53 protein-coding genes (1 of these 53 running past the window's edge) are annotated in these 57,671 nt (G+C 53.6%); 27 read left to right on the top strand and 26 right to left on the bottom strand.

All coding sequences use genetic code 11. The features are described from left to right. The 4 genes in view from OXI60_00710 to argC are tightly spaced (at most 4 nt apart) and all read left to right on the top strand, a layout consistent with a single transcriptional unit that may run on beyond the window. A protein-coding gene (locus OXI60_00710; protein MDE0308341.1) for an ABC transporter permease crosses the window boundary here: on the top strand, positions 1-664 show its 3' portion. Its footprint begins 239 nt before the window's first position; 664 of the gene's 903 nt are visible here — the last part of the coding sequence; the start codon falls outside the window, past its left edge; the stop codon is at positions 662-664. Positions 665-667: 3 nt separating this feature from the next. After that, entirely contained in the window at positions 668-1,471 is an 804-nt protein-coding gene (locus tag OXI60_00705) for an ABC transporter permease (GenBank protein ID MDE0308340.1), read from the top strand. 4 nt (positions 1,472-1,475) lie between these two features. Further along, positions 1,476-2,576, top strand: coding sequence for an ABC transporter ATP-binding protein (locus OXI60_00700; GenBank protein ID MDE0308339.1), 1,101 nt, complete (start codon positions 1,476-1,478; stop codon positions 2,574-2,576). Beyond that, positions 2,573-3,541, top strand: coding sequence for an N-acetyl-gamma-glutamyl-phosphate reductase (argC, locus tag OXI60_00695; protein MDE0308338.1), 969 nt, complete (start codon positions 2,573-2,575; stop codon positions 3,539-3,541). The genes OXI60_00700 and argC overlap by 4 nt, the downstream gene beginning before the upstream one ends. A gap of 6 nt (positions 3,542-3,547) precedes the next feature. Here argC and OXI60_00690 read toward each other — a convergent pair whose 3' ends face one another. Continuing rightward, positions 3,548-4,663, bottom strand: a complete 1,116-nt coding sequence (locus tag OXI60_00690) for a quinone-dependent dihydroorotate dehydrogenase (protein ID MDE0308337.1) — start codon at positions 4,661-4,663, stop codon at positions 3,548-3,550. After that, complete coding sequence (locus OXI60_00685) at positions 4,664-5,389, bottom strand: pseudouridine synthase (GenBank protein MDE0308336.1); 726 nt, start codon at positions 5,387-5,389, stop codon at positions 4,664-4,666. It lies immediately after the preceding gene. A gap of 269 nt (positions 5,390-5,658) precedes the next feature. Between OXI60_00685 and OXI60_00680 the strand changes: the two genes are divergently transcribed. Together OXI60_00680 and OXI60_00675 are read left to right on the top strand one after the other, a co-directional pair. After that, positions 5,659-6,177 carry a hypothetical protein gene (locus OXI60_00680; GenBank protein MDE0308335.1) on the top strand — a complete coding sequence of 173 codons (519 nt, stop codon included), beginning with the start codon at positions 5,659-5,661 and terminating at the stop codon, positions 6,175-6,177. A 16-nt stretch (positions 6,178-6,193) separates the two neighbouring features. Beyond that, entirely contained in the window at positions 6,194-6,727 is a 534-nt protein-coding gene (locus OXI60_00675; protein ID MDE0308334.1) for a hypothetical protein, read from the top strand. Positions 6,728-6,744: 17 nt separating this feature from the next. Here OXI60_00675 and purB read toward each other — a convergent pair whose 3' ends face one another. The 3 genes from purB to OXI60_00660 form a co-directional block, all read right to left on the bottom strand. Beyond that, on the bottom strand, positions 6,745-8,133 hold the full coding sequence (purB, locus tag OXI60_00670) for an adenylosuccinate lyase (GenBank protein ID MDE0308333.1): 1,389 nt from the start codon (positions 8,131-8,133) through the stop codon (positions 6,745-6,747). A gap of 31 nt (positions 8,134-8,164) precedes the next feature. After that, complete coding sequence (gene cyoE, locus OXI60_00665; GenBank protein ID MDE0308332.1) at positions 8,165-9,079, bottom strand: heme o synthase; 915 nt, start codon at positions 9,077-9,079, stop codon at positions 8,165-8,167. 127 nt (positions 9,080-9,206) lie between these two features. Further along, complete coding sequence (locus OXI60_00660; protein MDE0308331.1) at positions 9,207-9,929, bottom strand: SURF1 family protein; 723 nt, start codon at positions 9,927-9,929, stop codon at positions 9,207-9,209. Between the two features lie 73 nt (positions 9,930-10,002). Between OXI60_00660 and OXI60_00655 the strand changes: the two genes are divergently transcribed. After that, positions 10,003-10,224, top strand: a complete 222-nt coding sequence (locus OXI60_00655) for a DUF2909 domain-containing protein (GenBank protein MDE0308330.1) — start codon at positions 10,003-10,005, stop codon at positions 10,222-10,224. 36 nt (positions 10,225-10,260) lie between these two features. Here OXI60_00655 and OXI60_00650 read toward each other — a convergent pair whose 3' ends face one another. From OXI60_00650 to OXI60_00630, 5 genes are all read right to left on the bottom strand, one after another. Next, entirely contained in the window at positions 10,261-11,133 is an 873-nt protein-coding gene (locus OXI60_00650; protein ID MDE0308329.1) for a cytochrome c oxidase subunit 3, read from the bottom strand. 49 nt (positions 11,134-11,182) lie between these two features. After that, positions 11,183-11,734, bottom strand: a complete 552-nt coding sequence (locus tag OXI60_00645; GenBank protein MDE0308328.1) for a cytochrome c oxidase assembly protein — start codon at positions 11,732-11,734, stop codon at positions 11,183-11,185. A 125-nt stretch (positions 11,735-11,859) separates the two neighbouring features. Further along, positions 11,860-13,443, bottom strand: a complete 1,584-nt coding sequence (gene ctaD / locus OXI60_00640) for a cytochrome c oxidase subunit I (GenBank protein MDE0308327.1) — start codon at positions 13,441-13,443, stop codon at positions 11,860-11,862. Positions 13,444-13,498: 55 nt separating this feature from the next. Next, on the bottom strand, positions 13,499-14,626 hold the full coding sequence (coxB, locus tag OXI60_00635) for a cytochrome c oxidase subunit II (GenBank protein MDE0308326.1): 1,128 nt from the start codon (positions 14,624-14,626) through the stop codon (positions 13,499-13,501). A 406-nt stretch (positions 14,627-15,032) separates the two neighbouring features. After that, complete coding sequence (locus OXI60_00630; GenBank protein ID MDE0308325.1) at positions 15,033-16,148, bottom strand: Ldh family oxidoreductase; 1,116 nt, start codon at positions 16,146-16,148, stop codon at positions 15,033-15,035. A 481-nt stretch (positions 16,149-16,629) separates the two neighbouring features. Here OXI60_00630 and OXI60_00625 point away from each other — a divergent pair, with 481 nt between their 5' ends. The 7 genes from OXI60_00625 to OXI60_00595 all read left to right on the top strand — a co-directional run bounded on the left by OXI60_00625 (position 16,630) and on the right by OXI60_00595 (position 24,375). Continuing rightward, a complete protein-coding gene (locus OXI60_00625) occupies positions 16,630-16,824 on the top strand; it encodes a hypothetical protein (protein MDE0308324.1) in 195 nt (64 codons plus the stop codon). A gap of 59 nt (positions 16,825-16,883) precedes the next feature. Beyond that, positions 16,884-17,522, top strand: a complete 639-nt coding sequence (locus OXI60_00620) for a glutathione S-transferase family protein (protein MDE0308323.1) — start codon at positions 16,884-16,886, stop codon at positions 17,520-17,522. A 163-nt stretch (positions 17,523-17,685) separates the two neighbouring features. Continuing rightward, positions 17,686-19,332 carry a choline dehydrogenase gene (locus tag OXI60_00615; GenBank protein MDE0308322.1) on the top strand — a complete coding sequence of 549 codons (1,647 nt, stop codon included), beginning with the start codon at positions 17,686-17,688 and terminating at the stop codon, positions 19,330-19,332. A 277-nt stretch (positions 19,333-19,609) separates the two neighbouring features. Next, complete coding sequence (locus tag OXI60_00610; protein ID MDE0308321.1) at positions 19,610-20,410, top strand: hypothetical protein; 801 nt, start codon at positions 19,610-19,612, stop codon at positions 20,408-20,410. A 294-nt stretch (positions 20,411-20,704) separates the two neighbouring features. Further along, positions 20,705-21,670, top strand: a complete 966-nt coding sequence (locus OXI60_00605) for a hypothetical protein (protein ID MDE0308320.1) — start codon at positions 20,705-20,707, stop codon at positions 21,668-21,670. 90 nt (positions 21,671-21,760) lie between these two features. Further along, a complete protein-coding gene (locus tag OXI60_00600) occupies positions 21,761-22,837 on the top strand; it encodes a betaine/proline/choline family ABC transporter ATP-binding protein (protein MDE0308319.1) in 1,077 nt (358 codons plus the stop codon). Then, on the top strand, positions 22,834-24,375 hold the full coding sequence (locus OXI60_00595) for an ABC transporter permease subunit (GenBank protein MDE0308318.1): 1,542 nt from the start codon (positions 22,834-22,836) through the stop codon (positions 24,373-24,375). Before OXI60_00600 ends, OXI60_00595 begins: the two co-directional genes overlap by 4 nt. Positions 24,376-24,424: 49 nt before the next feature. On the opposite strand, the gene OXI60_00590 is transcribed toward OXI60_00595, so the two are convergent. After that, positions 24,425-26,473, bottom strand: coding sequence for a S9 family peptidase (locus tag OXI60_00590; GenBank protein ID MDE0308317.1), 2,049 nt, complete (start codon positions 26,471-26,473; stop codon positions 24,425-24,427). Further along, positions 26,470-27,531 carry an AI-2E family transporter gene (locus OXI60_00585; GenBank protein ID MDE0308316.1) on the bottom strand — a complete coding sequence of 354 codons (1,062 nt, stop codon included), beginning with the start codon at positions 27,529-27,531 and terminating at the stop codon, positions 26,470-26,472. Before OXI60_00585 ends, OXI60_00590 begins: the two co-directional genes overlap by 4 nt. 500 nt (positions 27,532-28,031) lie before the next feature. On the opposite strand from OXI60_00585, the gene argE reads away from it, so the two are divergent. Then, positions 28,032-29,186, top strand: a complete 1,155-nt coding sequence (gene argE / locus OXI60_00580) for an acetylornithine deacetylase (protein ID MDE0308315.1) — start codon at positions 28,032-28,034, stop codon at positions 29,184-29,186. 409 nt (positions 29,187-29,595) lie between these two features. Beyond that, the gene (locus OXI60_00575; GenBank protein ID MDE0308314.1) at positions 29,596-30,816 is read left to right on the top strand and encodes an ABC transporter substrate-binding protein; all 1,221 of its coding nucleotides are present in this window, start codon (positions 29,596-29,598) and stop codon (positions 30,814-30,816) included. A 71-nt stretch (positions 30,817-30,887) separates the two neighbouring features. On the opposite strand, the gene OXI60_00570 is transcribed toward OXI60_00575, so the two are convergent. Genes OXI60_00570 through OXI60_00555 form a run of 4 tightly spaced genes read right to left on the bottom strand, consistent with a single transcriptional unit; the run spans position 30,888 to position 34,674 of the window. Beyond that, positions 30,888-32,153 (bottom strand): branched-chain amino acid ABC transporter permease, encoded by a 1,266-nt coding sequence (locus OXI60_00570; protein MDE0308313.1) that lies wholly within the window; start codon positions 32,151-32,153, stop codon positions 30,888-30,890. A gap of 14 nt (positions 32,154-32,167) precedes the next feature. Next, positions 32,168-33,172, bottom strand: a complete 1,005-nt coding sequence (locus tag OXI60_00565) for a branched-chain amino acid ABC transporter permease (GenBank protein ID MDE0308312.1) — start codon at positions 33,170-33,172, stop codon at positions 32,168-32,170. A gap of 6 nt (positions 33,173-33,178) precedes the next feature. Next, positions 33,179-33,880 carry an ABC transporter ATP-binding protein gene (locus OXI60_00560; protein ID MDE0308311.1) on the bottom strand — a complete coding sequence of 234 codons (702 nt, stop codon included), beginning with the start codon at positions 33,878-33,880 and terminating at the stop codon, positions 33,179-33,181. Positions 33,881-33,888: 8 nt separating this feature from the next. Next, positions 33,889-34,674, bottom strand: a complete 786-nt coding sequence (locus OXI60_00555; protein MDE0308310.1) for an ABC transporter ATP-binding protein — start codon at positions 34,672-34,674, stop codon at positions 33,889-33,891. Between the two features lie 182 nt (positions 34,675-34,856). Between OXI60_00555 and OXI60_00550 the strand changes: the two genes are divergently transcribed. Then, on the top strand, positions 34,857-35,471 hold the full coding sequence (locus OXI60_00550; GenBank protein ID MDE0308309.1) for a metallophosphoesterase family protein: 615 nt from the start codon (positions 34,857-34,859) through the stop codon (positions 35,469-35,471). A 19-nt stretch (positions 35,472-35,490) separates the two neighbouring features. Here OXI60_00550 and OXI60_00545 read toward each other — a convergent pair whose 3' ends face one another. From OXI60_00545 to OXI60_00535, 3 genes are all read right to left on the bottom strand, one after another. Next, complete coding sequence (locus tag OXI60_00545) at positions 35,491-36,594, bottom strand: M48 family metalloprotease (GenBank protein ID MDE0308308.1); 1,104 nt, start codon at positions 36,592-36,594, stop codon at positions 35,491-35,493. A 121-nt stretch (positions 36,595-36,715) separates the two neighbouring features. Beyond that, on the bottom strand, positions 36,716-37,963 hold the full coding sequence (locus OXI60_00540; protein ID MDE0308307.1) for an FAD-dependent oxidoreductase: 1,248 nt from the start codon (positions 37,961-37,963) through the stop codon (positions 36,716-36,718). Positions 37,964-38,002: 39 nt separating this feature from the next. Next, entirely contained in the window at positions 38,003-38,464 is a 462-nt protein-coding gene (locus OXI60_00535; GenBank protein ID MDE0308306.1) for a 4Fe-4S dicluster domain-containing protein, read from the bottom strand. Positions 38,465-38,954: 490 nt separating this feature from the next. Here OXI60_00535 and OXI60_00530 point away from each other — a divergent pair, with 490 nt between their 5' ends. From OXI60_00530 to OXI60_00505, 6 genes are all read left to right on the top strand, one after another. Then, complete coding sequence (locus OXI60_00530) at positions 38,955-39,758, top strand: class II aldolase/adducin family protein (GenBank protein ID MDE0308305.1); 804 nt, start codon at positions 38,955-38,957, stop codon at positions 39,756-39,758. Positions 39,759-39,787: 29 nt separating this feature from the next. Next, on the top strand, positions 39,788-40,666 hold the full coding sequence (locus tag OXI60_00525) for a phytanoyl-CoA dioxygenase family protein (GenBank protein ID MDE0308304.1): 879 nt from the start codon (positions 39,788-39,790) through the stop codon (positions 40,664-40,666). A gap of 7 nt (positions 40,667-40,673) precedes the next feature. Next, the gene (locus OXI60_00520) at positions 40,674-43,094 is read left to right on the top strand and encodes an FAD-dependent oxidoreductase (protein ID MDE0308303.1); all 2,421 of its coding nucleotides are present in this window, start codon (positions 40,674-40,676) and stop codon (positions 43,092-43,094) included. Between the two features lie 121 nt (positions 43,095-43,215). Continuing rightward, the gene (locus OXI60_00515) at positions 43,216-44,112 is read left to right on the top strand and encodes a dihydrodipicolinate synthase family protein (protein ID MDE0308302.1); all 897 of its coding nucleotides are present in this window, start codon (positions 43,216-43,218) and stop codon (positions 44,110-44,112) included. A gap of 131 nt (positions 44,113-44,243) precedes the next feature. Next, positions 44,244-45,578, top strand: a complete 1,335-nt coding sequence (locus OXI60_00510; protein MDE0308301.1) for an FAD-binding oxidoreductase — start codon at positions 44,244-44,246, stop codon at positions 45,576-45,578. Positions 45,579-45,741: 163 nt separating this feature from the next. Next, positions 45,742-46,542, top strand: coding sequence for a phosphonoacetaldehyde hydrolase (locus tag OXI60_00505; protein MDE0308300.1), 801 nt, complete (start codon positions 45,742-45,744; stop codon positions 46,540-46,542). A gap of 21 nt (positions 46,543-46,563) precedes the next feature. Here OXI60_00505 and OXI60_00500 read toward each other — a convergent pair whose 3' ends face one another. The 6 genes from OXI60_00500 to OXI60_00475 form a co-directional block, all read right to left on the bottom strand. Further along, positions 46,564-47,238: a fumarate hydratase C-terminal domain-containing protein gene (locus OXI60_00500; protein MDE0308299.1), complete on the bottom strand. Its 675-nt coding sequence runs from the start codon at positions 47,236-47,238 to the stop codon at positions 46,564-46,566. Next, a complete protein-coding gene (locus tag OXI60_00495) occupies positions 47,235-48,164 on the bottom strand; it encodes a fumarate hydratase (protein ID MDE0308298.1) in 930 nt (309 codons plus the stop codon). The genes OXI60_00500 and OXI60_00495 overlap by 4 nt, the downstream gene beginning before the upstream one ends. 13 nt (positions 48,165-48,177) lie before the next feature. Continuing rightward, entirely contained in the window at positions 48,178-49,884 is a 1,707-nt protein-coding gene (locus tag OXI60_00490) for an FAD-binding protein (GenBank protein MDE0308297.1), read from the bottom strand. Positions 49,885-49,907: 23 nt separating this feature from the next. Then, positions 49,908-50,246, bottom strand: coding sequence for a hypothetical protein (locus tag OXI60_00485; GenBank protein MDE0308296.1), 339 nt, complete (start codon positions 50,244-50,246; stop codon positions 49,908-49,910). Positions 50,247-50,252: 6 nt separating this feature from the next. Then, a complete protein-coding gene (locus OXI60_00480) occupies positions 50,253-50,642 on the bottom strand; it encodes a hypothetical protein (GenBank protein MDE0308295.1) in 390 nt (129 codons plus the stop codon). A 189-nt stretch (positions 50,643-50,831) separates the two neighbouring features. Beyond that, entirely contained in the window at positions 50,832-51,620 is a 789-nt protein-coding gene (locus OXI60_00475; GenBank protein MDE0308294.1) for an N-formylglutamate amidohydrolase, read from the bottom strand. A 762-nt stretch (positions 51,621-52,382) separates the two neighbouring features. On the opposite strand from OXI60_00475, the gene OXI60_00470 reads away from it, so the two are divergent. The 4 genes from OXI60_00470 to OXI60_00455 all read left to right on the top strand — a co-directional run bounded on the left by OXI60_00470 (position 52,383) and on the right by OXI60_00455 (position 55,985). Beyond that, positions 52,383-53,336 carry a hypothetical protein gene (locus OXI60_00470; GenBank protein MDE0308293.1) on the top strand — a complete coding sequence of 318 codons (954 nt, stop codon included), beginning with the start codon at positions 52,383-52,385 and terminating at the stop codon, positions 53,334-53,336. 29 nt (positions 53,337-53,365) lie between these two features. Continuing rightward, entirely contained in the window at positions 53,366-53,935 is a 570-nt protein-coding gene (locus tag OXI60_00465) for a peroxidase-related enzyme (GenBank protein MDE0308292.1), read from the top strand. A 71-nt stretch (positions 53,936-54,006) separates the two neighbouring features. Then, positions 54,007-54,945: an aminotransferase class IV gene (locus OXI60_00460; GenBank protein ID MDE0308291.1), complete on the top strand. Its 939-nt coding sequence runs from the start codon at positions 54,007-54,009 to the stop codon at positions 54,943-54,945. After that, a complete protein-coding gene (locus OXI60_00455; GenBank protein ID MDE0308290.1) occupies positions 54,945-55,985 on the top strand; it encodes a 2Fe-2S iron-sulfur cluster binding domain-containing protein in 1,041 nt (346 codons plus the stop codon). The genes OXI60_00460 and OXI60_00455 overlap by 1 nt, the downstream gene beginning before the upstream one ends. 175 nt (positions 55,986-56,160) lie before the next feature. On the opposite strand, the gene OXI60_00450 is transcribed toward OXI60_00455, so the two are convergent. Further along, positions 56,161-57,108, bottom strand: coding sequence for a hypothetical protein (locus OXI60_00450; GenBank protein MDE0308289.1), 948 nt, complete (start codon positions 57,106-57,108; stop codon positions 56,161-56,163). Positions 57,109-57,671: the final 563 nt, after the last annotated feature.

Genomic DNA, 57,671 nt, shown 5'->3' with positions numbered 1-57,671 from the left:
CCTATATCGCTCAATCCGAATCTCAGCGTTCGTTATGTTCGCGACGGTCTTATTGGCTTATCCTTTGGCCTATTTCATTGCGTTTCATGTCCAAAAGAACAAGATGATATGGATAATTCTGGTCACGATACCCTTTTGGACCAGCTATCTTCTGAGAGTATTCTCGTGGAAAGTGATTCTCGGCTACAACGGAGTGATCAATTCCAGTCTGATGTCATTGGGCATCATCTCCGAACCGCTTGAGTTCCTTTTGTACAACCCTTTTGCCGTTGTCATCACACTCGCGCATGCATGGGCCGCGGTCGCAATACTGCCGATCTACGTCTCGTTGGAGAAGATCGACCGATCGCTGATCGAGGCATCTCGGGATCTTGGAGAGTCTGCTCTGGCAACCTTTGTCCGGGTGACACTCCCGCTTTCACTTCCTGGCGTAATCGCTGCCAGCTTGCTGGTATTCATCCCGACGGTAGGCGATTACGTGACGCCCGCCTTGGTTGGCGGAACCAGAGGCATCATGATTGGGAACATTATCCAATCCATGTTCGGCAAGGCATTGAACTGGCCGTTGGGCGCTGCGTTGTCAATTATCTCCATGATTACCGTCACCGCAGTCGTCTGCATGCTGCTCGGCGCGACGCAATTATTCAAGAAGAAGGTGGGTTAGCCCGTGCGAGCCAGACGCATCAACTCTCTCGCAGTGTATGCGATGATATATCTGACGTTTCTGTATCTTCCGGTAGCGGTATTGCCACTGTTTTCGTTCAACGATTCGCAATACGTGACGTTTCCACTGGTCGGATTCACGCTGAAATGGTACGGTCAGCTGGCTGACAGCCATGGACTTCAGACCGCACTTTTCAATAGTATCAGGGTCGGGCTTTCGGTATCGATCATCAGCACCGTACTCGGAATATTCGCGGCGAAGTCGGTGACTCGCTATCGGATGCGGCGAAGTGGCCTGATGATTGGATTCATCATGGTGCCGCTGGTCATCCCTGAAATCATTCTGGGCATCGCATTGTTGATGACCTTCAGCATTGGTGGGATCAAGCTGTCCCTGGTCACTGTAGCGATCGGCCACCTCATGCTATGTATTCCATTTTCCATGCTGGTACTGATATCCAGAATGGAGGGGCTTGATAAAAGCCTTGAGGAAGCTTCGCTGGACTTGGGTGAGAACGCATGGTGGACATTCTGGAGAGTCACGTTTCCCGTGATTCTTCCGGGTGTGGTAGCGAGCCTGCTGCTTACCTTTACTATCTCGTTTGATGAGTTTGTCCTTGCATTCTTCTTGTCCGGAACAGACGCAACATTACCGGTGCATATCTGGAGCCAGCTCAGATTCCCGGAGAAACTGCCTTCAGTACTGGCGCTCGGAGCCATTATTGTTGTCGTATCCACGATCGTGATTCTTTTCGCGGAAGTGATTCGACGCGGTGGCGTACAACTCGACAAGCAGTCAAAAGTGTAGATCGATGACAGAAAAAATTATTTCAATCAAGAATGTTGTCAAGGACTTCGGCAGTGTCCGCGCGGTGAACAACGCCAACTTCGACGTCGTCAAAGGCGAATTCTTTTCGCTGCTGGGACCGTCGGGTTGCGGCAAGACGACACTGTTGCGGATTCTGGCAGGATTTGAGGTGCCGACCACCGGGACCATTGAGATTGACGGACAGGACGTGACCTTGGTTGCGCCCAACCATCGCCCAGTGAACATGGTGTTTCAGAACTATGCGATTTTTCCGCACCTGAACGTATCGTCAAACATTGCTTTTGGCATGCGCAAGGCGGGATTGTCGAAACGTGACCTTGAAATGGAAATCGAGCGGATGCTTGAGCTCATCAAACTGCCAGGGTATGGCGAACGCAAAGCCGATGAGCTGTCCGGTGGACAAAGGCAGCGTGTTGCGCTGGCGAGAGCCCTGATCAAGCAACCCAAGGTTCTTTTGCTTGATGAACCGCTCGGCGCGCTGGACAAGAAGCTCAGAGAGCAGATGCAGATCGAGTTGCGTCAGCTGCAACAGCATGTTGGGATTACGTTTGTGTTTGTCACGCACGATCAGGAAGAGGCACTGACGTTGTCGGACAGGATTGCTGTCATGAGTCAGGGTGATGTGATGGAAATATCCTCGCCCGGACAACTGTACGAAAATCCGCAATCTCGGTTCGTGGCGGATTTTATCGGCACGATGAATTTCTTTCGATGTACGCTGAATGACTTCTCCGATGGTGTTGCAATCGGTCAGTCCGAAGAGCTGGGTCCGGTGCGAATTCAGTGCAATGAGCCGGTTTGTGCGATCAATCAGGATTTTACACTGGCGATCCGACCGGAAAAATTTGCGCTTTCATTTGATTCGGTGAAGCAGTCGGTCAATTCCGTGATGGGCACATTGGGTCCGTCGGCCTATCTGGGCGATCGAAGCCATTTCTATATTTATCTCAAGGGTCGCGAAGACCCGGTTTCGGTAGCGCTTCAGAATCTATCGGGGTCGTTGGAGCATGTTCGGGACACGGATCGCGAAGTGTTCCTGACATGGTCAGACGATAGCTGTGTGATGCTCGCGGATTACGAATGACTTCAACAAAGACACCCGCGGTCTACATTGACGGTCAGGCTGGTACCACTGCGCTCAAGATCCATGAAATCTTGGCTGACCGAGACGATATCGAAGTCATTTCGCTTCCAGACGCCGACAGAAAAAACCCCGCCTCGCGAAAAAATGCGATCGATCAGTCGGATCTGAGCATTCTTTGCCTGCCTGACGATGCGGCGAGACAGGCGGCGCAATGGGCGGCCGCCAGCAATACACAGATTATTGATGCAAGTACCGCACATCGGGTCACCGAGGGCTGGGTCTATGGGTTGCCGGAAATATCGGACGAGTTCAGACAGCGAATCAGAAAATCAGATCGGGTTGCCAATCCTGGCTGCTATCCGACATCAGTGATATTGCTGATGCGGCCCTTGATTGATCGCGAGATCGTGTCTGCGGATTGTCCGATCGTCGTCAACGCCCTATCCGGGTATACCGGTGGCGGGCGAAAAATGATCGAACGCTGGGAATCTGAGCAGTTCGCCTTGCATTCGATGCGATACGCCGCACCCTATGCGCTGGAGCGGGTGCACAAGCATATTCCTGAAATGATCAGGTATTCGGGGCTACGGGTCGAGCCGCAATTTCTGCCGCGGGTCGGGCCGTTCGCGCAAGGCATGCGGGTTGAGATTCCGTTACACAGATCCTGGCTGGACGGTGCCGATTCAAGTGCCGAGAAAGTCTGGGAAACGCTGGAGAAGGCATACCGAAACGAGCGGTTTGTCAATCTGAAGCCGTTATACACTGATCCGGTTGATGAATTTGAGTTCGACCCCCGTGCCTGCAACGATACCAATCGGATTGATCTATCGGTCAGTGCCCATCCGTCCGGTCACGTCTTGCTGACCGGGATTCTCGACAATTTGGGCAAAGGTGCAAGCGGTGCCGCAGTGCAAGCGATGAATCTGATGTTTGGCTTCGAGGAGGATACGGGGCTGGCAACCTGATATTGGTCAGGTCATGCGGTGACTTTCCCGAGCCAGTTTCAACGCGGCATTGAAATCATTGTCATCAAACTGATTCGCACGCTGTTTGATTCCCTTCACAATTTTCCTTACCACTGAAGGCCCCCTGTAAATCAACGAAGAGTAAATCTGAATCAGGCAGGCACCTGCCATCAGCTTGTTCCATGCGTCTTCAGCACTGAAAACACCGCCCGCTCCGATGATCGGGATTTGATGATCGCAAGCCTCGGCAAAAGTGCGGATGACCTGTGTTGACAGGTCAGCCAGGGGTTTTCCGCTGAGTCCTCCGGATTCGCTGTAGACAGGATGGGCATGGGAACCGGGTCGGGTGACTGTCGTGTTGGTTGCAATTACAGCACTGATGTTTTTCTCTTGGACGATGTCGGCAATGGATTCAATACTGCCTTTGTCCAAGTCGGGTGAGATTTTCAATGCGATCGGCACCACTTGCCCGGCTATCGTCGCAAGATCGTCTCTTTTTTGCATGATTGCGTCAAGCAGACGGTCTAGATTGGCTGTGTCCTGCAGATCCCGCAGACCGGGAGAATTTGGTGAGGATACATTGATGGCGACATAGTCGGCATACTCGTAAATGTCTTCCAGGCACCGGACGTAGTCCTGAACCGCAAGTTCGTTCGAGGTGGCGGTGTTCTTGCCTATATTGATTCCGACCAGTGCGGCATTCGAATCCGCTCGAATCCGCTTGAGATTGCGCCTGAACACTTCCAGGCCGGCACTGTTGAAGCCGAGTCGATTGATGATCGCCAGATCGCCCGGTACCCGAAACAACCGGTTGCGCGGATTGCCCGGCTGCGGCTCAGGTGTGACGGTTCCGAGTTCGACAAAACCAAATCCTATGCCGGACAGTGCCTTGAACGCGACCGCATCCTTGTCGAACCCTGCCGCGAGCCCGACAGGATTGCGAAAACTCTTGCCGAATACACTGACCGGGAGATCCGGTACCCGACTGCCCACAACTCCACGTTCCAGCGCCCTGAGCACCCGGCAGCGGGAAATGACATTCAACAGCCTCAGCGTATGGTCATGAGCGGTTTCCGCATCAAGGCGCATCAAAAATGGTCTGATACAGTTGTAACCGATCATTCAGAATTTTTCTTGTTGTGTGAGCACTCGCCACATACCCGATTTAAGGGAACCGAGACGAACCTGCCCGATCCGGACACGTTTCAGTCCTTTTACTTCCAGTCCGACCAGATTACACATCCTCCTGATTTGCCTTTTTCGACCCTCGGTCAGAACGATCCGCATATAGTCTGCATCCAAAAGCTCGACTTTTGCCTGTTTGAGTTTGACGTCATCCAGCGTAAGGCCGTGGGCCAGATTCCGAATCTGCTGATCTGTCACTTTCCTGTCCACTCTGACCAGGTACTCCTTTTCCACGGCAGAGTCCGGTGCGATCAACCGCTGTGCGATTCTGCCGTCCTGTGTGAACACCAACAAACCACTGGAATCAATATCCAGCCGACCCGCCGGCGCAAGATTCCTGATCGGCCACCTGACGCTTGGGCCGTCCGATTGCCCGGGGTTGATGTGCTGTCTAGGTTTCGTCAGCAGGGACAGCACTGGCTTATAACCCTTCTCGGGTTGGCCGGACACATAGCCGACAGGCTTGTTCATCAGGATTGTAGTGAGACTGGCCTGAAATTTCTGAAGCTCAGGATGAAGAGCGACCTGACTGCCGTTGGAGATTGTTGTGCCCAACCGTCGAACAACCTCGCCATCGACCTTGATCCATCCTCTGCGAATGAAACTCTCGGCTTCCCGTCTCGAGCAGATTCCATTTTGTGACAGATATTTTGAAAGTCTCATATCAGATTGCGAATACAGTTTGAGGATTCACTGAATTGTGTAACCGGTATTGCTCATCCTGATTCCGGCACAACCACAACGGGGAAAGACTGAATTGGTTCTCCGGGAGATAGGAAAAACTCATCTGTGCCTGGAAAGTATACAGAATTATCTAAATTTGAGTTTCAGACCCGTTCGAATTATCGTTATTGTCGCTTTCTCCAGTTCAGTACGTGTAATGTACGGACTGAATGCATCATTGACCTCGACTTGTCGGACATCCAGTGAAATTGAGCAAACTGAAATTCGTTGCTATCTGCGTTGTTTTCCTGTTTGGTGGCAGCGCAAACGCACAGTCGGTACCCAGTCTATACGGAATATTCGGAAATGGGAATTGCTGGCTTGAGGGCCGCTATATTCTATACTGCAGCAATTCCGCCCCGGCCTTCCACGAACTCGCTGACGAATTTGCGCTGTTTAGGTGTTTCGAACGCGGCCAGATAGTGATGCTTCGTCATCTCGAGGCAGCGACGGAGACAGAAGTGAGAACAATCAGCTGGGATATGAACGCACGGAAAGACACCAGCACTTGGATGGTATTGGACGAACGGGCTTCATTCATTCCCAGCCCAATCGGTCAGCTCAGTCCCGTTTATGTCGGCCTTGTAGCAGGGCTTGCCGACCCCAACACCAAGCAGTTCTCGTTCACCATTGAGTCGGCGAACGTCGAGGGGTCGATTGCATTGACAGGGGAGGAGTATCGAGTGATCTGCAAATACGTGGCAAACTGCGCCGAGCTGGAGAATTAGGGGTTTCGTGTTTGTGGTGACAGATGTCAGAATACATATCCTCCCGATTCTTGCGCTTGGCCTGTTACTTGGTCTTGAGAGCACGCGAGCTGATAGCAGTGATCATATCGGACCAGATCCAATCCAGTCGGAAAACTGTCTGGTTATCACACCGGAACGTTCGATTGTTTGCAGGGGCAGGTATTCCAAGCCGTCGAGTGTCGGCACGCCGACACTGACGATCAACTGCAATCCAGGGTTGTTCCTGATCATCACGCATAATCAAATCGCTGGCAGAACTTCCGTCAGCAGGGTCACTTTGGACGCACCTGAGGGACGATTCACACAGCAATGGCTTGCACCGTCCGAATTTCAGTCAGCGGGATTGTTTTTCTATCGGGGATCGGGTGATACCGAGTATGAATCGATTGTCAGATTTGTCGGCTCAATGATGTTACCGGAAACAACCGAGGTTGGATTTTCGATCGATGATGGTGTTACATCAGGAACATTCACACTCACCGCCTCGGACCGCTATCTGCTGAAACAGATCGCTCCTTCGTGCAACTGACGGTGTGCGGTTCGGGGTTAGCCTGACGGGGTAGTTTTGGCCAGTTGTTCGGCGATGCCCCTGTAGTCGGCAGGGGTCAGTTCCGAGAGCCTGCGTTTTTCCTCGTCCGGCAGGTCAAGTTCGCTGATAAAAGATTCTATTTGAGCGGCCGAGATGGCAACCCCCCGCGTCAGCTCCTTTAGTTTTTCGTAGGGGAGTTCGCCGCCGTGTTTTCGAAGTACCGTCTGTACCGCCTCGCTCAACACTTCCCAGCTGCGATCGAGATCTTCCGAAATTCTTGACTGGTTCACAGTGAGTTTACCAAGTCCGGCCGCGATGGACTGATAGGCGATGAGGCTATGACCGATCGGCACACCAAGATTTCTCAACACCGTTGAGTCACTGAGATCTCTTTGCCAGCGACTCACCGGAAGTTTATCTGCCAGATGATCGAATATTGCGTTTGCGATTCCAAGATTTCCTTCGGCATTCTCGAAGTCGATCGGGTTGACCTTGTGCGGCATTGCTGATGAACCAACTTCCGAGGCGATGGTTTTCTGTGAGAAGTATCCGATTGAGATATAGCCCCAGATATCGCGGCATAGGTCAAGCAGAATCGAATTGATACGATGCAGACAGTGACTGTACTCAGCGATGTAGTCGTGTGCCTCGGTCTGTGTGGTGATCGGGTTATAGGTCAGGCCCAGGGACTCGACGAACTCCCTGGCGACCGAAGGCCAGTCGATTTCCGGATAGGCTGCATGTAACGAATTGAAGTTTCCGACTGCTCCGCTCAGCTTGCCATTGATTGGAATTTCGGCAAAGGATCTATTCTGGCCCTCAAGCCGGTGCGCGAAAACACGCAGTTCCTTTCCGACCGTAGTTGGTGAGGCCGGTTGTCCGTGCGTACGGGACAGCATCGGAACGTCCGCGAGGCTTGTCGCCATATCTGAAATGAGTGAGATCAGATTCTCAACCGCCGGAACCAGAACCTGATTGCGCGCATCGGTCAGCATCAGTCCGAAGCAGTTGTCATTGATATCGTACGAGGTGCAGCCAAAGTGAATGAACTCCAGTGAGCCTGCCAGTGCGGGCATGTCACTCAGGCTGTCTTTCATGTAGTATTCGAGCGCCTTGACGTCGTGATTGGTCTTTCGTTCGATTGCCTTGACTTCATGTCCTTCATCAACCGAAAAATCATTCACCAGCGATCGCAGATGGCTGATGGTCTGCGGCGTGAATTCGTTGAGCTCGGCCACAGGCTCCAGACTGCCAAGTGCAATCAGCCACTCAACCTCCACATGCAATCGGTAACGGATCAAACCGAGTTCGCTGAAAATCTCACGAAGCGGCTCAACTTTATGGTGGTAGCGACCATCCAGTGGAGACAGTGCGCAGATGGCGGGGCTGTAATCTGTGTCGGTCAACTTTTTGATCCGAGACTGTGTTCCGAACGACTTATGCGATCGCTGCCATCAGATAGTGGTCGATCAGCATCATTGTGAACAAGGCGGCGAGGTACTGTATCGAGAACTTGAAAACCCGTCGCGAAAGCTGATCGGTATATCGAACGTAGAGTCGTACTGTCAGCAATATGAAGACTGTGTTCAATACCAGCGCAGCGGAAAGATAGATGTACCCGAACATTCCTGTCGCGAATGGCATGATCGTCACCGCGGTAAGCAGAACTGTGTATAGCATGACATGCAGCCTTGTCAGCTTTTCGCCATGGGTGACTGGCAGCATCGGAATCTCAGCGGTCTGGTAATCCTGCGCACGATAAAGCGCCAATGCCCAGAAATGCGGGGGTGTCCAGCAGAATATGATCAAGAACAGCAGGACCGCATCCGAACTCAGCGTACCGGTCACTGCGGTCCAGCCCAGTACCGGTGGCATCGCACCGGCTGCGCCGCCGATAACAATGTTCTGCGGCGTGGCATACTTGAGAAAAATCGTGTAAATCACCGCATACCCGATCAGGGAGGCGAAAGTCAGAAACGCGGTCAGTGTGTTGACACCCAGAACCAGAACCAGCATCGAGATGGCTGCAAGCATACAGGCGAAAATCATTGCTGAACGGGTGTCGATCGTTCCTGACGGCAACGGACGGTTCCGCGTCCGCTTCATCAGGAAATCCTTGTCTTCATCAAGGACGTGATTGACTGCCGCACCAGATGCTGCTGCAAGTCCGATTCCGATCGTAGCCAATAGGAGTACGGAAATACCCGGCAGTGTCGGTGATGCCAGAAACATGCCCGCTATTGCCGTGAACATGATCAGCCCGACTACACGCGGCTTGGTAATTTGATAATATTCCCGGGCCAGTTCCCGTGTCGAAAGTGAACGGGTATGGGTGGAAACTTCAGACGTCATCGTTCAGTAACAGCTTGTCGGGTCTAAGCGTTCAATCTATGTCGTGAAAGGCCGGAAATTCCAAATGTCCGCCTGGTAACCGGCCCTGACAATAAAACGGCCAAATGATGCGGTAGATGGAACTGTTTCAGGACTCTTTGTGCGGACGAAAAGCAAAAAGAAAGTATATCACAAGCAAGGCTGCACACAGTGTAAACCACTGGAATGCATACGCCTTATGCCGGAAAACCCACTCATCGCTGGGAGGCTTCCAATCGCGCTCGAATCCTCCTGTCATCGCAGGGTCGAGCTGAATGACGAATCCCTGCAAGGAGTAGGGTGCGGCGTCTTCGAATCGCTGGAAATCCAGCACCTGCCACACCGGCGATGAATGTTCGTCAAGAGGGCCGTCATCCTCAAGGGTGAATGCATCCTGTGCGGGGATAACCGCTACGCCGACAACATCAGCTGTGCCGGTCAAGGGCTGCGTATGCGGCACAATGCTGCGGTCTGCAGCGGCAGGAATCCAGCCTCGGTTCACCAAAACCGCGGTCGTGCCGCCTTGCAGTAACAATGGTGTGATGACATGGTAGCCGGCCCGTCTGCTGGAGACCTGATTGTCCAGGAAAAATTCCCGACTCTGATCCCAGGTACCGCCGGTACGCACCTGACGATACTCGATTTCTTCGGGTGATTCCAAAGCCGCACCGATGGTGATCGGGGGTGAATCAATCCGTGTCGTATACAGCTCAAGTGTGGCCGTTCTTTGCTCCGCCCGATCCGTTTGCCACAGCCCCAATCCCACCAGTATCGGTACCAGAACAATCGTACACAAAGTTGGTACCGGTCGTGGACGAAACCTGACTTTCATGTTTATGCGTCGAATTCCAGATGGGTGTGACTGATAAAATAGCAACCGAATTCATCAAGCATCAAGGCGTTACATGCCGTTTGAAAAAATCATCATTGCCGTACTGCTTGTTCTGATGCTGTGGAGCCTTGGATCAGCATTTTGGTATATGCTCAAGGATCGCGGAAAAGGGACGCGGACGGTCAGGGCTTTGACTGCACGAATCGCGATCTGGGTCATTCTCCTGTTGACGATAATCGCGGGAATCCATTTCGGTTGGATCACACCCAGTAATACGATCCCCCTGCCGCAGTGAGGTGGCTTCAGTCAGTGATTCTGACTGAACCCGCACCTATACAACATACACAAATATAAACAGACCCACCCAGACCGTATCGACGAAATGCCAGTACCAGGCCGCCGCCTCGAATGCGAAATGGTGGTCAGGTTTGAAATGTCCCCGCACGCAGCGTATCGTGATGATGGCCAAAATGATGGCGCCGATGGTGACGTGAAAACCGTGAAACCCGGTCAGCATGAAGAATGTCGCGCCGTAGACTCCGGTTCCCAGTGTCAGACCAAGATCTGAATAGGCATGGAAGTATTCGAAGCCCTGAAGATACAGGAACAGGAATCCCAAAACTACTGTAATCGCCATCCAGACAACCAACGCTGTGCGCTGGTTCTTCTTCAGTGCCCAATGCGCAAACGTAACGGTAACGCTTGACGACAGCAGAATGATCGTATTCCACACGGGAATTCCCCATGCGCCAATGGTTGAGAACTGACCTGCGCCTGCTGCCGTGTCAGCTGGAAGAAGTTCCGGGCCCATCGGTCCGGCTGTCGGCCATCCGCCGTCGAAACCCATCCACAGGATATCGGTCTCCGCAAGCCACGGAACAGCGAGATTTCGCAGATAGAACAGTGCGCCGAAGAATCCGGCGAAGAACATGACTTCGGAAAAGATAAACCACAGCATCCCCATTCGAAATGACACGTCAACATGTGCGTTGTACTGTCCGGCCTCACTTTCCTTGACTACAATTCCGAACCAGCCGAACATCATGAATGCGATGATCAGTCCACCGACAAGCATCACCCACGGTGCGACGTTGACATCGTTTACCAGCATTACAAATCCGCCGGCCAGTGTGAACAGCCCGACTGAAGCGACCAGAGGCCATGGACTGGGGTCTGGTAGATAATAATCACCGTTAGCGCTCATTGGTTGTCCTCTTTGTGAATCGGTATATTTTGAATAGACGGTAATTCGGTCAGCTGGAATTCCTGACCTCAAAAAAACTGTATGACAGGGTGACAGTGCGGGTATCTTGTTCCAATTCCGGATCAACGTAGAACCGTACCGGCATCAGTTTTTCCTCGCCTGCGGCCAGACTCTGGTTGTTGAAGCAGAAGCACTCGATCTTGACTACATGGCGGGCCGACTGCATCGGTGTCACGCTCGGTATCGCCTGTCCGACTATATCCCGTCCGGAAGTGTTCCGGACCAGATAGTTCACCTCATGAACTTCACCTGGACTGACTTTTGTCTTGCTGACCTGCGGCTTGATTGTCCACGGAAGCCCATTGGTGGAATTCCCCGTAAACTCCACCCAGACTTGCCGGTCCAAGTCAATATTGATTCCGGGGTCGTCACTTTGCTGGACAGCAACGGTTGGTTTTCCGCCGATACCTGTAATCTCACAGAAAAGATCATACAGCGGTACCAGCGCATAGCCAAAACCGAACATGACAAAAACGGTTGCGGTCAGTGCGATCGCAATTCGACGATTGGACAGGCGGGTTTTCCGGGTGGGTTCGCTCATCTCACTAATGCGAGGATTGAATCACCATGATTGCCACGAAAAACGCAATCGCAATGGCACCCAGAAGTGCAGCCAGTTTCGCATTTTTCGACATGTTCGCTGCCAGTTGATCCGATGACATGGTTCTACTTCACCGTTGGCGGTGTTGAGAACGTGTGGTACGGAGGCGGTGACGATACGGTCCACTCAAGTCCCTCGGCGCCTTCCCAGACCTGATCGGTCGCTTTCTGAGCCCTGCCTCTGACGCACTGGATGATGACGTATACCATGATGAGTTGCGACAGACCCAGCCCGAACGCCCCCAGTGACGAAATCAGATTGAATTCTGAGAACTGTACCGCATAGTCCGGTATCCTTCTGGGCATACCCGCAAGGCCGAGAAAGTGCTGTGGAAAAAAGGTAACGTTGAAGAATATCGTCGTCAGCCAGAAATGCGCCTTGCCCAGCGGTTCGGAATACATGCGTCCGGTCCACTTCGGCAACCAGTAGTAGGTTGCGCCCATCATTGCCATGATGGAACCGGCGAATAGCACGTAGTGGAAATGTGCGACGACAAAATAGGTGTCGTGATACTGGAAGTCCGCCGGCACGATTGCGAGCATCAGTCCCGACAGGCCGCCGATGGTGAACAGGAACACGACTGCGATCGCGAACAGCATCGGTGTCTCAAAGGTGAGCGAGCCGCGCCACATCGTGGCCACCCAATTGAATACCTTGACCCCGGTCGGCACCGCGATCAGCATCGTCGCATACATGAAAAACAACTCACCGGCCAGTGGCATGCCTACCGTGAACATGTGATGTGCCCACACGATAAACGACAGGAAAGCGATGCCGGCGGTTGCGAAAACCATTGAGTCGTAGCCGAAAAGTGGCTTGCGGGAAAATGTCGGCACGATCTGTGAGACGATACCGAAGGCGGGAAGAATCAGGATGTAGACTTCGGGGTGACCGAAAAACCAGAAAATGTGCTGAAACAGGACCGGGTCGCCGCCTCCTGCAGGATCAAAAAATGCAGTTCCGAAATGGCGGTCGGTCAGCAGCATGGTCACCGCTCCGGCGAGCACCGGCATCGCCGCGATCAGCAAGAACGCGGTGATCAGCCATGTCCATACAAAAAGCGGCAACTTCATCATGTGCATGCCTGGCGCGCGCATATTCATGATTGTCACGATGATGTTGATCGCGCCGAGCACTGATGAGATTCCCATCATATGAATGGACAGAATGGTCATATCCACACCGGCGCCACCCTGAACTGACAAGGGTGCGTAAAGCGTCCACCCTGATGCGGGTCCGCCGCCTGCAGTGAACAGACTGCCCAAGAGCATCGCGAAGGCAAAAGGCAGAATCCAGAAACTCCAGTTATTCATGCGCGGAAGCGCCATGTCCGGCGCTCCGATCATCATCGGAATCAGCCAGTTGGCAAAGCCGACAAACCCCGGCATGATGGCACCGAATATCATGATCAGCGCATGCATGGTGGTCAATGAATTGAAGAGTTCCGGATTGACGAGCTGCAAGCCGGGCTGGAAAAGTTCAGCACGTATGGCAAGCGCCATCACCCCACCGACAAAAAACATCATCAGCGAAAATATCAGATACATGGTTCCGATATCCTTGTGGTTGGTGGTGGTCAGCCAACGCATGATGCCGGAAGGCCGATGATCGTGGTGGTCGTCGTGTGTATCGGTATGTGCTGCTGACATGGTTTGATTACCTGAAAATTCCTAAAGACAATAGTCTGTTCATTGATTCGTTGATCTAGCGCAAGGCCTTGATTTCGGATGGCTGGACCAGGTCGCCGACACTGTTGCCCAACGCATTTCGTTCGTAGGTGATGACTGCGGCGATATCCTCGTCGCTGAGCTGGTCCCTGAATGCGACCATCGTGGTATTCGGCCGTCCGTTCATTACAACGTTGATATGTTCCGCAATGGGGCCGATGGTGACAGCATTGCCGGTAAGCGGGGGAAACGTCGGCGGCACTCCCTGTCCCTGATCTCCGTGACAGGCGATACACTGAAAATAGACTTCCTCACCATGCGCCATCAGCTCTTCCATGCTCCAGACCCGGTCAGCTTCTGCCATCGAAGCGACCTTCATGGTCTGCTGGTCAGCGATCCAGCTGTCGAAATCCTCAGCGGCCATCACGTTGGCGACGATCGGCATGAAGCCATGATCCTTGCCGCACAGTTCCGCACACTGTCCGCGATAGTCACCGGGTTCGTCGACAGTCGCCCAGAATTCGTTGATATAACCCGGGATGGCGTCCTTCTTGACGCCAAATTTCGGAATCCACCACGCATGGATGACATCGTTGGATGTGAGTAGAAAACGAATTTTCCGGTTGGCCGGCAGCACGACAGGATTGTCGACCTCAAGCAGGTAGTGCTCCCCTTTGGGTTCGCGGTTCTCAATCTGTGCGCGCGGTGTGGACAGGTTGCTGAAGAAGTTGATGTCGTGGTCAATGTACTCGTATTCCCATTTCCATTGGTAGCCGGTAATCTTGACTGTCAGATCGGATTCGGTCGTATCTTCCATGAAGAGCAGCGTCGCAGTTGACGGAATGGCCATGCCGACAAGAATGAGAAACGGGATGACTGTCCAGACCACTTCCAGTTTGGAGTTGTGACTGAACTGATGCGCTGCGTGCCCGCGGCTTTTTCGATGTGCATACAGCGAATAGAACATGACGCCGAATACAACGATGAAGATGACCAGGCAGACCAACATGATGGCGTTGTGCAGATCCAGGATACGGTCGGCGATCGGTGTGGACGGCGGCGGGAGATTGAGCCCCCATTCCGCAAAAGCACGATATGGCAGGAACGCGAGTGCGCCCGCTGCGAGCCGAACGAGGTTTCGTAGTCTGAAAAATACTCTTGACATCAACTGTCTCCCTTATGGGCTTTGACTTGCACTGCTTTATATAACATTCACAATCACATTTATCAAAAGTTGGTAACGATGCTGCTTCAAACCGCTGACCGGAAACTTCGAGAGAACAGGAACCTGTCCCAAGGAAACGCGAAGGTTGCGTTCAAGACCTAAACGCGAATGACGTATCTATGCCCTGGACACGATCGCCAGACAACTCGTTTCACTGCATGACTTGCACGTCGGTTTGCGGTTGATTGAACTCGGTCCCGAACAGCTCCAACACATCAGGATCGACCACGCGTGTCTCCAAGACTTGGTTGCCAACGGAATGCAATAGGAAACCTTGACCCTTACCGGCCAGATTGTCCATGTGCCGAATAAGGTGGGTATTATATCTATGGGAAGAATAGTGGACTTACATTATTTCAGGGTAATACCCGCCTGCGCATGATGGCGAAACCCATACCGGCGAACTGTGCGCCTGAGCGAGTCTGTCATGCAGATCACAGATCTGTCGCCATGTGCGCTCGGGAACTGCGACCCGCCCATTGCTCGCCTGACTGTGATTACGCTCCCGCTCACCTGGAATTTCCACTCTCTCAAAGCCGGGCGCGGGTGGACAGTTGCGCAACTCCTCCAGCACTTCTTCCGCGGCTGACTCAAACTGCGTGCCTGCTCGCAGTTTCGTTGTGTCGAACGCAATCACCAGCCAGTTACTCTCTGTCTTGATGGGTCCGAGCAGGGCCTCGGCAATCAATTCACCGATCAACGCCAGGCTGTACCCCTTATGCCCGCCTGCCGGCAGTATTGCACCGCCGTTGAAGTAGTCCTCCGGGTCCTGGGTCGGGTTCCCGTCGCGATCAATCAGACAGTCTTCGGGCAGACGCGCGCCAGCTGAACGTGCGGCATAGACCCAGCCGCCTGCGATCTTGGAAGTGGCGAAGTCAACAACCACAGGTCCGAGCTCCCCGCCGGGCAGTCCGATACACCAGGGATTTGTCGGCAACATGGCCCGCGCCCCGCCATGTGGTGCGACCTGCCTCCAGCTCTTGCGGTTTCCGCCACCAATGCATATGGTGAAAAACCCCTTTTCCGCCGCCTGCTCCGCAAACGCGCCGAGCCGGCCGGAATGACCGGTATTCAGTACTGAAATCGATGAGATTCCCAATTCCCTTGCGCGAATGATCACGCGTTCGTAGGCCAATTGCATTGCCGGAATCCCGATTCCACCATCACCGTCAACGAATTCGTTGGCGGGGTCGGAAGTATCCAGCCACGGTTGTGCATGCGGGTTCAGATAGCCGGTCTGCATCTGCTCCGCGTATTGCAGTGTGCGCATCACACCGTGACTTTCCATACCACACAGACTGGTATCGACAAGATGCTGTGCAACAGTGGATGCGGCGTTCACATCACAGCCGATATTGTGAAATATTTCTGTGATCAGGGTGATTGCATGGCCGGCCGGCACGCTGACCCTTTTTCCGTCGTAGTCAAGTTTGGAAGACAGTTCTTTCGTTGATGAACCCATAAGCTGCAAAAAAGTGGGTTAAAGAGGACCCGTCAAAGACGGTATGATCTGGTTGGGGATAATGTATTAGAAATGACAGCTGGGATTTCAGAAAAATTGTTCTGTTTTGTGAAAAATTCTGCTGCTCTGATTTACGAATGGACTTCGGCTTCACGCGCATCGCAATCAATAGTTGATTGAGTGCATTGCCCTATCAAATGGAAGTCGGGAAATTTCTGCTTTGCAGTTCAGTCCGTGTAGGATGAGACGGTTGGTTGATCAGGTCCGATCTGAATGAGCCTGTCCCGACTCAGACTGTCTCGTTCCATTTCGATATCCATGGCGACCGATGCAAGATGATGCGTGCCTGGTCGCAACGGGAAATTAACCTCAACGCAAAAATCCTAATGGGTAAAATTGACTGACCAACGTAACAAGACCTATTCGAATAACAAGTTTTTTTTGGGGAAAGGGCTCGATTCATCCGGGGCAGATTGTGCCATTGAGCAGGATTTTCAGACCATCTGAGGATCAGATTACCCGGGCATATCAGGTGATTGCTGAGTTCGAGTCGGCAGATACCGACCTTGCTGCAATTGACGGCAAACTGATCGAAAAGCCGGTTGGATGCGAGAAGTACCGTATTGTTTCAATTGTCGATCGAATTGCGGGCGAGGGATTGTGTGTTGCACAATGAGGACGGCTCGGTTCGGATCGCTTGCACTGCATCCCGTTTACCTATAGGAAATTACCAAGATGTACAGACTGTATTACGCAAATAAAACGGCATCCATGGGTGTGAGAGTCATGCTGGAGGAAATCGGTGTGACCTATGAATTGATCGAGGCGGTGGTTGACATGGACCAACCCCGTCCTCCTGAGCAATTGGCCGTCAATCCCAACGGCTGGGTGCCGGTACTGTTATGGGAGGGTGGTGCAATGTACGAATGCGCTGCGATTACTGTCCATTTATGCGATAGCCATCCCGAAGCACAGCTTGCGCCGACTGTTGATGATCCGACTCGCGGGCTATTCTTGCAGACGCTGGTGTATTTTTCCAATTCTGTTCAGAATGCGTTTCAACTGACATATTACCCAGACCGTTTTGTCGACACGCCAGCCGATGAGCCAAGTGCGCAAAGGCGCGGTGTCCGGCGCTTGAGGGAAACCTGGCAGGTGATCGACGATCAGATCGGCGACAACCAATGGGTGCTGGGTGACCGATTCAGTGCGGCTGACATTTATCTGTTCATGCTGACTACGTGGTTAAGAGCGGCGTTGGATCATCCGACTGTTGATGAGTTCGCCAACGTCAAGCGAATTGCGGACCTCGTTGTGCAGCGACCCAGCGTGCAGATGGTTTACCAACCGTGGATCGAAAATCCGCAGTATTGACGTCGGCTGCGGTATTGGTCGGAATCTGACAGACCAGCCGGGGGCGGGCCTTGCGCCGATGCGGTGAGCAGCGAAACGTCAGATGTCATATGAATATGCCTGAAATCAATGCCTTAAGGGAGTTATTGCCGGTGAGATCACCCGCTGGCATGACCTGTCCGAAGTGAAGTTTGACTATATTATCGTCGGTGCAGGATCAGCCGGGAGTGTATTGGCAGAACGGCTGAGCCGCGATGGTCAATCCAGCGTATTGTTGCTGGAGGCAGGTGGCGACAACGAGACGCTGTCGCTGAGAATGCCGGCGGCGGTGCTTGCCCATCTCAACAGTACAAAGCACAACTGGGCCTTTCAGGGCGAGCCGGAGCCCGAGTTGAACGGCCGGCGGCTACAGCATGACCGGGGCAAGACACTGGGCGGATCGTCGTCAATCAACGGCATGATATTCATTCGCGGCCACGCAAGGGATTATGATGGCTGGCAGAAAAGCGGCTGCGAGGGCTGGGGGTATGCACACGTGCTGCCGTACTTCAAGCGGATGGAGAACTACTCACACGGCGAGGATGATTTCAGAGGAGGCAGTGGACCGTTACACGTCCAGCGTTCGGCTCCCGACAACCCACTGGTTCACGCGTTTCTGAAGTCAGGTGAGCAAGCGGGTTATCCCGGGACGGATGACATCAATGGCTACGTTCAGGAGGGATTTGGTTTGCTGGACTCCTCGATTTATCGCGGCGAACGCTGGAGCGTGGTGCGCGCCTATCTCGATCGGGCAAGGCCTCGGACCAATCTGGAGATTCAGACCAATGCACACGTACAGAAGATTGTTATTGATGACGGCCGTGCAGACGGGGTGACGTATCACCAAGGCGGTCGATCTGCCACTGTGCGCGCGCGAAGGGAGGTGATACTCTGCGCCGGTGCGGTCGGCACGCCGCAGATTCTGATGGTTTCGGGAGTCGGGCCGGCCGATCACTTGCAGGAACTTGGTATCGAGGTTTTGCACCACCTTCCGGGCGTTGGTCAGAACCTGAACGATCATCCTGATTTTGTGATGCAATACGAGTGTCTGAAGCCGGTCACCCTGTGGCCGAAGACCAGACCTGTCGGGCGAATCGCCGCTGGAATTCGCTGGCTTGTCACGCGGCGTGGTACCTGTGCGTCCAACCAGTTTGAGGCGGTCGCGTGTATCCGCTCCGATTGCGGGGTGGACTATCCTGATCTCCAGCTTACCATCACACCGGTCGCAGTGGATAACCAGACATGGAACGTCCTCCCGAGCCATGCGTTCCAGATCCATGTTGGTCTGATGCGGGCGTTCAGCCGCGGCAGAATCGAATTGCGCAGTGCCGACCCTGCTGATTCTCCGCGCATTGCGGCCAACTATATGAATGATTCTCGCGATCGCGAAGTGCTGCGCAAGGGTATTCGTCTGGTGCGCGAACTGATTCGGCAGCCTGCTTTCAACGAGCTATGCGGGGAGGAGATTTTCCCGGGTTCGAGAGCGGAAAGCCAGAGCGAGCTTGACGCTGTGATCAGTTCGCATTGCAACACCCAGTGGCATCTGTCGGGCACTGCCCGGATGGGCACGGACGGGGGCGCGGTTGTGGACGGCCAGGGCCGAGTGCATGGTCTGCAAGGTTTACGGGTAGTCGATGCGTCGATCATGCCGCGGGTGACAAACGGCAACACCAACGGTCCCACTATCATGATTGCGGAAAAACTCGGCGACGCGATTGTGGGGATTGAGCCGCTGCCGGTTATCGAAACCGAAGTCTGGCACAATCCGGACTATATGAACTGTCAGCGGTAGCAGCCAATCATGGAACACAGGAGAAATGAAAGGACATGACTTGTTGTTCGCGTTCCGAACCGTTGGGCGCGATTCAATCCGGTTTTAAAAGATAACACCGCAGAAATCCTCCGACAATACGCAAGATAAAGTGTGCCGGATCAAAAAGGTGCTTATACCGCCCGAAACGTTATGCGAATGACTCAGCCTCTCGAGTCACACTGTAATACAATCAAAGTCTCAAACGGGATGACGAAAATGAATACGGATACAGCAAGTATCCAGGAGCAAATTTATTATGCCCCCAGTTGATAAAATCAGGTCGTTCGACGATGCCGAAAGGGCCCAGGAAATAAATGAGTATCGCTTTGCTGATATCTACAAGATACTCAGGGAGGTTGCGGAGAGTCGGAAAGAGACTGAAGCAGAGTTTCGAAAGACTGACGCGCAGATTCGAAAGACCGAAGCACAGATTCGGGAAACCAACGCACAGAGTCGGAAGACTGACGCACAGATTCGGAAGACTGAAGCACAGCTTGAAAAGACCGACGCGAAGTTGAGAGAGATCGGCATCCAGCTTGGTAACTTCGGCAACACACGCGGTGAGTTTGTCGAGCATCTGGCGATGCCGTCAATTGAGCGTATTGTTAAAGAACAGCTGAAGGCGGACTTTTTGGGCGGTTTAACAGGCTCTTATAACGGAGTGCGGGTGCAAATTGATGCGTGGGCGAAATCCGACCAAGATAAGGCGGCCTTTGTGTTTGAGATCAAGCACAAGTTCAGTGACGAAGCGCTCAGTCAGGTGTTTCGTCAGATTGGCAACGTTCGGGTGATGTTTCCGGAGCTGGCCCTCACCCCGATTTATCCTTTCATAGCGGTGGGCATAATCAATAGCGACGATGAGGAAAAGGTGTGGCAAGCCGGCGTGCAGTTGTTGAGGTTCGGTGCCGACACTTTTCGTCTGTGTCAGCCGCCTGAGGGATTCAAACCTATACACACTCACGGCATGAACGGCCATGGAAGGTTTGTGCCTGCGCCATATCCGCACTATCTCAGGGAACTGACGGGCGGCAGCGGTCCGCAAGCGACGGTTCACTGACAGACATTGGCAGCCGGCTTTTCCAAAAAGAAATGCAATGCGGTGTTGGGGGCAGTGTACATCTCGGTGAGGCGAGCTGCAGGCCTCAATAGAATCGCATCCCCTGCGATAGCAGTTTGTTAAAATCGGCAGGCAGTTGCGATAATCGATGTAAAAATAAAGAAACGTCCTGTCTTGACTCAATCCAGGACACTACACAAAAATACGGTGAAATGACTGGCTGAGACAGTCAGTCATGTGTGTCAGTTTTTTAATACCGGAGATATCCGGAAATAAGATCCATAGGAGGAAACTATGATTAGGAAACTACGAGCAATAGTGTTGGCAACGGTGATGACCATGGTTGCAACACCAGTACTGGCCAGTGAATCGGTCAAGATTGGTGTTCCATCCTGGACTGGTGCGCAAGCGATTGCACACCTTCTGGCATCTGTCGTTGAAATGCGAATCGGCGGCGAGGCTGAGTTGGTCCCGGGCAATAACGCTACAATCTTTCAGGCCATGGATCAGGGTAAGGGCGACATTGACGTACACCCTGACGTATGGCTTCCAAACCAGGAAAGTTTTACCAAGAAATATGTTGACGGTGCGGGCACTGTGACATTGTCAAGCAATCCGTATGAGGGAAACCAGGGTTTTTGCGTATCCAAGGACTTCGGTGCCAAGTTCAGCATCACGGACATTGCAGACCTCAGTCGACCGGATGTTGCGGGAGCGATGGACAGTGATGGCAATGGTCGCGGTGAGATGTGGATCGGCGCACCAGGATGGGCGTCAGCCAATGTCAACGAAGTCAAGGTCCGTGACTACGGTCTGCTGGATTTCATCGAGCCGATTCGCGCCGAAGAAAGTGTCAAGACCGCACGTGTCAAGGACTCGATCGCCAAAGGTGAAGGATATGCATTTTATTGCTACAAGCCTCATGCAATCTGGTACATGTTTGACGTGGAGATGCTGTCCGAGCCGACCTACGACCCGGAAAAATACGTCATGGTTCAGCCATCCGATTCTGCGGATTGGTATGAAAATTCAATGGTCGCAACGAAAGACGCGTTGAAAAATGTTCAGATCGCATGGTCAAATTCCCTGGCGGACCGATCGCCTGCGATCGTCGAATTTTTTGAGCGATTCGCGTTGACAGCCGATGACGTCAGCAATTTCGCATTCGAAATTTCCGGAAAGGGTCGGGAGGCCGGTGAAGTCGCACGAGAATGGGTTACCAACAACCCTGATCGCATTGACGCCTGGCTCGGACTTTAATTCCTGAAATTCACGCATGATGATGGCGCCGGAGCAAAGTCTCCGGTGCCATCATTTCAGGCAACAGACTGACCGAGAGCCCGCAGCGTCATGACGATCACTTCCCTGGATATGAATGACGATATGGTCATTGAAGTCTCGAATGTCTGGAAAATTTTCGGGACAAATGCCACTGAGGCAATGAAGGCCGTCCAGGAGGACGGTCTTACCAAGGCGCAGGTGCTTGCGGAATTCAATGCGGTAGTCGGTGTCGCGGACGCCAGTCTCCGCGTCAATCGAGGCGAAATTTTCTGTGTCATGGGTCTTTCCGGCAGTGGAAAGTCGACACTGGTCAGGCATTTCAACCGCCTGCTGGAGCCCACATCCGGAAAAATCACCATTGACGGCACTGATGTTCTGGCCTTGGAATACACGCAGTTGCAACAGTTTCGCAATCGTAATATCGGAATGGTATTTCAGAATTTCGCGCTGTTGCCGCATCGGTCAGTTCTCGATAATGTTGCGATGCCGTTGGAAATCCGACGGGTCAGCAAGAATGAGCGAATGCGGCATGCTGCCGCAATCCTGGACATTGTCGAACTGGGTGCATGGGGCAGCAAGTTCGCCCACGAGCTGTCCGGCGGCATGCAGCAGCGTGTCGGTCTCGCCCGCGCCCTCGCCGCCAACCCCGATGTCCTGTTGATGGATGAACCGTTCAGTGCACTGGACCCGCTGATCCGGCGCCAGCTGCAAGATGAGTTTCTCCGCCTTTCGGAGATGATGAAAAAGACTACGGTTTTCATCACACACGATCTGGATGAGGCGGTCCGAATCGGTAATCGTATCGCGATCATGCGTGACGGCATGATCGTGCAGATCGGTACGGCCGAGGATATTGTGATGAGCCCCGCTGACGATTACGTAGCCGATTTTGTGGCCGGTATTTCCCGCCTCAAGGTGGTCCGTGCCCATGTTGTGATGAAGCCGCTGGATCAGTATCTGGCTGCCAATGAACCCCTGCCTGCAGACGCACCGAGAATCAACGAAAGCGAGACCCTTAGCAAGTTGATTGAGTTGTCCATCGACAACGACGCACCGATTGTGGTCGAGGACCAGGACATTGATGTCGGTGTCATCACCAAGAAAGATATCTTACGCACTGTCATAGAAGGAGCCGATGTGTCATGACAGAAAAAGTGGAAAACCAACTTGACGCTATTGATATAGAAGCGGCCGAAGAATACGCCGCAGAACGTCGAGAAAACATACGATCATTCGTACATACGAATCCAGACTACTATATTACCCAGTTTGACAGGATCGGCGAAAGTTCCCGATTCACACCCACTTTCAATCCCACCGCCGGGATTCTCGGACCGGTCTGGTTCGGTGCCCGCGGCTTGTGGATGTGGGCGATTCCCTTGCTGATTGTTGAGACTTTGGGCTATGTGCAGCTGGCGCGTGGATTGTTCGGTGATCTTGCGGCGGAAGCCCGCGAGCGTATCGCCTCGATTGAGGGAACGCTGGAATTGCGTCGCCAGCAACTGAGCGCTGCAATAGAGGCGCAGTCGGACAAGGTTGACGTGTATAGACGTACGGTCAAATCCCTGGAGGATTCAATCGGCGGAATCAGGCTGGAGGCCCAGGAAATCGCCGATCAGGGCATATGGATCGCACTGGCCGGAGCGATCATCCTGATAGTTGTCAAAGCCGCCCAGTCGGCCATTGCCAATACAGCTTTGGAGTCCCGGATCTCAGAATGGGTTTCCGATCGCAGCATTCGTTCCGGAATGCCGACCAGACAGCTTTTTTTCAGTAGTGTCTTCATGGTTCTGATCGTTGCTGCGGCCGTGTACCACTACTGTTTTCCCGGCCAGTTTGAGACCCTGACCCAATTTCCGACGGATCCTGACATCCGTCTGACCAGCATTGCGTGGGTGGAAGGGTTCTTTACCTTCTGCGTCACTAACGGAGAGGCGATATTTGATTTCATCACTTTTGGCATCCGGTTGATTCTGGACGCGCTGGAACTGTTGTTCGTCAATACGCCGTGGATTGTGATTGCGAGTTTTATAGTTTTGCTGACGTGGCTCACCGCTGGCATCAGGACCGCCATTTGGTCCGGCGCATTCCTGGCTTACATGGGATTGCTGGGATTCTGGGTCAAGGCGATGACGACACTGGCTCTTTTGGGAACTGCAGCCTGTCTTTCGATCGCGATCGGCATTCCGCTGGGGATGTATTGCGCCCGCAGGCCCCGGTTCTATAAATTCATTCAGCCGATCATGGATTTCATGCAGACCATGCCGGCGTTTGTCTTCATGATCCCGGTGATCGCATTTTTTGGAACCGGAAAACCTGCGGCGGTGGTTACCACCATGATTTTCGGGGGAACACCGGTGGTGCGCCTCACTGTGCTGGGTCTTCGCGGTGTCCCTGAGAGCGTGCGCGAAGCCGCGATTTCGTTCGGCGCCAGCAAATGGTACCTTTTCACCAGAGTGGACCTGCCATTGGCGAGCCCGTCGATACGGGCTGGAATCAATCAGACGATCATGTTATCGCTGGCCATGGTTGTTGTCGCATCGCTTATCGGGGCCAAAGGCCTGGGAGAAGATGTGCTGGAAGCGCTGCAGTATGCAAACGTGGGGCAGGGAATTCTGGCTGGATTCTCGATCCTGTTCTGCGCCATGATCCTTGATCGCCTGGTTCAGGGCGCACGCAAGTAGCCGCCAGTGCCGGAGATTTCTGTCGCCGTCCACCGACTTTCAGCGATACCTAATCTTCAGACAGCTGCGTTATGACAAACGCGAATTCCTCAGCGGTCTCCCTGAGGGATTCGTGTCGTGCGGATTTACCGCCATGTCCGGAGTGCATTTCTGTTTTCAGCACGATCGGTCTGGTTCCCGAGTTGCACAAGCGGATTTTTGCCACCCACTTCGCAGGTTCCCAGTATCCGACTCGCATGTCATTCAAGCCTGCAGTGACAAACATTGCAGGGAAATCTGCCGGTTGTACATTGTCGTATGGGGAATAGGACTTCATATAGTCATAAAGCTCCGGTTCGGTCGGATCACCCCATTCCTCCCGTTCTGTGACCGAAGCCGGCAATGTGTCGTCGAGTATCGTCGTCAGGATGTCAACAAAAGGTACATGTGCCACCGCCACCCGGCAATGGCTTGGACATTCATTGATGTAGTTGCCGACCACCAGCCCGCCAGCGCTGCCGCCGGATATGGCCAGTTGTTTCGCACTTGTCGTGCCATTGGACATCAGGAAATCCGCGCAGGCGCGAAAATCACAAAAGGTATTTTTCTTGTGTGACAACTTACCTGCCTGATACCACGTCTCACCGAGTTCACCACCGCCGCGAACATGCGCCACCGCAAAGATGATTCCGCGGTCAAGCAGACTCAACCGAGCCGATGAGAAGTAAAGCGGATAGCTGACTCCGTAGGCACCGTAGCTATACAGCACAAGCGGCGCAGGGCGGGACTGAACTGCGTCCTTGCGGTAGACAAGATAAAGCGGAACCTCTGAGCCGTCGTGCGACTGTACCCGATAGTCTTCAGTCGTGTAATTGTCGGGGTCATACCCACCGCCGACTGGTTTTGTCTTTACCAGGTCGCATGCGCCGGAACTCATGTCATAGTCATATTGTGTAAATGGCATGTCAAGTGAGGTTCCGTTCAGACGACATGTGGAAGAATTGAACTCCCGGTTTTCGCCGATGTGAAGTTCCTGAGTCTGCGGTGGCTTTGCGATGCTCTGGATGTCACCTGAATCGCCGGCGATGCAGAAAACGCCCGGCAGTCCATCGCGTCGTTCAGCGACGACGATGAAGTCGTCGAAAACCTCGAAATCGATCAGCGTCGCATCATCCGCATGTCCAACGACCGTTTCCCAACCGGTTTTGTTCGGCAATCTGACAGAGGTTTTCATCAGACGGAAATTGACTGCATCCTCATTGGTCAGCACATACAGTGAGTCGCCCCTGTCTTCGACCGAATATTCGATACCCTGCTTGCGGGGAAAGACCACACGCGCGGTCCCGGTCGCGTCACTGGCATCCAGCACGTGGACTTCTGTGGTGACTGCGCTTTGCAGGATCACATGCAGGTACTTCCGGCTGCAGGACTTGGACAGGCCCATATAGAATGCCTCGTCGGGTTCCTCCAATATCAACTGGTCGTTGTCCGGATGATCGCCGATACGATGTCGGTAAAGCCTGAAAGGGCGATTGGCGTTGTTGAGAGTTGTGTAGTAGACATGTTCTGCGCTACTGTCCCACTCGAGACTTCCTGAGACGTCTGCAATGACGTCCGGCAGCAGCTGACGGTCCATCAGGTTCAGAAACCTGATGGTGTACCGCTCATTTCCGCTGGTGTCGGTTGCGTATCCCGCAATCTGATGATCGGGACTGATCGTCAATCCGCGGAGGCGGAAAAAGCGATGCCCCGCGGCCAGCTCGTTTTCGTCCACAATCAGTTGCTCGGTGTCGGGCTGACCCGGGTATCTTCTGCAGTGGGTCACGTAGTTGTTGTCACGGGATTCCCGCCGGAAATATTCAAACGGGCCGTCCCGCACCGGCGCCGACATATCTGATTCGATTATCCGGTCTTTCATTTCCTGGTACAGCTGCTCGGTCAGTTCCTCGGACTGTGCCAGGAGATGTTCGGTATATTGATTTTCCTGCCGCAGGTGGTCCAGGACTTCAGGCGCGTTTCGGTCACACAACCAGAAATAGGGGTCTTCGCGACGGTCGCCGTGATTGTCGAGGTTTTGAATGGACTGCGCCGCCACCGGCGGCGACATGGTGTTTTTCACTGTTGTCCGTCATTCATGCCGGAATCGGATTCATGCACGCGTTCGCTTAGCAGGATGGATATCCAGCGGGTATCGTCACTGCTTTCGGCAACCAATCTGACAACCATGGTCAGGGGCACCGAAAGAAACATGCCGACCGGACCGAGAATGTATCCCCAGAACACCAATGACAGAAATACGATCAACGGGGAAAGTCCGAGATGACGGCCAGCGATCCGCGGCTCGATCACGGTCCCGACCAGGCTGTTGATGACCAGATAGCCGACCGCAACCCAGACCGCTGTCAGCACGTCAGTCTGCAACAGCGCGATCATGACTGCCGGAATCGCTGCAATCACAGACCCGATGTTCGGTACGAAGTTCAGAAAGAACGCAAGCAGCGCCCACAAAACCGCGAAGTCAACCCCGAGTGCTTTCAATAGGATCCATACCATCAGTGCGGTCGCGAGACTGGTCGCTGTCTTGATGACGAGATAGCGTTGAAGACTGCTTTTGAAGTTGGCCAGACGTTCAATCGAATCTGCCGGTCGCGACGTCATTGCTTTCAGCTTGCCGGGCAATGACGACACTTCAAACAGCATGAAGACAACCACGATGAAGATCAGGAAAGCGTTTGCGATCAGACCGCCGATTTCGTTGACCAGCCTGCCAACGCCTGTCGCTACGGAAGCCGGATTGATGACACTGGCAATATCTGAGAAATTCAAAGACACCTCATATTTCGCGGCCAGTGCGGTGACATTTTGGAATAACCCGTCAAGACGCTGCTCGTAGACCGGAAGCTGGCCCCGAAAGTCAGTCAGGGAGGCTCCGACCAGTGTCACGACAAGAATGCCGGCACCGAGGATGAAGCCGACTACCAGCAACATGGCAAGGAATGTGGGGATTCCTTTTTCCTTGAGCCAAAGCAGCGGGGGAGCGCTGATCGTCGCGATAAACAGTGACAGAAGAATCGGCACAATCAGCGGACTTGCAACCTTCATGCCTGCGACAATAATGACGAACGCCGCCAGAATCAGCATGGCACTGCGTGCGGTGCTCGAACCTGAAGTGTTCAATTTATTCGATGTCTCCCATCGCCAAAGTTCTGCAATTGTCCCTGATTCCGAGACAGGGAAGCTGAAAAAGACAGATGCTTTGCCGTTACATTGGAACTTGACCGATCCAAGGTTTCCTCATCGGATGAAATGCTGCCACAGCAGGTCAGGGTTGATGTGGATTGTAGCACACAGACGCATATCGCACCTTCCGTGTTCGGACGCTCAGGGAGTCATGAAGTTTCGAAACAGGCAGCCGGGAAGAATTGGTTCAGATGCCAGTGCCGAAGTCGGTTGCATCGTTCTCGTACTACCGACCCCTATGGGTTTCGATCGCAGGGTACGGAGTCTCGATTCCTTAAGACCCCTGTAATATTTATGCCGTGCGGACATGCCAAGGCAAAATGTTCTCAGTGAAACAAATTGGCCTTGGGTCACGAGCGGACACATTCGGAACGATTGAATATGCTGTACAATCGCCATTGAACGCAACCGGGCAGCGACACGAGATTTTCAAACCAATGGCAACCAGCAAAAGTTCAATTGATCTGATCACAGACCTGGTCGGTTTCGATACCACCAGCAGGAATTCAAATCTGGAATTGATCGAGTTCGTCAAAGGCTATCTGGAGCAGTTTGGCATCTCGTCAGAATTGGTGTTTGACCGCGATCGCCGCAAAGCCAATCTATTTGCCACGATCGGTGCCGCTGATCTTGGTGGAGTCGCTCTTTCCGGCCACACCGATGTTGTTCCTGTTGACGGACAGAAATGGGAAACCGATCCGTACAGGATTGATCGCAAGGACGACCGACTGTTTGGTCGGGGCACCAGCGACATGAAAAGCTTCATTGCCGTGTGTCTTGCGAAGGTGCCACAGATGATCGAGAGAAATCTTGCTACACCGATTCATTTCGCGTTTTCCTATGATGAGGAAATTGGTTGTGTCGGGGTTCGAACCCTCTTGCGCGAGCTTGAACAGCGCCCCAACAAACCACGCTTATGCGTCATCGGTGAACCCACAGGGATGCGGGTGGTGCGAGCGCATAAAGGCAAGATCTCTCGCCGATGTACGATTCATGGACTTGAAGCACACTCGGGTTTGGCGCATATCGGCGTCAATGCGGTTGAGGCGGCCGCTGAGATCATTGCGTTTCTGAAAAGGCGTGCGCGAGAGTTTCGGGATGAGGGGCCTTTTGATCACGAATTTGATCCTCCGTACACCACAGTTCACACCGGAACTGTCAAAGGCGGAACAGCACTGAATATCGTCCCGAAATTATGCGCGTTTGAAGCGGAAATCCGCCACCTGCCCAACGATGATCCTGATCGAGTCTGGGATCAGCTGCAAAAGTTTATCGAAAACGACATCCTGCCCGAGATGAATGCGGTTTATCCTGATGCCAGCATCGAATGGGAGGAACTGTCAGTTATCCCTGCCTTGTCTACCAGCGACGATAGTTTGATTCGGATGACACAGGAACTGTCACATACGACCGGCACCGGCTGTGTGAGTTTCGGAACTGAAGGCGGGCTGTTTGAGAATATCGGGATCCCGTCGGTTGTCTGCGGCCCGGGGTATATCGATCAGGCGCACAAGCCCAACGAGTACATCGAGGTCAGCCAGGTTCAAAAGTGTGAGCAGTTTGTTGACAATCTGCTCGCGCGGCTGAGTTAGCTGACCCGCCGACGACAGGTCTGACGCTTGCCGGCCAGCAAACGCACGTCGTCCATTTCGTTTGAGGCCTTTGAAAATCTCTTGACCTGAAGTCGACCTCAGCAGTCGCCGTCCCTTCGCCGTCCCTTCGCCGTCCCTCTGCGGCGACGCTCAGATTGCAGTGCTTCCCATAAAACACCCGTTTTCCTGATATCGATCATTTACGATCCAAAATGTCTGAAGTCGAGTGTGCGAGGAAAGAAATCCACTCGGCTTCAAGTGCGGCGCCAGAGGGCCGCGCAAGGTCGGTTCCTCACACCTCGATTGTCAGGACCACGTGCCTTGATACGGCTTTTTCGGGTCAGGGAATGGTGATTTTCAGGTATATAATCAACCTTATCTGAATTGCACGTAAACGGAGAATGTCAACATGACTATGACGAGAAACTCAAACGGACTGGTAGCGGTGGTAATGATTATTTGCGTGTCGTTCCTCACGCAGACTGCGGCCAGTGCAGATTCTGTAAAAGTGGGATTTCTAGGTGGATTTACCGGACCCATCGAAACGCTCACGCCGGGAATTGAAGGCGGGGCGAAACTCGCAGCCAGTACGATTGCCGAACAAGGTGGTTTGCTCGGAGGCACTATGATCGAGGTCGTTTCAGGCGACACCGCCTGTGTTGATGCCAATCAGGCTACTGATTCTGCCGACCGGCTGGTGAATTCCGATGGCGTTGTTGCCATTGTCGGCGCCCTTTGCTCCGGGTCGACAATTGCTGCTGCGAACAACGTTGCCATTCCTGCGGGCGTGGTCATGGTGTCACCGGCTTCAACGAGTCCCGCAATCAGTGCGATGGAAGACAATGACATGGTCTTCCGAACGGTCCCTTCGGATTCATTTCAGGGTGAGTCTCTGGCCAAGTTGTTACTCGCCAAAGGAATCAATACCGTCGCAGTGACCTATATCAACAATGATTACGGCAAGGGATTTGCTGATGCGCTGTCAAACGCTTATACCGGAATGGGTGGCGCGATCGCAGCGAGCGAAGCCCACGAGGACGGCAAGGCCGACTACCGACCTGAAATCGGTGCCTTGGCAGCCACCGGTGCGGAACATCTTGTGGTGCTGGGCTATGCGGATGGCGCCGGTCAGACCATTATCCGGCAGGCACTCGAAAGCGGAGATTTCAGCAACTTCATCGGCGGTGATGGAATGGCGAGCGATTCGCTGATCCAGGGAGTCGGCGCGGATGCACTTGAAGGCATGATCATCACCCGGGCCGGTTCGCCGGCCGGCGAGGGCACTGATCGGTTCGCCGCGCTGCGCGAGGCGGCCGGGATGACTGAAGTCGTCTACGACAGCCAGGCATTCGACGCGATGTTCATGCTGGCACTTGCGATGCAGCAAAAGGGTTCTGCCAGTGCTGATGGCATGTCAGCGGCTCTTCACGCCATATCCAGCCCTCCCGGAATGGTAATCCATCCTGGGGACTGGGCACAAGCTGTGGAGGCGCTGGCTGCAGGTAAGGAAATCAACTACGAAGGTGCCGGTGGCAGCGTTGATTTCAACGACGATGGAGACGTTTCCGGACTGATTGTTGAGATATCGGTTCAGGACGGGCAGCTCGTCGAAGTGGGCGAGATCATGTAATTTGCCGCTTGATCCGGACGCGATGGAATTGGGGGCGGAACGTGCAGTTCCGCCCCCATTTTTCTTGAACCTCAAGAGATCCTGACCCGGCGTTCCGGCAACAACCCCTGCGGCGCAAATCTGAGCGTCAGCGTAATTGTCAGACCGATCACAAATACCCTCGACTGAAGCGCGCGGGCTGTCAGGTCGGCGGGTGGCTCCCAACCGAACAGGAGCGAACCGTATTGTGCCGCGTAATCGAACACAAGCAGCGTGAGCGGTTCGGACATGACCCAGATGATGTAAACGGCAATCGCGCCGAATACGGCACCCGCGTTATTGCCAGCCCCGCCGAGCAATACCATCACCCAAATCAGGAATGTATGCTTGAGGGGGGTGAATCCTGAAGGATCAAAAATGCGGTTGAATGTGACCAGTGCCGCGCCACCAAACCCGATCAGGCCTGATCCCAGCACAAAAATCTCCAAACGTCGGAAATTGACATCCTTGCCCATCGCCGCGGCTGCGATATCGTTATCCCGGATTGCTCGCATCATTCTTCCCCACGGTGCCCTGTAAGCGCGTTGAAGCAAGATAAAGATCACGCCAACCAAAACTGCGGTCAGACTCAGGTAGGCTGCGCGTGCCGCAACAAATCCGAGATCATTCGGAGTGGGTACCGGCCAGGGCAGGGGGGAGACAGTCAGTGTACCGCGGGTCAGCCAATCGGCATTTTTCAGTATGTGCTTGATGATTTCCGCAAACCCCAATGTGGCGATCGCGAGATAGTCGCTTCGCAGTCCCAGGCACGCTTTCCCAATCCAGTAGGCGACAAACGCGGCTGCGATGCCACCCATGATCCAGCCGGCGAGGACAGGCAGTCCCAATCCGCCGATGAAACCGGCTTCGGTTTCGATCATTCGCGCAATCGGGTCCAGCTGGCTGTTGAAAATGAAAAACGCAATGACCAGGGCGATCAGGATGACAGCAGTCTTGAGTCTCTGACTGACGCCGATCCGATGCATCTGTCCCAGACCGATCAGCACCAGCACGATCATCGCCACCAGCAATGCGAACAACGCAAGCGAGCGCGGCGCGTCCGACTGCCAGAAACTGTCGTTTACCGGGAAGCTCAGGAACATTGTCATAAATCCCCCGACAGCTACAAACCCCATGATTCCGGCGTTGAAAAGACCAGCGTAGCCCCATTGGATTGTCAGGCCCAGGGCAATGATGGCGAAGCAGCCTGCCTCGACCAGCATCCTGAGTGTATAGGCTTGCCCGAAAATACCGAGGATGGCCATCACTGTGACTCCAGTGATGGTGAACAGGATTATCTCTCTGCGATATCCGGTCACGGCAACATTCCGCCTCACGTAATCTGGCCGCGGAATATTCCGGTCGGACGCCACAACAGAACTGCGATCAGGATCACGAATGGAACGACCAGTTTGTACTCTGTCGGGACGATGGTCAGCCGTGCCGGAATTTCGATCCACGTCGGCAGCCAATCATTTGCCTGGCGTAGAAGAATTGACCAGTTGAAGACCGCCAATGCTTCTGAATAGCCAACCAGCAGTCCCCCTGCGATCGCACCGTAGGGACGACCCACACCGCCGACGATTGCAGCAGCGAAAATCGGCAGCAGAATGTTGAAGCTCAGGTCCGGCTTCAGCGCCACATCCAGTGCGAGCAGCACGCCACCTGCCGCCGCCAAGACACCTGCGATGATCCAGGTGACGGTTACAACCGTGTCGGTGTTGATGCCCGATATCAGAGCCAGGTCGGCATTGTCCGCCATCGCACGCATGGCCTTGCCCAATCTCGCCCGGGTCAGGAACTGATGCAGGCAGATGATGCTTACAACGGTAGTGACGAACAGCAGCAGCTGCGGTTCAGTAATCACAATCTTGCGCGTCGCGAGTTCGAAAGGGACATCGATTCGAAAAACATCCTTGGTTTCGGATGTAAAGAAAGTTCGGATTGAGGTTCCGGCGAACAACCGGGTTATTCCCTGCAGCATCAGTGTCACGCCGAGGGATGCCACCAGCAACAAAATGGGCTTGATGTTCCGGGCCCTGAGCGGGCGATAGAACATTCGATCGAGTCCAATCGCCAATAGGGCTGTGGCCGCCGCAGCCAGCGGCAGAACGACGAATCCTGTCGGCAGCCCGCCGATCGGGCCGACGCCGGATAGCAGGGACGTGAAGATCAGCGCAAAAAATGCACCAGTCGTCATCAGGTCAGCATGGGCAAAATGAGCGAAACGCAGGATCCCGAAAATCAGGGTGACGCCGATTGCGCCCAATGCATAGATGCAACCGATGATCGCGCCGGAGAGGACGACCTTGTTGATGAAGAATATCAGTTCATTCACAGCAAATCATCGTCCCAGAAAGCTTCGTGCGACCTCAGGATTGTTCAGGAGGTTCTCACCGGTATCTGTATACAGGTTTCGACCGCCAGCGAGTACAAAGCCGGTATCGGCGATTTCCAGTGCGCGTCTCGCATTCTGCTCGACTACCAGAACGCCGACATTGGAACGGGCCACTGCGATGATACGGTCGATGATATCGTGCACAAATGCGGGTGACAGCCCCACGGTCGGCTCATCGAGCAGCAGCAGTCGGGGCTCGACCATCAGCGCGCGACCGATCGCCACCATCTGCCGTTGTCCGCCCGAGAGATTTCCGGCGACGGCATTTCGTTTCTGTTTGAGCGGCGGGAACAGCTCGAACATTCTCTCGATCGCCCGGGTGCAGTCATCCCGTCGGATGTAGGCACCCATCTCCAGGTTTTCCTGAACAGTCAGCGATTGGAAAATGTTCAATTCCTGTGGGACGTACGCGATACCCAGACCCACACGCCGGTCAGGCGGAACATCTGAGATGTCGGTGCCCTCAAACTCAACCTTGCCCTGTTGCAGGCCGATCAGTCCGAAAATACTTTTCAGGGCGGTTGACTTGCCAGCACCGTTCGGCCCGACGATGACACCGATCTGTCCTGTCCCAAGCGCAATGTCAACACCGTTGAGAATGGGTTCTCCGCCATACCCGGCAACCAGGTTTACTGCGTTGATCAGCATCAATCCTGTCAGTCGGGGGTTCGAGCGCGCTTGCCGCCGCCGAAGTATGCCTCTACAACCAAGGGATCAGACAGGACCTCGTCCGGCAAACCTTCGGTTACGATTTCGCCCTCAATCATCACAGTGACCCGATGGCACAACCGCGAAATGAACTCCATGTTGTGCTCGATGATGAAAAATGTCTTGCCAAAATCCCGATTCAGCTTTTCGATATGATCTGACAGCGTGTTGAGCAGGGTACGATTGACTCCGGCGCCAATTTCATCCAATAGGACGACTTTTGTATCGACCATCAGGGTGCGGCCTAGCTCAAGAAGTTTTTTCTGACCGCCGGAAAGGTTTCCGGCGAGCTCATTTTTCACATGACCAAGTCCGAGAAAGTCAATGACGCTGGCCGCCTTGTCCAGCACTTCGCGCTCTTGAGCGACAAAATGCTTGCGAAAGAACAACGCGTTTTTCAGGTTCTCACCAATCTGACCCGCCGGCACCATCAGCAGGTTCTCAATAGCAGTCATGCTGGAGAATTCATGTGGAATCTGGAAGGTACGCAAAAGACCGCGGGCAAACAGGTCATGAGATGGCATTGCGGTGATGTCCTCACCGCCAAGACTTACCTTGCCTGAGTCGGGTCGGTGCACACCGGCAACAATGTTGAACAAGGTGGATTTCCCCGCACCGTTCGGACCGATCAAACCGGTTATTTTGCCTGCCTCAAGCTGAAAGCTGCAGTTGCTGACCGCAGTGACAGGGCCGAATCGCTTCGTGACACCTTCAATTTGCACAATTGCTGACAAGATTCCGACTTCCCAAAGTTGGACGAACTGCAAAATAGTTTATCACCACACCACTTCATCCGAACAGGGCGGGTCGCTTGCCTATAATGACGATCTTTCGGGTGCTCAAGATCTTCACAAGGCGGATCGCGATTGACACCTCTTCGACACGACCCCATATTAAGTATGACACCGTGAAATACATGCAAGAAACAGTACGATCAATCGCTGATGTCGATATGAAACCGAATGTAACAGACCTCAGGCATCTGGCAGCAAAGCGGATGAAAGTCGCGGTGCTCTCGGATACACACGGGTTGGTCGATCCGCGGATTGGTGAAATTGTTTCTGAAAGTACGCTGGCGGTTCACGCCGGTGATATCGGTTCGGCGGCGGTGTTGAATGAACTCTCGCCCAAAATCGGTCGGGTGATGGCTGTGAGGGGTAACAACGATATCACAGCCAACTGGCATGCGGATGATGCACATCTGCTGGAATTCATCCCCTCGGTTCAGCACATTCTCCTGACCAGCGGAACGATTACTGTAGAGCACGGGCACACGGTCAGGGACATCAATTGCTACGAGGCGGATCTCACGGACCGTTACCACGAGGAGTTGAGGGGCCGCTATCCCGACAGCCGCGTCGTTGTCTACGGCCACACGCACCGCAGAGTGATCGACCAGGCGCATCGGCCGTGGGTCATCAACCCCGGCGCCGCAGGACGCGTCCGCACACGGGATGGACCTTCGTGCCTGCTGATTGAAATATCAAACGACGATTGGCATATCCGGGAATTTCGCTTCGAGCCGATTTGACAGACTAAGCCGAACCGGCTTACAGATCCTTGCGGCGTTCCGGAATCAACGGCAGACCGGCTTGAATTTTGTGCTGAATTTCCTCATGCGTTGCCTCAATATTCGCAAACCGCTCAGCGGCTGCGGGATGAGTACGGGCGAATGGTGCGGTTTTCGAATTCTGGAGAGGTGACTCGGCTGCAATGCGGCGCCAGAAATTGGCGGCTTGGGCGGTATCCAATCCGGACCTTGCCATGATATACAGGCCGACATAATCCGCTTCTCTTTCGAATTCCTGACTGAAGGCGCTAAGCCCGAGATTTGAGAACGTGTTTGAGTAGTAACCGGAAGCGCCGGTGATGACACCATCGATCACTGCGCCTATCAGGGCATTGCCCAACTTCTTATCGATGTGTCCCTCAACAACGTGTGCAAGTTCATGTGCAAATACCAGTTGCAACTCCCAGTCACTTTCAGCAAATCGAATCATACCGAGATTGAAAACCAATCGAATCCCGTCGGTGAATGCATTGATCCGATCATCGTCGACGATGAGGACCTCGACGTCACAGATTTCCTGGGGGACAAGGTTGGAGACGACAGTCTCGTCACTGCCTGGCCTGTAGACTGCAAACTCCAGGCTGTTTCCGGCAGAAGCCTGCTTTCTGATCAACTTGCGCACTTTCTTGTGCGCACCCCGACCGCTGGAAACTGTCTTGCCGCCGATTGAGACCAGCTGATCCCCGACCTGCAGCCCGCCGCGCTCGGCAGGCGAGCCTGCCGAAATACTGATGATGGTCGCGTCGTTGGTTGTGTTGAGTTGATTCTCCCAGCCCTTTTCGAGATCGCGACCAAGATCACGGCGCGACGCTGCCCGGATGCCGAAACCAAGTCGCTGTGATTTGCACAATTGCACATTTGCAGACAGGATCGGCCAGCCAAGCGAGTCCAGACGTGCATATCTGGACAACATGAGATTCAATGCGAGCGATTGCTGTTTGATCAGTTCCGCTTCAACGGAACTCGTGCTGCCTCGGGCGACTGTAGTTGTGGGTGCGCATCCGCCAGCAACCAATGCTATGGCTACGGCACCGACAATGGCCAAAACTGTATTCGCACAACGTATCATGGATATCACTGTCATTCCTCAGCAAGGTGCGTGCAGCGAGACGCGGGATTTGCCGCCACGCACAATCTGTCAGGTTGCATCTGTGACCGAGAGGACTCGGTGACTCAACTCCCGGATTCCGGGACTATCCGGCGGGTCAGGTACGCGTCCCCTGCATGCGGTCAAGATATGCGCTCATGATCAGTGAAGGATCACTCATCAGCAATTCTTTCCAATGTCCAAGTCTGACTTTGGTCTGAATCAAGCCTCGCAGGACACCGACATGCTGCGTCAGTCCGATCGCCAGCGCACCGACGAGCAGATCGTCCTGAAATTCCAGCCGAAGATAGCGATTTGTGGCTGCGTCGCACACCGAAGTCCTGTCACCGCCGTCGACACCATCCCACAGTCCAAAAGAACTTGTAATCAGCCCAAGCGTGTTCAGTACATTCATTGACAGGCTGCCGCCGTAGGGGGAATGATCGCCGGACATCTGAAATGCAGCCGCTCTGCCGTGTTCACTTGCTGTCGGCTGAATTGCGTGCACCTGCAGGTCGCCGGTACTTCGGTCAGGCCCTTGGGCGACATCACCGGCCGCAAAGATATCGGCTACGTTGGTCTGTAACTGATCGTCAACCAAGATGCCGGCATCAACCTTGATACCGCTGCCTTCCAGCATCTGAATATTGGGACGAACGCCTGCGGCACACACGATATGATCGGCTGCGATGGTGGAACCGTCAGCCAGTTCAATCTCAAGTTGATTGCTCTGCTCGGTCACAGCAACGGCCTTCGACCCGGTTCTGACGGCAACGCCCTTGCCCTCGCACCATTGCTGGATCATTTGGCCGCCCTCGTGATCCATCATTCTGGCAAGCATATGATCCGCCAGTTCCACTACAGTCAGATCGAGTTTCATCGAAACCAATGCCTGCAAAACGATGCAGCCGATAAATCCAGCTCCGAGCAGTACCACCCGGTCTCCCGCCTGAACATCGCCCAGCATTCTGTGAGCATCATCCAGTGTCCAGCAGTTGTGCACGCGCGCCGAGTCCATTCCACTGATGGGCGGACGGATTGCGCTGGACCCGGTTGCCAGCAACAGTCGGTCATAGGACAGATCAGGTCCTTGTGCGAGTCCGACGGTTTTCTCGCCGGGGTTGATGCTCGTTACAGAATTTTGACGAATCTCGATCCCGAGTCTGTCGAAATGATTGTCGTTATGACGGAGGTAGGTTCCGTTCTCCTCAACATCGCCTGCAAGCAGGTAGGGAATCGCCATGCGGGAATACGCCGGATAGGATTCGTTTCCAACGATGATGATGGAATCATCGCGTGACCTCTTGCGAAGGGTTTCTGCCGCGATGACGCCGGCTGGACCGGCACCGACTATAACGTGTTGCACGTGTCGCCTCCTCGGTATGCAATACGGAGATGCGTTGTCTCAGCCGTGGGATTCCACAGCTGAGTCGCGCATTCGGGAATAACCGGTCCAATCCGAATCGACATATGTGATCGCGCCGGTCGGGCAGGCTTGCGCACACTGAGGGTCGCCGCCGCATAGGTCGCACTTGATGACCTTGCCGGAATCGGAATTGTAGTTGACCGTACCGAACGGACATGCGATTGTGCAGACCTTGCAGCCGACACAGATCGAGTCATTGACTTCCTTTGCGCCAGTCTGAGCGTTGATCGTAATGGCCTCAACCGGGCATGCATGCAGACACCAGGCTTCCTCGCACTGCGTGCAGGTATAGGGAATGGCTTTGAGTCCATGCTCAAACTCGAAAATCTTGATCCGGGATCTTGCCGGATTGAACACGCCCTCGTTTTCGAATGAGCATGCCAGCTCACACTGCAGGCAACTGGTACATTTGACCGGGTCAATCAATAGCGATTTGTACATTGCGCAGTTCTCTCCTCATGCAGCAAATTGACTGTGAACCGAATATTTTTTGTTGGTTCATTTTTTTGGTTTGACGATTTTATCAGAATTCACCATTCCCATGTTTGCAAACGAGCGCCTGTACAATTCCGGACGATACGCCTGGTGTTGAAATCAGCGTCAGTGAGCCTGACTCAGAGAGACCTGAATCCAGACTGAACTGACCTGCCCGCTGGCTTTGGCAACGAGGACATTGCGGTGAAGATTATTTCAATGAAAGGGTACAATTGGGATTTGCCGCGGTAGAGAATATCCTGTATTGCCGCATGGTTTGGATGGATAAATTGTCAGTCGATTCGATCGATGCAGGATCTTCAGTGCTATTGTTCATAAAAGCGGTTGAGTAAGTTATCGCAGACTGATTCTTGTTGGACGTTCAGATTCTTCCGGCTTTGCCCGGAACGGATTGAAACGCGCATGCCGAATCGTTGGAATCGAGGTATTTGGAGTTATGAAAAGTCAGAAGATTTCAGACAATGTTGTTACCGGCAAGTGGTCGACAGTCTCCACCGAGGAATGGCAGACGCGGGTTGATCTTGCCGCCTGTCATCGACTGGCGGAACTGAATGGATTCAGTGATATTGTGTGGAACCACATCAGTGCACGCGTGCCCGGCCAGCCGAATCGTTTCCTGATCAATCTTTTCGGATTGCGGTTTGACGAGGTGACTGCGTCCAATCTGGTCACACTGGATGAGAACGGGCAGGTTGCGGTGCCGCCCACCGATGCCAATGGTGAGATTATCGACACCAGTGACAGCAACTTTACCGGCTTTGTGATCCACAGTGCGATCTACAACGAGCGCGAGGATGTGAACTGCATCATGCATTCTCACAGCCGCGCCGCACTGGCGGTGTCGGCACTGAAAGAAGGCTTCATGCCCCTGGTTCAGGATGCATTTCAGTTCTATAACCGGGTGTCGTATCACGATTATGAAGGCTTGTCACTTGATCTGGATGAACGCGAGCGTCTGGCCGCCAGCCTCAGTGACAATCCGGTGATGATCATGCGCAATCATGGATTGCTGACGACGGGAGATACGGTCGCGCAAGCTTATATGCGGATGTACTATTTGGAATTGTCGTGTCGGGTTCAGATGGACGTGCTCGCAATGGGAAGGGAGATACACCTGCCGCCGGGGGATGTCTGCGAACACGCCGCCAAACAGTATCAGACCGCCGCTCCTTGCGGCACTTACGAATGGCCCGCCCTGTTACGCCAGCTCGACAGCATTGATCGCTCCTACCGCGACTGATTTCATCACCAATCGACTATGGACCGATCATGGTAAAGTCAGCCAATACGAATGGCATGTTGACTGACGGCCAGGTCAATACGTACTGGCAACAGGGTATTGTCGCTCCGTTGACCGCTTATGATGAGCACGAGGCCCTGTCAATGATTCCGAATTTCCTTGCGCTGCGTGAACGTATGGCGGGATGGATTGAGTCCAAGCAGCTGGTCAAGACGCATTTGGTCTCAACCTGGGTGAATGAGGTTGTCCGCAACCCGAGAATTCTGGACGCGGTCGAATCGATACTCGGACCGAACATCCTGATGTGGGGCGCATCATTTTTCGCCAAGGAGCCTGGTGACACCGCACATGTCGGATGGCATCAGGACTTGCGATATTGGGGTTTGCAGCCGCCGAATGGCGTCTTGAGCGTCTGGCTGGCCCTGACCGACGCATCTGAGGACAATGGCGCGATGCAGGTGATACGCGCGAGTCACGAGAACGGATTTCGCTCTCATGACAACAGCGATGACAAGAACAACATGCTGCTGAGCGGTCAGAATGCGCAGCTGACACCGCAGGACGAACACAACCGGCTGATGGTTGAGCTTCGTCCGGGGCAGTTTTCGATGCACCACAGCATGGTGTTGCATGGTTCCGGTGCGAATAGTTCGGACCGTTCCCGGGTCGGGCTGTCGATTGCCTACATTGCCGCCGATGTCATTCAACTCAGGAATGGGGGACACGATTCAGCCATGCTGGTTCGGGGAACCGATATGTTCGGCAACTTCGAGCTTGAGTCAGGTCCCGAAGCCGATTTCTCCCGCCAGGCGATTGAGAACTTTCGCAGGTCGATTGCCATGCCATCCGGTCTGGCGAGGGCTGAGGACCGGACTGACTCCATCGTGAACTTCAACAACATCAGGTAGTGGAACATTGAAAGGACATGCAAGAGTTGTAATCATCGGTGGAGGTGCGATGGGCGTCGGCCTCGCCTACCATCTGCCGCTTGAAGGCTGGGATGACGTCGTACTGATTGACAAGGGTGAGTTGACATCTGGATCGACCTGGCACGCGGCGGGCTTGATTCCGAATTTCATCGGCAGCCTGAATATGGCCAAAGTCCATGATTATGCTGTCAGGCTCTATGCCAGACTCGAGGCTGAGACCGGCCAGTCGACGGGATGGCATGGCTGCGGTGCGCTGCGCCTCGCAATTTCGGATGCCGAGGTCGACTGGTTTCACTACGTCAAGGGAATTCTTGACTACATCGGTGCCGAGTCGCATCTCGTCGGTCATTCTGAAATGAAGGAGATTCACCCCTTGCTGGTCACCGATGATGTGAAACTCGGTTTCTATACTCCGAACGACGGGCATACTGACCCGGCGAGCAGTACCAATTCGATGGCTGTCGGAGCGCGCAACCGCGGGGTGGAGATCATACGCAGGAATCGTGTCACCGCCGTTGAGCGTACGACCGGCGGTGAATGGAAGGTGATCACGGAACAGGGTTCGATTGTCTGTGAGCATGTTGTCAATGCAGCGGGAAGCTTTGCCGATCAGGTGACACAGATGTCAGGATTCCGACTGCCGATTGTCAATATGCAGCACCAATATCTCGTCACCGAGAATCTTCCCGAAGTCGAGGCGCTGGATACCGAGCCGCCGGTTGTCCGTGACCCCGTCGCATCGTGTTACATCCGCCAGGAACAGAAGGGAATACTGGTCGGACCGTATGAGACGACGCAAGCGGCTGCCTGGGGATTGGACGGTATCGACTGGAGTTTCGACATGGAACTTCTGCCGGAAGAACTTGACCGGCTTGACCATAGCCTGATCAAGGCTGCCGAACGCGTGCCTCTTTTCGGCCAGGCCGGGATCAAACGGGTCGTGAACGGACCGATCACGCATACCCCGGACGGAGGATATCTGATGGGCCCGGCAGCCGGACTTGAGAATTATTGGCTGTGTTGCGGTGCATCGATCGGCATCACCCAGGGACCCGGTGTCGGAAAATATCTCGCGCAGTGGATGGTGCACGGACAGACCGAAATCAATGTCCGGGAAGTGGACCCCAGACGATACGGAGAATATGCGAACCTTCCCGGTCGTTATGTCGTTGACAAGTCAATCGATGAATATCAGGAAATGTATCAGGTACACTTTCCGGGAGAATTTCGCGAAGCGGGGCGTCCTGTCAAGACCACACCCATCTATGACAGACTGAAAGCGAAAGGTGCCGTTTACGGTGAGTATTACGGATGGGAGCGGCCGAAGTGGTTTTCGCTTGATGGAAGCGAGGAGCAATACGGATTTCGCAGGACCAACGCGTTTGATCCTGTTGCTGCAGAATGCAGATGTGTTCAAGAACGCGTCGGTTTAGCGGATCTGACAGCGTTTTCGAAGTACATGGTGACCGGCTCGGACGCGGAGCAGTTTCTCAATCGTATCGGAGCCAACCGTGTCGCCAAGCGAGCCGGCGGGGTTTCACTCACCCACATGCTGACCACCTTGGGCGGCATCGAATGTGAGGTCGCGTTGACCCGGCTGGCTGATGATCGGTTCTTTCTGACCTCGGCGATCGTTGCCCAGCAGCATGATCTTGACTGGATGGTGCAACATGTCGAAAACGGCGAGGATGTCAGCATAGAAGATGTGACTGACAAGTTGGGCATGCTTGCTGTCGCAGGTCCGAAATCGCGTGATCTGCTTTCGAAACTGACCGATACCGCATTGGATAACGATAACTTCCGTTGGTTGACAGGCCGGGAGATCAAGGTCGGTGGAATTGATGTCATCGCGCTGCGGGTTTCGTATGTCGGAGAACTTGGTTGGGAGCTGTATCATTCAATGAATTCGATGGAATCGCTTTGCTCGCAATTGGAGCAGGCCGGCGAGGAATACGGTCTAGGCTGGTTTGGGTCCTATGCGGTCAACTGTATGCGGTTGGAGAAAGGCTACAAGGGCTGGGGAAGTGAATTGACGACTGAAATCACACCGGTTGAAGCTGACATCGAGAGATTCGTGGATTACGAAAGTTCATTTGTCGGAAAGCAAAGTGTTCTGGCGAGAAAGTCCGAGGGCATCAAGACCAAGTTGGTACTGGTTTCCGTCAATGTCGATGATGCGGACTGCCTCGGCAATGAACCCGCACTGGACGGTGACCGGCCTATGGGGATTGTCTGCAGCGGAGCGTTCGGACATCGGACAGGTGTCAGTCTGGCTTTCGTCTATGTCGAACCTCAGTTTGCGCGATCCGGCGCCACCTTTGAAGTGCCGATTTTGGGAGTGAGGCGAACCGCGACCGTTTTGGACCTGCCGCCGTACGACCCGCAAAACGTTCGTCTGAGGGCATAAGATCACAACATGACGGATTCAATTCCGGTTCGAGGCGATCGGTCCGACACACGGATTGGGAACACAGTACCGGGATACCAGTTCACATTTACAGTCATTTCGAAGTTTTGGGACCGCCATCATGAAGTTTGAAGGAATCTACCCTCCTGTCGTCACCCCGTTCAACGCTGACTACACAATCAATATCGACCGTTTTGCGCAGACTGTCGATTTTCTGATCGATTCGGGGGTCCATGGAATCATCGTTGGGGGAACGACAGGCGAGTACTATGCTCAAAGTGCCGAAGAACGCGTTGAATTGATGAAACTGGCAAAAGACTTCATCAACGGACGTGTTCCGCTCATCGTCGGTACCGGTGCGATCCGCACAGAAGACAGTGTTTACTTTGCACAACAGGCGAAGAGTGCCGGCGCGGACGGATTGCTCGTCGCGACACCGCCTTACGCCTGCCCGACAGGACGTGAAATCGCGATGCATGCACTGGCTGTCGACGAGGCAGCGAATCTTCCGGTCATTCTCTACAACTATCCCGGCCGCATGTCAGTCAGCATGGATGAGACGACACTCGACATGCTCCGGAACAATTCCAACTTCTGTGCCATCAAGGAGAGTTCGGGAAGTCCCGACCGACTGCATCTGCTGGCGGTTGACTACCCGCACATCCAAGTCAGTTGCGGTATGGATGATCAGGCCCTTGAATTTTTTGCCTGGGGTGCGACATCGTGGGTCTGTGCCGGTGGCAATTTCGCACCCGAAGCGCACATCGCCCTGTTTCGGACGTGCGTACTGGAAGGAAACTTCGACAAGGGCCGGCAGATCATGTCAGCAATGATGCCATTGATGCGGGTGCTGGAACAGGGCGGGAAGTTCATTCAGTGCATCAAATACGGCATGACCTTGCGCGGACTGGACTGCGGACCACCGCGAAAACCCATGCAGCCACTCGATGAGGACGAGAAGAGCCATCTGTCCGATGTCATTCGGGAAATGAACTCGACTATCGATCGGCTGAACTGATTCTTGCGGGCCCGGTCAGGCAGGGACTGAACTTAAGGATTTTTCCAATTGGACCTGAAACCGGTTGCTGATCGACTGAACAGGGTCGCGGGCATCGGCAGCGCATCCGATCTCAGCCGGCAGCATTGTTCATGAAAGTACAAAAACTACCGTTCGATCCCGGTGATTCCGGCTGGGCAAGAATCATCCCCGCTGATGCGGGATATCCGAAATTGACTGGGACGCAGTCTACGGATGTGGCGGTAGTCGGAGCCGGTTTTGCCGGATTGTCAGCGGCAAAGCGTCTTTCCGAACTGAATCCGAAAGCACGAATTACTGTTGTTGAGGCCAGGAGCATCGCCGAAGGGCCTGCGGGTCGCAATTCCGGTTTCATGATCGATGTGCCGCACAATCTCGGATCCAGCAATTACCTGGGAACGCTGGATGACGACCGTCAGCAGATTTCAATGAATCGGGAGGCGATCGAATTTGCAGATGAAGTGTGCAATGAGTTTTCCATGCCGAGCGACGTATTCGGCAAGCCTGGAAAAATCAACGCGGCGGCAACCGAATCGGGCCACAGACACAACATGAGTTTTGCCAGGCGTCTTGAACAGCTCGGTGAGAACTATGAGATGCTTGATGCGGGGAAAATGAAGGAGATTACTGGCTCTGACTATTATCGGTCGGGCATCGCGACCCCGCAAACAGCGGTGATTCAGCCGGCAGCATATATCACAGGACTCGCCCGCGGACTTCATTCTTGCGGCGTCGAGATTTTCGAGAATACACCGATTATCGACCTTGCCAGAACCGGTGACGGCTGGCGATTGAAGACGCCGATCGCCTCGATTGACGCGCAGACAGTTGTTCTCGCGGTCAATGGCCATGTGGAGAGTTTCGGCTATTTCAACCGTCGCCTTGTCCATATTTTCCTGTATGCCTCGATGACGCGTCGGCTGACACCCGATGAAATACACTTACTTGGCGGTGAAGCTCGATGGGGACTGACACCGTCAGATCCATTCGGCTCGACGGTCAGGAGGATTTCAGGAACTTCGGGTGACCGGATTGTTATTCGTAACGGAATCTCCTGGGCACCGGGCCGAACCATTTCCGAAAAGCGGATGAACAGTGTCATAAGGCATCATCAAAGTACGTTTCAGGCTCGTTTCCCACAGATTGGTGACGTGACGATGGAGTATCAATGGGGTGGGCTGCTCTGTCTGAGCCGCAACTCCGTTCCCGCATTTGGAAAACTGGAAGAAAATCTGTATTCGGCATGTTGCCAGAATGGATTGGGTACGACCAGGGGAACGCTTGCTGGAAAATTGATTGCTGAATTGATCTGCGGCGTGCGCTCAGCATCGTTGGAATACTATCTTGGCCAAGCGCAGCCCAAAAGAATGCCGCCTGAACCGTTTGCCTCGATCGGCGGGAACCTGTCCCTGCGCTGGGGTGAGCTGAAAGCCGGCAGGGAAAAGTGAATCCAGTCGAATCGGCAATTTGGTGTGGCTGATGCGGCCGCCGATCAGCCCGACGGCGGTTGATCTCAAAGCGCGATATACTCAACCTGAGAAAACAGGGAACTTGATCCAGACAATGCCGATGAAATCTGATTATGTATATACGCGAACCTACTGCGGAAAAGTGAAAGGTTTGATTCTTGACTGGAGCGGAACGGTGGCAGATGCCTATGTGATTGCTCCAGCGGTGGTTTTCGTGGACGTATTTGCCAGACAGGGTGTGGAAATCACCATGGAGGAGGCACGCGGACCGATGGGGCTTCGTAAAGACCTGCATATCGCAGCATTGACGCGAGATCCGGAAATCAGGGAACGCTGGCGCAAGGTCCGGGATGCTGATCCGACGCAGGACGACATTGACAATATGTATGCCGACTTCGTGCCGATGCAACTTGACTGTCTGCCACAGTATACGACGCTTCTTCCGGGCGTGGCCGAGACCACGAAAGAAATCCAGTCCGACGGTATCAAGATCGGGATGACGACGGGGTTCGTACGGAGCATGGTGGATATTCTGGAAGCGGATGCGAGACGGCAGGGCTATCATCCTGATACAACAGTCGCCGGCGATGAGGTCATGCATGGTGCAAGGCCCAGGCCATTCATGATTTATCGCAATCTGGACTTGTTGGACATTCATCCCATTCAGTCAGTGATCAAGGTCGACGATACGGTAAGCGGAGTCGCTGAGGGGCTCGAAGCCGGTTGCTGGACGGTGGGAATCGCCCGCTACAGCAACTATATGAATATCAACAGTCTGGAACAGGCGCAATCTGTTTCAGGAGAGGATGTCGCACATCGTCTGTCAAAGACACGGGAGCTGTTGCTCAAGGGAGGTTCACATTACGTGATCAACGAGTTTCCAGAGCTGCTGGATGTGATCGATGATGTGAATGAGCGTCTGGCTCGAGGGGAAAAACCCTGATTCGGCGGGTGGCGCCCCGGCTCAGATGACCTCGTCGGTTCGCTGTGTCGTCTCTCCGAATCGACGCAGTGCAGGCTCTTTCAGTCCTTTGTAGAGTGTTTCGATATTCTCATCGATGGCCTTGTTGGATTGTTCAAAAAGACTGTTTCCGTCAAGGTCGCTCTCAACCAGAAATGGACCGAACTCGGCTACATCGAAAACCCAGATTGCCTGTGCGATACCCAGTTCCTCAAGCCAGAAAACATTCGATACCTGTCTGATGCCGCGACCAAGAAGAGCGCCGGTTCCGTAACCGACAGTCGTCAGATAGACGGCACCGGCCGGCACAAAATACTGTGAGTAGTCTTGTGCAGGCATTCCCCCCTTGCCGATAACAACCTTGCAGCCAGACACATCGAACCATCTGCGCATCCATTTGGAGAATCTGAAACTCGCAGTAGCGGTTACGGCACCGACGGTGTGGGAGCCGTCGGGCTGGACGGCGGCTGCCGGCGAGCAGTGAAAGTTCACATTCGATGTGCCCAACAAGTCCAGTGGCGGCGTCAGGTTCTCATCGATGATTTTCCGATAGGCCCCTTCACGTCCGGTGTATAGCACGCCGTCGATATAAACCACATCACCGATTTGAAGTTTTCTGAGGTCGGAAGTCGAGACCGGCGCGCGCAACTTGATGGTATTGGGTCCGGCATTGCTCATTCAAGTTCCTCCCGTCTGTGGTATGGCGTGAACCACTGAGGGTCGGTGCGGAACTGTGTGTCCCCGTCGGAACTGATTCGAACCACTGCGCGTCGCGAGGACAGACAGAAACTATGGATACTGACCGGCATTCCTCCTGTGTGGGTATGGGCAACTTCAATATGACAGTCGACCACCATAGAGTTGCCGACAAATCCCATCGGTCCCATCCCGATCTGATTTCCCAGTTCTTTCAGCTCGTCTTCAAGTTCCGCGATCTTCGGGTCAGGATGTCGGTCTCCGACAACCCGCAGACAGGCTGCCTGCTTGCCCAACACCATGCACGTATCCTTGCTGCCTCCCATGCCGACGCCGACGATCGCAGGTTGGCAGGCGAGCCCCCGCCGGCCAAACTGGATCATGGTATCCAGGAACATTTTCTTCACTCCTTCCCATCCGTCACCCGGAAACAGCATCCGGTAGTCGGTTCCGAACAGTCCACCCTTGTGAACGGTCGTAATATCCAACCAGTCGGCATCCGGTTCCACCGAATACTCGATTTCAGGAGCCCGCGCTCCGACATTGTTATTGAAATCCTGTCGGGTGAGCGGATGGACCCTGTTCGGACGAAGTGGAACTGCCCGGGTCGCTTCGGCGGTCGCCCTGCGCAGCGCTCGTTCCAATGCGACGAATCCTCCTTCGATGGAAACCTCATTGCCGAACTTCACATAGTATCGAGGCAGTCCGGTGTCCGCACACATCGGTCGCTGATCTGCAACTGCAGTATCCCAGTTGTCGATCATGGTATCCAGGACAAAACAGCTCAGGGAATTCTGCTCGGATTGGCGGATATCCCGTATACCGCTTCGATAGTCCTCCGGTATGCGGATTGCCGCCTGCCGGGTGATCTCAAATGCGGCGTCCTGGATTGAAGTTTCGGAAATCATGTCAAGGTGTTGATTACGCGCCATCATCCGGTGGTTGAAGACGGGTAAATCTGACTTTTTCGCAATATGTGCCTATTTTATTATCTTGCATGACGAGTCGTGTGAATTCGGAATCTCGCAGCCGGCCCATGTGTGGACAGTCGGATCGATAGTGTGCGCCGCGCGAGTCGGTCCGTTGTTTCGCGGCAGCGACAATTGCGTGACTCACCAGGATCTGATTTTTCAGGTTCAGGTAGTCGTGCCAGCCCAGATTGAACGAGCGGGTTGACGAATCGACACCGCACTGTTCGAGTGCCTGTTCAATATCGTTCAGTTCGGTGGATGCGATCTCGAGACTCTGGTGCGAGCGCATGATGCCTGCATGTTCCCACATGACATCGTAGAGCGACTCGCGGACTTGATTCAGCCCCTGAACCGGCTTTTCAAATGGCAATAACGATCGGGTCACGGCAGTCTCCAATATGTCGGCATCGGGTTGCGCAAACTCTATCTGTGAATTCAGCCAGGTGGCGACAGAGTCTCCGGCGATTCCGCCGAAAACAGTCGAATTCCCGACACCATTGCCGCCGAGTCGATTGGCGCCGTGAACACCACCCGAGTCCTCACCTGCGGCGAATACACCCGCCATTGAGGCAGAGCAGTCAACATCGATTTCGATACCGCCCATGACATAATGCGCTGTCGGTGTCACCTCAACCGGTTGCGAAACCAGATCCAGCCCGATGTCCCGGCAGCGTTTTACCATTCCCTTGAATTGTGTGCGCACCATGTTTTCATCCAGATGGCTCATGCAGATGAACACACCGCCATTGGGTCCGGTGGCGTCTGAGCGCATCCGTTCAAACATCGCGCGGCTCACAACGTCGCGTGTTGCGCGCTCGCCCCGCTCATCGTAGTCCTGCATGAATCTGTAGTTTGCGCCGTCCAAAAGATGCCCGCCGGCTCCGCGCAGTCCTTCCTCAATGATCGTGCCTGTGATTCTGGTCTGCGCACCGGCCAGAAGTCCTGTCGGATGAAACTGAACCATTTCCATGTCTCTGAGAACCAGGCCGCTGCGAAGTGCGAGAGCCAATCCATCACAGGACTTGTCGGCGGACGGTGTATGAAACTTATACATGGTCGGACCGGCACCCGTGGCGATGATGACCGCTCGAGCCTGGATCAGCACGAATTTTCCGCTGCGGATGTCAATCAACAGCACGGCAGCGATCTGACTTCGCCCCTGATCGGGTATCAGTTCGATTGCCCGGTGTTCCTCAAGGATCGAAACCGGGCGACGTCGCACCTGTTCCGCGAGTCGGTTCATGATCTCGATGCCTGTAAGATCACCCTTGTGAACGGTACGGTCGAAAGTCTGACCGGCAAATGCCTTCTGATGAAGGGTACCGTCGCGGTTGCGATCGAAGAAGCAGCCATGTCGGTTTTCCAGTTCGAGAACGCGCTCGGGCGCCAATGAAACCAGAGCCCACGCCAGTTCCTGATCGTTGATCCATTTGCCGCCCTCGATGGTGTCCTGGAAATGCCTCTCGATTGAGTCACCGGCACCCAAAGCGACGTTGTATCCACCTTGTACCATTCGTGTACAGCCGGACTTGCCGGCAAGTCCCTTGGTGGCAACAGTAACCTTGAGCGACGGGTTTGCATCATGGGCATGAATTGCGGCCAGCAGTCCCGCACCACCGCTTCCGAGAATCAGGACATCGGTCTGGATCTTCTTCATAGACGAGCGCAGATAGATGGAACTTATTGGGCTGATGCTGTCAGAAAAAGTATTCCGCAGATGACAGAGAACCCGGCGGCGACTGAAATCCACCGACTCTTTACGCCACTGACCGAAAACCATTCAACCACCAGTATTCGGATGCCGCCGGCCAGATGGATGCCGGCAAGCATGATCAGCAAGGACTCTGACAGCTTGACCGCCGGGGTAGATGTCCAGGTCAGAAAGGCGTCCAGCTGCTGCGGGTTCGTGATGAGAAGGGACATGACATACAGGTGAATCGGGATGAACGCAGCCAGACACAGACCGGAAATCCGGTGGACGACGAACGCCAGCTGATTCGGATTGCCTCTGATTCGCATGCCAGATTACCAGATCGCCTTGATGGTCTCAGTCCCCAGCAACAGGGTAACCGCTGCGTAGGTGATCACTGTCAGATCGATCGTCCGTCTGTTCAGGCTGGACATTTCGATGAGAATATTGCGCAGTCCGATCATCGCGTGCACGACCACTGTAACGATGAATACTCCGTAGAATATTATCCAGGCGACATTTCCGCGGACTCTCGAGACGATTTCGGCAACCGAAAGATCTCCCTGAACCGCGTATATGATCGTGATCAGATGTACCAGTACGAACAGTGCAAGCAAGGCCCCTGTAACCCGCTGGGTGACAAAGACAAGCAAGTCGATGTTGACCGATCGTTCCGCCATCTTCAATTGAAGTTCCCGGCCGCGCACGGGCGCAGATGAATCCATTTGGTCCTGATTTGATTCTGGAGCCTTTCCCGACTGTGGTCATCTTGAACCTCGGCGGCCATCAGTCGTACATAAGCCAAGACCACCGAACCGCGCTCATGGCTCGGTTTTCCCGTTGCCTCGGCTTGCGCGACGTCCCGGTATGCCGCCAGCACGTCATTCACCTCTCTCGATCCGAAATGGGCGTGATCATGCAGTCTGACTTTCCGCGCGCCAGCTGGATGCCAGTGATTCAGGTATGCAGCGTGTGAGTACCGAAGCCCATCGGTCAATATCACTCTCGGACTGCAGCAAGTCGTTTCTCACTTCAATGGAAATATTCGGGATTTTTCGAGACTCTCCGTGAAACGGTACTGTGAAGTCCGTCTTGTCCGAAATTTGGAAGACTTTCCCCTGACCGATCTGAAGATCCGGAAATTCGATCTCCAACTGTTGTTGCAGGTTGCCGGCCAGTGCGCTGTGAGTTCTGGTCATCAGGTCAACGTGCCAGATTCTCTCGGGTGCATTTCTGAGTTTCGGTGTGAAACTATGCATCGCGACCAAGACTGCCGACTCTCCGATCTTGTCGAGTTGTCTGCCAATCTCATTATGGTATGGCATGTAAATCTCATCCAATCGGGCTTGTCGTTCGGTGTCATCAAGATCCTGATTGAAGGGAATTCGCACTTCGTCGCTTTGTGCCGGCATAAGCTGATTCGAACTCGTCGGGCGGTTCATGTCCACCACTAGACGCGAGTATCGCTGACTGACCAGAGTCGAGTTCAGGTTTTCGGCGAGTCTGACTGCGACCGCATAGGCACTGATGTCAATGGCGATGTGAGTCGACAGGTCAGCAGATGAGACGTTGCGGTCATGCAGCGCAATTGGAATGAGATTCCCCGCATGATCACAGACGACAAGAATGTTTGAGGGAGAATCCGGTTCTTGCAATCGGACCGGAAAAGGGTCCGTGTCAGATAAAAGTGTCGCTCCAGTCATTTCCTTCAACTTAAAAAAATTCGATATCGAAAGGCGCAGTGAGGTGAGTTGCCGCGGCACCGTCGGCCATGCCGCTCCAGTTATAAATCACCGCTCAGTCGTGTGCAATCCTGTGCATTGCCGCCCTGACAGCTACAGATAGCTGGGTGATTTTCATGGTCAATTCGTTCCTTTGCCAGGTTGCAGGTCGATCAGGTCAGGACGATTCTTTGCGACTCAAGGCTGCCATCCGTTATCGACGGGTAATTTCGATCAAAATGAGCCACTTGAGCTGCGGCCGTCAGGCCTGTCGTCTTTTTGGATGTTTTGAAACCAACATTACGATTGGAATGTCAGAATCGATTATTCCGAATATATTTTAGCGTCTTGGACCTTGATCGGTCGGAATTCCCTAGTGTGGAATCGAGATGCAAATTAAGCCCGAGATTCAGAATTTATCGCTTAGATGCGCCGCGTTGCTGACCTATCGCTGGCAGTTTTGGCACTTGCTGGTTTGTCCGAGCGTTTCGGCGTGAAAATCGCCACCCAGCGGGAGTTCGTATTGTGAATCAGTGGATATTCTGAAACAATGAACCCGCTGCCTGAATAGTCCCAACTGTATGGTGCAAGGACGCCCCTCCGAGTTGCCTGCGACAACGCGAGCCGGGCGAGAGTGCGATGGTGTTATATACTGCACTATCTGTCATCGGCTGATCGGGTCAATTTCGTCAGGACCGATGGCAGTTATGTGTACAAGAACGTGCCCAGCAAAAATATCCTGTAATGGAAGATAAACCGGAATACGAAGTGAGTTATTTCCCTGTAATCGAACTGTCATCGCTCAGGCGGCGTGCAAGGCATGATTTACTGTCGGTCGGCGAACAGATCTGTGATGCGGCGCAGCAGTATGGGTTCTTCTATGTCAAGAATCACGGAATTGACGGGTCCGTCATCGATTCTGTCTTTGAGACTGCGCGAGATTTCTTTACGTTACCTGATGAATCGAAAATCGAGGTTGCGGTTTCGGAGTCTCATCGCGGTTTTCTCGGTATCGGTGCGTCGACGATGGAAGGTTACCGTCAAGCGGACCTCAAGGAAAGCTACATCTGGGGCCTGGATATTGACGCAGATTCGGCGGAGGCCGCTGACGAACGAAACTTGCTGGCTGCAAACCGCTGGCCGGAGTCCTTGCCGGGCATGAGAAAGGTACTGAACAATTACTTCGCGGCGACTCACGAGTGTGCACGTGACATTCTCGAGGCGGTCGCGATCTATCTCGGGGAGGAGCAAGACCATTTTTCCAAGCATTTTCGCCGCCCGACCTCGCGCGGATCGTTGATCTACTATCCACCGAACACAGGGGCTAATGGAGAATATGGTGTATCACCTCACACCGACTTCGGATGTCTGTCCTTGCTTTGTCAGCGCAGTTCGGGATTGCGCGTACAGACTCCGCAAGGGGAGTGGCATCGTGCAGATCCGATCAGTGATACCTTTGTTGTGAATATCGGAGATCTGCTGGCGCGCTGGACCAACGATCGGTTCGTATCAGTCCCACATTGTGTTGTAAACGAGAACAGTGATGCCCGCTACTCGGTAGTTGTATTCGTCGACCCGGACTCACGCACGCTGATCGACCCTGTTGTTGGCGATGGCGAGAGTACGCTGTACGAACCAATAGAAAGCGACATCTACATCAGCGGACGATTTGATCGATCTTTTGCCTATCGCAACTGAGAACCTGCGAGATCAAGGAACGGTAGGATATGAGTGCCTGGATCCGAATGGTTTCCGATGCCGAAGCGACCGGAAAGGTCAAGGAAGCCCTCGATGGTGCCAGAACCCCACATGGAACAGTCGATAATGTCCTGCGGGTTCATGGCTTGCGTCCACATACGATGCATGGGCACATCACACTATATCGAAGCATCCTGCATCACAAGGACAATTCCATCCCGCTGTGGTTTCTTGAGACGGCGGGCACTTATACCAGCATTCTGAACAACTGTACCTATAGCGTCACCCACCACAGCCTGAATCTGAGAAGACTTTTGGCTGACGAACAGAAATCGGAACGGGTCCTGGGCGCACTGGAGTCCCGCCGGCCGGAAGACGCTTTTGAGGGCCGGGAACTGGCGATGCTCAGATATGTCGAGAAATTGACGCTGAATGTGGGGGAGATGTCCCGAACTGATTTCGATGCCTTGAAACAGTCCGGTTGCGAAGATGCCGAGATATTGGAGTTGAATCAAGTTGTCGGCTACTTCAGCTACGTCAACAGGCTGCTCAATGGTTTGGGGGTGACTACTGAGGGCGACGTAATCGGTTATTACTGATATGGCGCTGTTCCTCGTTCGTTGCTGCTGGAGTTGAGAAGTCGAATGGTATTGAATTACCGGTTGCGCACGTGATCAAATCCCGCCCGGAAATCCAGACTCGCTACCGGGACCCGCATCAGTATCCGGAGGGCGTGGCTTTTCAGGATGGCCAATATATTCCTGTTGCTGAAGCCAAGATATCCGTCGTTGACTATGGTTTCTTGCATTCCGACGCGACCTATGACACCGTCAGCGTCTGGAACGGAGCCTTTTTCCGACTGGACCTCCATCTCGACCGCTTTTTTTCAAGTATGGAGAAACTGAGCCTTTCCATTGGCTACACGCGAGACGAACTCACTGAAATCCTGATGAATTGTGTCGCCTTGTCTGGACTTAAACGTGCCTATGTGGAAATGATCTGCACCAGAGGGTGCTCGCCGAGCTTCAGTCGGGATCCAAGAGATGCTGTCAACCGGTTTTTGGCGTTCGCGATACCGCTGGGATTCATCGCAAACGATAAGCAGATGGAAGAAGGTTTGCATATTGTCATCAGTGATATCGTGCGCATTCCGTCCGAATCGGTGAACTCATCGATCAAGAATTATCATTGGCTGGATCTCGTGATTGGACTGATGCAAGGTTATGAGAAGTCAGGCGATACCGTATTGTTATCGGACATGCATGGCAACATAACAGAAGGTCCGGGGTTCAACGTTTTCGTTGTTAAAGGTGGCGTATTGTCGACACCGCATACAGGTGTGCTGCATGGGATTACGCGGCAGACCGTATTTGATCTTTGCGAAACGTTGAGCCATGAGGTGCAATGTCGCGAAGTTTGCCGCAGTGAATTGACGCAAGCCGATGAGATTTTCATCACATCGACTGCAGGCGGCATCATGCCGGTAACCCGTGTGGACAATTGCCCAGTCTCAAATGGCGAAGTCGGACCAATCACCGAGGAGCTCAGGAGTCTGTACTGGGCGCGCCACGAATACGGACAATGGATAACACCGATTGAGTATCTCTGATGAAGCTGCATATACACGGACGAGAGGGGGTTGGCGAGCTGGACGCGCAGGACGGCGAAAGGATCCTGTACTGCGGATTGCGTCATGGTATCAAGCTGCCTTATGAGTGTGGTATCGGAAAGTGTGGGACTTGTTCCGCGGTGTTGCTTTCCGGCAAGGTCCGGTCGCTGTGGACCGAAGCTCCGGGGTATGGGAGAGTCAGATCGGAACGGAACGAAATCCTGATGTGTCAGTCGGTCATGGAATCCGATGTGCACCTCAAGGTACGCCCGGCTGTCAAGCCTCCTGTACCGTTACCTGTTGCAAATGTGCTGGAAGGAGAAATTGCGAATCAGAAGCCATTGAATGAGTTGGTCGTCTCATTTGATTATCGCCTCTCGCGTCCGATTGCTTTCAATGCCGGTCAGTTTGTTGCGGTCTCAACAAAGTCCGTGCCGGGCTTTCGGGCTTACTCGATGACCAATTTCACAGACAGCCCCACTGATTGTCTCAGTTTCGTGGTGAAAGACATTCCAGGCGGTGATTTTACTGACTGGCTGTTTGACAAGAGCCGAAACGGTGAACCCTTGGCGGGATTCGGACCGCTCGGAAGGGCGGTGTTTTCGTCTGAGATTGATGGCGATTTCATAGTGATGGCCGGCGGTACCGGTATCGCCGGAATCATGTCAATATTGGCAAACGCATCGCTTCATGGACACTTTGACCGGTACAAGGCACAGGTCGTTTTCGGACTGAATCGAATAGAGGACGTCTTTTACCTCGAAATTCTCAATTCGTATTGTGCAACGCATCCGACATTGCGTGTTTTGGTGACTTTGGTTGACTGCGGCGGTGTGGATTCGCTTCGGTCCAGGTTTCCGGAACTGGATTTCGCACGCGGATTTCTTCACCAAGCCGGTGCTGATTGGCTGGAGGAGTTGACCGAAGTCAGTGTTGCCTTTCTCGCAGGACCGCCACCGGCGGTCGAGGCGTCTTTGCAGTTGCTGGTTCGGGAAAGGAAATTTTCTGCAAGAAAAATTCGATTCGATAAATTCGCATAGCGAATTATGTGGAGTTGACTGAACGCATTGTCTTGTAACCGGCTTGAGTGGTTTTCGATGTGCGGCTCGGACCGGTTCTCCCACCTTCTTGGTACAACGATACGATTGCCTCAACGCATCTGATTCAGTCTCAAAGTGTTGCAGAAAATTGTAGAGGCTATCGCGCGAATATAAGTCACATTTCGTCTTGACGATACTCAATCAGAGATGATGTTCCGATTATGCTCACAACGGTCACCAATAACTGCGAACCATGGGCATCAGTCAGCAACATCGGTTTTCCGGTCCGAAACGTTACGGGCTGTTGCCGGCCATTCTCAATAGCAATGTTGTCTGCATATAGATAAGTCCGGTCTGACGTATCTAGAAACGGATTGAGCCGTCCGCTCAATCCAGGCAAATAACCGGAACCACTTGGGAAAATTGCAGAGCCACCAGTTTTTTGGGTTTCGAGTTCAACCAATAGACCTCCTTGACTTGGCACCCAACCGTCATTGTAACCTGCTGCGCAGCCAGCCTGCGCGGCATAGACAGTCATCGGTAAATTGGTTGTATAAAAATCAAATTTCGCCTCTCCATTTTCGTCAGTCTGTGATTCTAGCCGGGTTTTGTTTGGAAAAATTGCGAGAACGTTAACTCCGCTAATTGGGACTCCGCCAGTGTGAACTGTAACTACAGCGTCGGAAGGAACAAGATCAATTTTTGCCGCAGGAATTTTCAGAACCAAACACGACTCGTCAATAACCTCATATTTTGGGAAAATTCCAGCGGTTTCATGTGTTTTGTGAAGAATCCTTGCAACTCCGTCTCCGCGACGCTCCATCAGGTAAAGGCGATCATCAGACCCTGGAATATCACCGACAGGAAATCGTCCAAAGACCGAAGCGATCACCTCATTTCGCGTGGACTGCCTGGATTCCATACTTTCAATTGAAATACGATTTGGAAGTTGACCGGGCGACTCGATTTCAAGCCGGTCTCGAAACATCGACAATCTGATTCGCTGCGAAGAAATAGAATAATCGCGGTGAGCGACGGCATTGACTAAAGCTTCGAAAACCGCAGAATTACTGTACTGGGGCAAATTTATTCTATATGGAGTCTTCCGTGCACCAACACGCATGTTTCGAATCACGAATTTTACTGCTTCTTGAATCTGTTCGAAAAGAGGACCGACAATTTCCTGAGAATCCAATTGATCGGAGTCACGGTTGGTTCCGCGGTAACTGGTCGCGGTGATAACAGCTTGGGGCAGCCATTTCTCCGGGTGTTGTGTACACAGCAAAATGCCCGCAACGGTCGCCCGAGTTGTCCCTGATTCATCATCTGCAAGCAGACTGAGGTTAATCAGTGCCAGTCGAGGGTTCTGCGATCCCGACGCACTGACTAAAGACTCCCACAACCGTTCTTTTAGAGTTTCGAATCCAGTGTCTGATACGATTTGCTCGTCGAACCAACGATAGCGACTTTGAGCGCGTCGTTGAGCTAAACGTAAACGCTCATCACCAGACATCTGCTTTTTGGCCTGTCCAACTCTGATGTGAGCCCTCCCCGCTCTTTCATGAACAGATTCGCTACGAGGTATTTCTACCAGTATGAAAGCCTTGTCATCAATTTCCCGATGCTGAATATCTATTGAACGAAGCCGCTGCGCGGCAGTATCCCCATCCGGCCTTCATCGGTTAA

This window comes from Acidiferrobacterales bacterium (assembly GCA_028820695.1).
Classification (GTDB): domain Bacteria; phylum Pseudomonadota; class Gammaproteobacteria; order Arenicellales; family JAJDZL01; genus JAJDZL01.
This window is presented reverse-complemented; position numbering and strand designations above follow the sequence as displayed.

What these genes read in the sequence shown, in the direction of transcription:
- OXI60_00645 (MDE0308328.1), bottom strand. Translation starts at nt 11,734, where the DNA reads ATGAGCGAACCCACCCGGAAAACCCGCCTGTCCAATCGTCGAATTGCG.
- OXI60_00510 (MDE0308301.1), top strand. Translation starts at nt 44,244, where the DNA reads ATGAAAGTACAAAAACTACCGTTCGATCCCGGTGATTCCGGCTGGGCA.
- argE (MDE0308315.1), top strand. Translation starts at nt 28,032, where the DNA reads ATGGCAACCAGCAAAAGTTCAATTGATCTGATCACAGACCTGGTCGGT.
- OXI60_00545 (MDE0308308.1), bottom strand. Translation starts at nt 36,594, where the DNA reads ATGACAGTGATATCCATGATACGTTGTGCGAATACAGTTTTGGCCATT.
- cyoE (MDE0308332.1), bottom strand. Translation starts at nt 9,079, where the DNA reads ATGACGTCTGAAGTTTCCACCCATACCCGTTCACTTTCGACACGGGAA.
- OXI60_00595 (MDE0308318.1), top strand. Translation starts at nt 22,834, where the DNA reads ATGACAGAAAAAGTGGAAAACCAACTTGACGCTATTGATATAGAAGCG.
- OXI60_00455 (MDE0308290.1), top strand. Translation starts at nt 54,945, where the DNA reads ATGAAGCTGCATATACACGGACGAGAGGGGGTTGGCGAGCTGGACGCG.
- coxB (MDE0308326.1), bottom strand. Translation starts at nt 14,626, where the DNA reads ATGTCAAGAGTATTTTTCAGACTACGAAACCTCGTTCGGCTCGCAGCG.
- OXI60_00485 (MDE0308296.1), bottom strand. Translation starts at nt 50,246, where the DNA reads ATGCGAATCAGAGGCAATCCGAATCAGCTGGCGTTCGTCGTCCACCGG.
- OXI60_00530 (MDE0308305.1), top strand. Translation starts at nt 38,955, where the DNA reads ATGAAAAGTCAGAAGATTTCAGACAATGTTGTTACCGGCAAGTGGTCG.
- OXI60_00685 (MDE0308336.1), bottom strand. Translation starts at nt 5,389, where the DNA reads ATGAGACTTTCAAAATATCTGTCACAAAATGGAATCTGCTCGAGACGG.
- OXI60_00550 (MDE0308309.1), top strand. Translation starts at nt 34,857, where the DNA reads ATGCAAGAAACAGTACGATCAATCGCTGATGTCGATATGAAACCGAAT.
- OXI60_00500 (MDE0308299.1), bottom strand. Translation starts at nt 47,238, where the DNA reads ATGAGCAATGCCGGACCCAATACCATCAAGTTGCGCGCGCCGGTCTCG.
- OXI60_00515 (MDE0308302.1), top strand. Translation starts at nt 43,216, where the DNA reads ATGAAGTTTGAAGGAATCTACCCTCCTGTCGTCACCCCGTTCAACGCT.
- OXI60_00575 (MDE0308314.1), top strand. Translation starts at nt 29,596, where the DNA reads ATGACTATGACGAGAAACTCAAACGGACTGGTAGCGGTGGTAATGATT.
- OXI60_00610 (MDE0308321.1), top strand. Translation starts at nt 19,610, where the DNA reads ATGCCCCCAGTTGATAAAATCAGGTCGTTCGACGATGCCGAAAGGGCC.
- OXI60_00475 (MDE0308294.1), bottom strand. Translation starts at nt 51,620, where the DNA reads ATGACTGGAGCGACACTTTTATCTGACACGGACCCTTTTCCGGTCCGA.
- OXI60_00600 (MDE0308319.1), top strand. Translation starts at nt 21,761, where the DNA reads ATGACGATCACTTCCCTGGATATGAATGACGATATGGTCATTGAAGTC.
- OXI60_00495 (MDE0308298.1), bottom strand. Translation starts at nt 48,164, where the DNA reads ATGATTTCCGAAACTTCAATCCAGGACGCCGCATTTGAGATCACCCGG.
- OXI60_00650 (MDE0308329.1), bottom strand. Translation starts at nt 11,133, where the DNA reads ATGAGCGCTAACGGTGATTATTATCTACCAGACCCCAGTCCATGGCCT.
- OXI60_00525 (MDE0308304.1), top strand. Translation starts at nt 39,788, where the DNA reads ATGGTAAAGTCAGCCAATACGAATGGCATGTTGACTGACGGCCAGGTC.
- OXI60_00660 (MDE0308331.1), bottom strand. Translation starts at nt 9,929, where the DNA reads ATGAAAGTCAGGTTTCGTCCACGACCGGTACCAACTTTGTGTACGATT.
- OXI60_00490 (MDE0308297.1), bottom strand. Translation starts at nt 49,884, where the DNA reads ATGAAGAAGATCCAGACCGATGTCCTGATTCTCGGAAGCGGTGGTGCG.
- OXI60_00465 (MDE0308292.1), top strand. Translation starts at nt 53,366, where the DNA reads ATGAGTGCCTGGATCCGAATGGTTTCCGATGCCGAAGCGACCGGAAAG.
- OXI60_00560 (MDE0308311.1), bottom strand. Translation starts at nt 33,880, where the DNA reads ATGCTGATCAACGCAGTAAACCTGGTTGCCGGGTATGGCGGAGAACCC.
- OXI60_00480 (MDE0308295.1), bottom strand. Translation starts at nt 50,642, where the DNA reads ATGGATTCATCTGCGCCCGTGCGCGGCCGGGAACTTCAATTGAAGATG.
- OXI60_00620 (MDE0308323.1), top strand. Translation starts at nt 16,884, where the DNA reads ATGTACAGACTGTATTACGCAAATAAAACGGCATCCATGGGTGTGAGA.
- ctaD (MDE0308327.1), bottom strand. Translation starts at nt 13,443, where the DNA reads ATGTCAGCAGCACATACCGATACACACGACGACCACCACGATCATCGG.
- OXI60_00655 (MDE0308330.1), top strand. Translation starts at nt 10,003, where the DNA reads ATGCCGTTTGAAAAAATCATCATTGCCGTACTGCTTGTTCTGATGCTG.
- OXI60_00470 (MDE0308293.1), top strand. Translation starts at nt 52,383, where the DNA reads ATGGAAGATAAACCGGAATACGAAGTGAGTTATTTCCCTGTAATCGAA.
- argC (MDE0308338.1), top strand. Translation starts at nt 2,573, where the DNA reads ATGACTTCAACAAAGACACCCGCGGTCTACATTGACGGTCAGGCTGGT.
- OXI60_00690 (MDE0308337.1), bottom strand. Translation starts at nt 4,663, where the DNA reads ATGATCGGTTACAACTGTATCAGACCATTTTTGATGCGCCTTGATGCG.
- OXI60_00535 (MDE0308306.1), bottom strand. Translation starts at nt 38,464, where the DNA reads ATGTACAAATCGCTATTGATTGACCCGGTCAAATGTACCAGTTGCCTG.
- OXI60_00630 (MDE0308325.1), bottom strand. Translation starts at nt 16,148, where the DNA reads ATGGGTTCATCAACGAAAGAACTGTCTTCCAAACTTGACTACGACGGA.
- OXI60_00700 (MDE0308339.1), top strand. Translation starts at nt 1,476, where the DNA reads ATGACAGAAAAAATTATTTCAATCAAGAATGTTGTCAAGGACTTCGGC.
- OXI60_00450 (MDE0308289.1), bottom strand. Translation starts at nt 57,108, where the DNA reads ATGCGTGTTGGTGCACGGAAGACTCCATATAGAATAAATTTGCCCCAG.
- OXI60_00605 (MDE0308320.1), top strand. Translation starts at nt 20,705, where the DNA reads ATGATTAGGAAACTACGAGCAATAGTGTTGGCAACGGTGATGACCATG.